We start from the raw sequence: 57,671 nt of genomic DNA, 5'->3' as shown, positions 1-57,671 counted from the left end.
TACAACATCGTGGACAGGATGCAGCCGGGATCGTAACTTGTCAGGATGGTCGTTTATTCCTGCGTAAAGATACGGGTATGGTGCGTGATGTGTTCCACACACGTCATATGCGTGCATTACAGGGTAATTATGGTATTGGCCATGTTCGTTACCCAACTGCTGGTTCTTCAAGTAGTGCTGAAGCTCAGCCATTCTATGTAAACTCACCTTATGGCATCACGCTTGCACATAATGGTAACTTAACTAATGCTGCTGAAATTCATGATGACTTGTTCAAGACTGACTTACGTCATATGAACACCGATTCAGACTCAGAAGTATTATTAAACGTATTTGCTCACGAATTGCAAAAACGCGCAAAACTTACACCAAGCGCTGAAGATGTATTCCACGTGGTTTCACGTGTGCATGAACGTTGCAAAGGTGGATATGCGGTTGTTGCTATGATCACAGGTCAAGGCCTTGTTGGTTTCCGTGATCCAAATGGTATTCGCCCATTGATCTACGGTTCGCGTGAGACTGAAAATGGTATGGAATATATCATTGCGTCTGAATCTGTCGCAATTACAGCGCTCGGCTTTAAGGTTGAGCGTGATATTGCACCGGGTGAAGCAATTTATATTACTGCTGATGGCGTGATGTCGACCAAGCAGTGTGCAGTAGCCCCTGAATATCGTCCTTGTATCTTTGAATACGTATATTTTGCGCGTCCAGACGCAACCATTGACGGTATTTCAGTTTACAAAGCACGTTTGAAAATGGGCGAAAAACTTGCTCAGAAAATTCTACGTGAATGGGGTGATGAGCACGATATCGATGTCGTGATCCCAATTCCTGATACTTCACGTACTTCAGCGCTAGAGCTTGCAAATACTTTAGGTGTGAAATTCCGTGAAGGCTTCATGAAGAACCGTTATATCGGTCGTACCTTCATTATGCCGGGTCAGCAACTTCGTAAAAAATCTGTGCGTCAAAAGCTTAACCCTGTAGAGCTAGAGTTCCAAGGCAAAAACGTACTATTGGTCGATGACTCGATTGTACGTGGTACGACTTGTAACGAAATCATTCAAATGGCGCGTGATGCGGGTGCGAAAAAAGTATTCTTTGCGTCTGCTGCACCGATGGTGAAATATCCAAACGTGTACGGTATCGATATGCCAGCCAAATCTGAACTGATTGCGTCAGAACGTAGCGTTGAAGAAATTCGTGAAATTATTGGTGCTGATCGCTTGATTTTCCAAGACTTGGAAGATCTGAAATCTGCAGTACGCACCAAGAAAGTCCCTGAGTTACAAGACTTTGATTGCTCGGTATTTGATGGTAAATATGTGGCAGGTGGTATTGATGCTGAATATTTGGCAGCATTAGAGCGTAAGCGTAATGACTCTGCAAAAAATGAAAAGCCAGCTTATATCGATGTTAACATTGATGCAGCTTCTGTGGATTTAACAGGTGTTCGCGAAGAATAATCTGCTGAAAACACACTGAAAAAGCGGGAATTTCCCGCTTTTTTCATTTATGATGAGCAAACAAAAGACAATGTAGCTTAAGGGTATTACATTGAGACGTGTGGGTTATGATTTTATAAAAAACAAAAATATGTTTTGGCCTGTCACCATGTGTATGGCGGCAGTGTTTTTGACCGTCGCAATTATTAATGTAATTGTCGGTTTAATTGTGGATTATTATGATTCCACTCAGTCTATCTATTGGCATGTCCTTAGCCCATTTTTAGTGGCTACTGTACTGCTGATTATGTTGGTTTCAGTTCTCTATGATTTTTACACCTTTCGCTTAGGTGGTTATTCACTTGCAAAACAGTTAGGTGCGCGACGTCTGAGTCTCATTGAAAGTATTCCTGAAGAAAGTGTTGCACTGCGTATGACTGAGCAGCTGGCAGATACCTTTCTAATCGATACTCCCGCACTTTATGTCTTACCTGATGAAGTGGGTGTGAATGCGCTCACCGCTGGTTTTAGCCCTCGAGATACATCGATCATTTTAACCTGGGGTGCCTTACAAACCCTAGATGAGATGGAAATGTATGGTTTGCTGAGCCATGAATTTAATAAGATCTTGTCGGGGGAAGCTGCTGAAAATACCCGTTTGAAAATCTTATATAGCGGTTTGACGACCTTTAGTCAGTGGGGCAGTAAAATTGCAAAACGTGGTTTCTATAAAAATGGACAAGCAAGGGACAATAAGTTTGAAACGCTCTTTGTAGCGATTGGCGCAGTTATTTGGTTGATCGGTAGTTTAGGTGTTTTGATTTCCCGCTTTATTAAATATATCTCTTTGGGTTCTCGAACCTATCGTAATGACCAGAAAACTAAACGTCTGATTCAAAATGATGCCAATATTCAAACCTTATTAAGGATTTATGTGCATCATTCAGGTTCGCAAATTCATAGTGAATATGCAGAATCGATTTCTCATATGTGTTTTGCAAACTCACTCAGTCCGCAAAACTGGATGAATATTCACCCAAGTATTGAACAGCGTATTTTTGAATTAAATCCGGCGCTCATTCATGACCTGCAACTAGAAAATTTAAAAAAACTGCGAAACCAGCCGCTATTTTATTTATTCCGTTCACTAGAAGAAGCTAGTCCAGATGTTGCAACACCATGGAACTCGCCACAACCATTACCTTTACTGCGCTTGTCACCGATTAGTTTTGCGATACGAGATGCAATTAAACCGTTGAACCCCGAGATTCGTGAAAATTGGCAGCGGCCTGAATTGATCCAACGTGCCTTGCAAACAGCAACGGGTTCGCGTGAGGTGATGGTTGCTATTTTAATGATTCGTCAGTATCGAGAGTTTATTCCGACTGAAGCTGAAGTGAGTCGTGCGATTGTGGATGCCTTATTGAATCTTGATGGTCGTGTGCATATCTCCATTTTTCATGAGGCATGTAAAAATATTGGCACTATGCCTGCGACGATTTCACGGCAGTTCTTAACCAAGCTGGCCAAAATTATTCAAGAAGATGGTGAAATTGGTTTGCTCGATGCCTTACTACTTGAAACAGTGAAATATGAGTTAAATCTGTTGCCTGCACATACACCTACATCTTTAGAAGATGTAAAACCGAGTATTGTGCGTTTGATTGATGCCTTGTTGCATGTGCAACAAATTAACAGTGATAACCAACTCGAAGTGCGTGAAAAAATCCTCAATCGAATCTTAACGAAAGAAGAACTAGAGTTCTATCGCGATATATCTGATGAGCCAATTGATTTGGCTGAAATCCTAAATGATATTTCTGGGCTGCTGCTGCGTGAGCGGTTAAGCATTCTTGGGGTTGCTGAAATATGTTTATGGAATGATCGAATTATCACGCAAGATGAGTTGGATGTTTTGCAGCTACTATATTGGCGTATTGGATTTGAATCAGCTGAGATAGTTGAACTAATGCAAAAGAAAAATAGTTTAATGATCGTATAATTATTTATAGCGGCTTGATTTATGAATAGATTAAAAGTGTCAATGAAAAGTAATCTGAGCAAGTCTACAGAATCTTTAAAGAAATAGTATGATCTAATTGATTTATAAAAGTTCAGCAAAAACCAATGAATCCCGTTAGAATATCAAGCCTTGAATAGGTGAAAATGAAAGCATGATTGGGCATCAGCGAAGCATAATGGCGGCAATGGGAATTGATATATGGATTCCTCAGGCAGCACCGTGTCAGCAATTTAGCTCAAATATTTGGCGAGATCAGGCGGCTCCTGAAATAGTCTCTGAAATTCTACTCAAAAATGCGCCTCAGCCAACGCCTGTTTCATCACAGACTGAGCTTAAAAAGAACGTTGATATTGTTGTAAATCAATCTGTAGAAGCACCTAAAGATGAACCAAAGGTTGTTGAGCCTGTTGAAGTTCGTCCAATTGTTCAAATCCCTTCGTTTAACTTAGAAGCCATCTGTTTAATGCACTGTGTCATTGTCATTGATGCCACAGAACTAACGGCAGAGCAGCAAGTTTTGTGGAGCAATATTCAGCGCGCAGTCAGTGCCGATTTTTTTGCCTTACAGTGGCCTTTTGGTTGGGTGAATTTGCAAGATGGTCGTGGTGCAGCATCTTATGTACAGGGTTTTATCGATGCGATGAGCTTGGATAAAAATGTCATTTGCCTAGGCGATATTCCGCATTTAGAGCATGCGAAGGTGTATCCATTGGCATCTTTACAGCAAATGATTGAACAGCCTTTATTGAAAAAACGCCTATGGCAATTTATGCAAAATAAGGCAGGACAAAATACTTAAATTACGTAAATGGAAAATTTATGCAAAAAAAAGTAGTGGTTTTTAGTCAAATAGATCAAGAAATAATTCAACGTTTAGAACAACAATTTAAAGTTTTCCAAATTAGTCCTAAATTGGGCGATGTGAATCAGCAAATTCTTGAGCATTCAAAAGATGCTGATGCCATGATTGGTGCGGGACGTTTGTTGAATGCCTCAAATTTAGCCCATGCATCACAATTAAAAGTCATCTCAAGTGTAAGTGTCGGTTATGACAACTATGATCTAGCATTTTTAAATCAAAAAAATATTTGGTTGAGCCATACTCCGCATGTATTGACGGAAACTACAGCAGATTTAGCATTTACCTTATTGATGAGTGCGGCACGTAAAGTGCCTGTATTGGATCAATGGACCAAACAAGGGCAGTGGAAGCGTACAGTGGGCCCTGAGCAATTTGGCATGGATGTCTTTGCTAAAACTATTGGTATTATTGGCTTAGGACATATTGGCGCAGCCATTGGGCGTCGTGCTCGCTACGGCTTTAATATGAATGTACTCTATCATAATCGCCGAGAAAAAATTGAATTGGCTGAATCGTTATCAGCTCAATATTGCGATTTGGATGATTTGTTGCAACGTGCTGACTTTGTGGTCGTTGCAGTGGATTTAAATGCAGAATCGAAAGCTTTAATTGGTGAACGTGAGTTGACCTTGATGCAATCGCATGCGGTATTGGTCAATATTTCACGCGGTTCAGTGATTGATGAAGCCGCTTTAATCGATGCATTAAGTCGTGGTCAAATTTTTGCAGCAGGCTTAGATGTTTATGAGCAAGAGCCGCTTCAAGAATCGCCATTATTTACATTAGCCAATGTCGTGACATTACCCCATGTGGGTTCAGCAACAGCGGCAACCCGTCAACGTATGGCAGAGTTGGCTTATCAAAATCTAGTGGATGTTTTGGTACATGAGCGCGCGCCACACTATGTGGTCAATCCAAAATTTGAATAAACAATCACAACAGTTTTCTCCATAATTCACCAAAATTCAATGCTATATTCGATGAAGTACGAATATGAAATTTAGAGAATAGACTTTGAAAAAGATTTTACTGGCATGTGGTCTCGGGCTTTGTTCGACATTGGCGCAGACGCAGTCCGTAGATTTTAGTTCATCCCCACAATTTTCTGTGCCTGAAATAGGTAGTGGCGTCGGCTTGTTGGATCAACAAAAAGAACGTGCTATTGGTGAGAAAGTGTATCGTGAGGTGCATCGTCAACTTCCTGTGACTGAAAATCCGTGGATGGAAGATCGTCTTTTATCTGTCTTTACGCATATTTTGAGCCAAACTCAACTTAATCAACCGGTCGGTTTGTTATTAATTAATGATCCACAAATTAACGCTTTTGCTGTGCCTGGTGGTTTATTTGCATTAAATGCTGGATTAATTAATTCAGCTCGCAACATGGATGAAGTGGCAGGGGTGATGGCGCATGAAATTGCACATGTCTCACAACGTCATTACAGTCGTTCACAAGAAGCTTTTAAAGGGCAAGGTTTATTGTCCCTAGCCGGTATCTTGGTCGGAGCCTTGGTGGCCTCACAGGCAGATGGTGATGTGGGTGCGGCTGTAATGATGGGCTCACAAGCCGCTTTGATGGATAAACAGCTAACCTATAGCCGAAACCAAGAACGTGAAGCAGACCGCATCGGGATGCAGTATATGTACCGTGCAGGATACAATCCGCAAAGCATGGCTGACTTTTTTGAAGTGATGCATCGCTCTACGAGTCGAGTGAGCTTTCTGCCTGATTTTTGGTTGACACATCCTTTAACCACGGAACGTATGAGCGAGGCACGCTTACGTGCCAATCAGTTGCCTCAAGTTAAAACTAGTTTGGTTGATCAAGATTTTGAAATTCTGCGCTGGTATAGTCGAGTACTCTCAGGTCAGGCGACTGAATTGCAATTAAATGCGATGGTGGCGCAAAAGAATTATGCAGCTGAGTTGGCTTTGGTGAGCTTGCATATTAAACAAGGCGACTTTAGTGCTGCTCAAAAGTTATTGAATGAAGCGGCAAAACAAAATGCATCGCATGCACTTTTTACTATTTTGCAGACCGATGTGCTGTTGGGACAAAACAAAGCGGCTGAAGCCGTGAACGCTGTGAAAAGTTCGGCAATCATCATGCCTGAAAATCGTGCATTAAATTATAAATATGCAGAGGCTTTGATTCGAAACAAAGAATATGCGCAAGCACAACTGATTCTACAGCGATTTTTACAAGCAAATCCACGCGACTTGAGTGGTTGGCGACTGATGTTGCAAATGGCTGATGCAGATAAAGATGCAAGCTTCCGTTCGGTCAATGTGCTGCGATATCGAGCTGAAGTAGAGTATTGGGGCGGGGATGAAGAACGGGCGATTAAATCTTTGCTACAGGCGCAGCGCATCGCCAAAGACTCGAAAAGTCTTGCTGCGAAAATCAAGCAGCGTGTAGACGAAATGCAAAATGAACGGAAATTAAAAATATAAAGATTTCAAATGTGATGCACTTATCTATGTTGATTATAAAGTGCAAATTGTAGTTTTAGTGGCTTAGATTAATCAGTGTAAACTAGCTGGATGTAAAATGTTTATGATTAAGAACTTACAAATGAAAAATATGATTTTGGTGGCCTGTCTGTTGGGTTTAGCAACGAATATTGCAGCAGCTAGCGCAGAACAATATGTGATTGCTGTGAATGATATTAACGAAAAATATAAAACTGATGTACGCCAATTTTTTAGTCAGTTAGACCCACAGCAACAGGGATTTAAAGCAGACCAGCAAGTGAAATACTGCGGTATTGTTCAGACTTATGTAAATGATCTATATCGTGCTGCAGACGAAAATCGTGCATTTTTAGATCGTGAGTACCGTAATATGAATAAGCAGGATGTGATTCAGCAGGTGATCGCATCAAAAGAGATGCAATTATTAAAAAAATATAATGTGCAATGTGCCCTAAATTAAAAATAAATTGATAAGCATTTTAAATCATCACGAGAAACTGAATAAAAATGAAACTCGATGATTTTGGTATGAGTCATGGCAGAATCACGCTTCAGTTGATTCAGCGCCACGATGCAAAAGCACTTTATGAGGCTATTTGTCAAAGTATAGAAACCTTACGAATATTTCCTGCAAGTTTGGCTTGGTCCTTACAAGAACCTAATTTAGATGCTTCATTGGCATGTTGTGATTCGAGAGTGTTGGCAGCGTTAAATAAGGAAAATTTTGTTTATGTGATTCGTGAGCAACAGTCGCATAACTTTTTAGGTGTCATGGATATTCATCAAATCAATTGGATGGAAAACCAAGCTGCCGTTGGATTTTGTGGAAATGTTGAATTTAAAGGGCAGGGTTTGATGACAGAAGCTTTGCAGTTATTTGTGGATCAATTATTGAATGATCTAGGATTTCAGCAATTAAACGCTTTTGTAGATGTAGAGAACAAGCAAGCACGACGTCTATGTGAACGAGCAAATTTTAAATTGATTGAAATCGAACAAGCTGCAATTCAAAATCCAGTAGATGGAAGTTGGCGAGATATTTGTAAGTATGAAATCGTTAAATAAGAAAGATAATTATAAATGATGAATGAATTTGAATTATTTTTGAATTTGGATAATTTGGCTATTTAAGTCATCAGCGTACTTAAATAGACCAAATCAAACAATATAGATGAAAGATTAAGAGAGTTTCGCTTTAATTTTAGCTGAAACTTGTGCAGGATCGGCACGTCCGGCTATGAGCGGACGTAGAGAGTTCATCACCTTACCCATATCTTTCATGCTAGTAGCTTCTTGCGCAGTAATTGTTTGCGCAATGATGGAATCAAGTTCTTCCTCAGTCATAGCTTCTGGTAGAAATTGAGATAACACCTCAATCTCGGCTTGTTCCTTACTAGCTAAATCATCTCGATTTGCACCTAAAAAGGCTTTAACCGATTCTTTGCGTTGTTTGATTTGCTTTTCAATGACCGCAAGAACTTGCTTATCGTCAAGCTCTATGCGCTCATCGACTTCGATTTGCTTGATTGCTGCCTGAAGACTACGTATTACCGTTAACTTGTCCATTTCTTTAGCACGCATAGCGGCTTTTAAAACTTCAGTTATTTGGTTTTTTAAAGTAGTCATTTATCTTGTCCAGGTTAGTCAATCAATCACAAATTAATCTTAGTAAAGGCGAGTAGTACGTACTGATTCGCGAGCCAATTTCTTTTGGTAGCGTTTAACAGCAGCAGCTTTTTTACGTTTACGTTCTTGAGTTGGTTTTTCGTAGAATTCACGTTTACGAACGTCAGCAAGAACACCCGCTTTTTCGCATGAACGTTTGAAACGACGGATAGCTACGTCTACTGGTTCGCCTTCTTTCAATTTAACTTGTGGCATGAAGAATCCTCATTAAGTTATGGATAAGATCTCGGGTCGAATTACCCTTGATCACAAGTGAAGGTCAGTATTTTACTCATTTACATCTCATATCACAAGTCTATAATAGGTTTCGCAATATTTTGAAATGGGCAAAAGGCAGTTTAATGATCGTTTTAGGCTTGGAAACTTCGTGTGATGAAACAGGACTCGCACTCTACGATAGTGAGCAAGGATTACGCGGACAAGTATTGTATAGCCAAATCAAACTGCATGCAGAATATGGTGGTGTGGTACCTGAATTAGCTTCACGTGACCATGTGCGTAAGTTAATTCCGTTATTAAAACAATTGCTTGAAGAAAGTCAGATGGATAAATCTGAAATTGATGCCATTGCATATACTCGCGGGCCAGGCTTGATGGGTGCATTAATGACAGGCGCATTGTTTGGTCGTACGTTGGCATTTGCACTGAATAAACCTGCAATTGGTGTACATCATATGGAAGGTCATATGTTGGCGCCGCTGTTGTCTAAAACTCCACCAGAATTTCCATTTGTGGCACTTTTAGTCTCTGGCGGACATACTCAATTGATGGCTGCTTATGGAATTGGTCAATATGAATTATTGGGTGAGTCGATTGATGATGCAGCAGGTGAGGCATTCGATAAAGTCGCTAAAATGATGGGTCTACCATACCCAGGTGGTCCAAATATTTCGAAATTGGCGATCAATGGTGACATCAATGCCTTTGAATTTCCACGTCCAATGCTACACCAAGGTTTAGATTTTTCATTTAGTGGTTTAAAAACTGCCGTTTCAGTTCAACTAAAAAAAGTTGAAGGCGAAGGTCGTGAGGCGGATATCGCTGCATCATTCCAAGAAGCGTTGGTTGATACATTGGTGAAAAAATCAGTGAAGGCCTTAAAACAAACGGGTTTAAAACGTTTAGTTATTGCCGGTGGTGTAAGTGCAAACAAGCGTTTACGTGAGCGCTTAGAAGCTGACTTGGCAAAAATCCGTGCAAATGTGTTTTATGCAGAACCTGCGCTGTGTACAGATAATGGTGCAATGATTGCGTTTGCAGGTTATCAGCGTCTTAAGGCGGGTCAGCATGATGGTTTGTCTGTTACAACTACACCGCGTTGGCCGATGACGGAATTGAGTAATCCAAACGAAGCGTAAAAATCGTTAAAAAAAAGAACCGCATTTGCGGTTCTTTTTTTTAATCTAAATTTGAAAATAACTGCGCGCTGCTGATTTTTCGCATAAATCCTGCACGTTTTAATGCCAATGTCACCATGTTAGTATTGCAAGATTGAATGCCTTCAAAATTACCAAGATCTTCTGTAATGAGTTTCCATAAATCACTTAAATCATTACATAGGACATGCCAGAAAAATTGTGAATCTCCACTAATGCCAAATAGGCAGCGTGTGTTTTTAAGTTCAGACAAGGTTTTGGCAATTTGATTTGCTGCATCTGGACGAGCTTTAATCAAAATAATCGCTTCGGACTTATAGCCCATCAAACTGGGTTCTACATCGACACGAATGTTGAAAATGCCTTCTTCCAATAAATCATTCAATAATTTCTGAGTTTTATGTTCACTGAGTTCGATTTGCTCTGCCAAACTTTTAATAGATGAACGCCCATCAATAGACAGAGCATGAATCAGTTTTAACTCTATTTCAGTCAAACTTCTAAAATTGACGTTTTTATCGCTTGTACCTTCTAAAGCTTTGGGTTTGCTTGCCCAAGTAAATGGTTTTAAAACGGCTTGGGTTTCTACGGTTTTAATATCCGGAATATGCGTAACAAAATCATGCATCCAAACAGAGAGATCGGCGGCCTTTTCTAATCCAATTTCAAGGAAAATATCGGCAAGTCCTGTGGTTAGAAAAACAATGCGTACTTCTGGACGGTTTGCAAAAAATTGCGCAACTTCTTTTTCCTTCCCAAATTTCACACTGATCCAGACATGAACGGTGTAACCCTTATTGGCAACCACAGGATTTAATTCAATTGCAGTTCGTATAACTTGGTCATCTAGCAATCTACCTAGACGTCGAGACAGCTTTTTTTCAGGGACATCACTAATCTGGCTCAGTTCTCGCCATGATCCTCTCGGATTGGAGATAAGAGCTTTGATGCATGCAGTATCGATTTCGTCGAAACTAAAAGATTCACTCATGATGATTGACTTGTCTAAAAACTAATTATAATCTAAATTTAAGTCTAGAAAATAAAATACAACCTGTATTTATGTCTAAATATTAAATGAGACGCTTATGGATGAGTCAAAAATGCAAAACTCAATTCCCACACAAGGAAATGTATCACAAAAGAAAGTTATTCTTGCAGGAACTGTAGGAAATGCTATTGAATGGTTCGATTGGACGATTTATGCAACTTTTGCAGTATTTTTCGCGAAACAATTTTTCCCTTCAGATGATCCAACTGCATCCTTGCTTGCGACCTTCGCAATTTTTGCTGTAGGTTTCTTCATGCGCCCATTAGGTGGAATCGTATTGGGTATCTTTTCTGACCGCTATGGTCGAAAAGCAGCTTTGGCCGCAACCATCATAATGATGGCAGGTGGTTCTTTGATGATAGGTCTTTCACCAACCTATGAATCAATTGGTATTTTTGCGCCGATTATTTTGGTATTAGCGCGATTACTTCAGGGTTTATCTTTGGGTGGTGAGTTCGCTTCAGCGGCAACTTATCTTTCAGAGATGGCACCAAAAAATAAACGCGGATTCTATTCAAGCTTTATGTTTTTCAGTTCAGCGATTGGTATTTTGATGGCCTCAGGTCTTGCTTGGGCTTTAACAAGTGCTTTAACTGAAACGCAAATGAGCGAATACGGATGGCGTATTCCGTTTATTTTGGGTGCGATTGGCGGCTTGGTGGGTATGTGGATTCGTAAATCAGTACCTGATAGCGAAATGACCCATAAAAAAGAATCAGTAAAAAATCCTTTGGTTGTACTGATTAAACGTCATCCGAAAGAAACGCTTCGTATTGTGGGTATTTCTATCTTAACAACATTTGCATTCTATATTTTTGTGGTCTATGTCCCGACCTATGCCATTAAAGTTTTAGGTGCAGAGCCACAAACAGCCTTTGCTGCAAATACTGTTGGCTTAATTATCTTTATGCTGTGTCAGCCTGTATTTGGCTGGCTATCAGACAAAATTGGTCGTAAACCGCAGTTGATCGTATTTGCTGCGGGATATTTAGTTTTCTTTTATCCAATCATTAAGTGGATGGATGGGACTTTTGCATCGATTTTATTGGTCGAGCTTTTTGGATTGGTTTTATATGCTTTATATACAGCCATTGGCCCCGCGGTCATGTCTGAACAATTTCCGACAGAAGTTCGTGCAGTTGGCATTGGCGCACCCTACAACTTGATGGTGGCTTTACTCGGCGGCACAACACCGTATGTGCTAACTTGGCTACAAAGTATTGGTAAACAAGATTACTTCTATTTTATGGTATTGGTTGGCGCATTATTAACATTAATCACATTTATGAAAATGCCTGAAACGGCAGGAAAAGGTTTGGAAGATATAAAATGAATATTGTGAATTTATCTGCACTTGAGCTTGGTCGCCAGATTGCCTGCAAAAAGATAACTTCAGTAGAGACAGTTCAATTTTATATTGATCGAAACCAAACATTTAAACAGCTAGATTGTATTTCGGAATTATTCGAAATCGAGGCTTTGCAACAGGCACAACATTTAGATGAGTTGCTTCAGCAAGGCACACGATTGAGTCCATTTCATGGTGTGCCAATTTTACTAAAGGATAATTTGGATGTAGCGGGTCATATCACCTATGCAGGTACGGTTTATTTAGATCAAAAAGCGCAAGCGAACTGTAAACTGGTTGATCAATTGCAAGATTTAGGTTTTGTGATTTTAGGTAAAACTAAAATGACCGAGTTGGCTTTTGGTTTGTCTGGTCAAAATCCAATGCAAGGCACACCTAAAAACCCGTGGGCAGAGCAGCAATTTGCACCGGGTGGATCATCTTCAGGTTCAGCGGTTGCTGTGTCTAGTGGTCTTAGTCCTATGGCCTTTGGCGGTGATACAGGTGGTTCGATTCGTACACCAGCAGCATTAAATGGCATATTTGGTTTTAAACCTTCAGCCCATAAAATTGCCGACACGGGTGCAGTACCTTTATCCAAAACTTTAGATACTCTAGGGCCTTTTGCACGATTTGCAGATGATATTAGCGCTTTAGTTAATGTATTGATGGATGTAGATGTTGGAGCGGCATCAAGTCAAAATGTAATTTATGCTTTAGATGAATCTGCATTTCCATATCCGCTTGAGCCTGAGGTATTAACCCTTTGGCGCGAAGGGCTAAAACGCATTGAATCATTGGGAATCGAAATTAAAAACTGGCAACCACCTGCACATTTCGATTTTCATGATTTATCGGACCGGACGTCTGACATTATTGCTTATGAAAGTTATTTATATCATGGCGATACAGCTGAAAATGCTGAAACACAGATGTGGGAATTAGTTCGTCAGCGTGTGCTACGCGGTAAGAGTATTTCACAGGAAAAATACGAGTCATTGATTGCAGAGCGAACTGAGTTTCAGCAGACATTTAAAGCTTCTTTAAATGGTCAATGTTTGCTGTTTCCAGTGAGCCCATTCCTTGCAGCTGTGTCAAGCTCAACGGATACCGAGTTTAGTCATGTGGGTGAATACACGCGTCCATTTAACTATTTAGATGCACCAAGTTATGCTTTTCCAATGACTCAAAGTGAAAATGGACTGCCGATGGGTATTCAGTTGGTTTCATATCAAGCTAATGATGTTAATGTGGTAAACACAGTGCAGAAAATTGCCAATGGTTTAGGTATTCGTTCTGTCCTTCCACCTATTTGTCAGAATTAAAGAATCATTTGTCATATTCAATTATAAAGAACCGCTATAGCGGTTCTTTTTTTATTTAGTTTTTGGGCTCTAGGCTTGTTTAAGTTGTTCTGACCCAATCCAATGCTTTGAAAATTGATAAGCAGCACGCCCTGAACGTTGCCCACGACCTTGACACCAACGTAGTGCCTCAGCACGCGCTTCATCTGTCCAAGGCATTGCAGCTTTAGCCAAATAATGTTCAACAATTTCTAAATATAAATTTTGATCCATTGGGTAAAAAGACAGCCACATCCCAAAGCGGTCAGAAAGAGATATTTTTTCTTCAATCGCTTCTTGAGGGTGAAGTTCGGTATATTGAGGCACATCTACCTTGGTTACAGGTGTGTTTTCATGCATGAATTCTGGCAATAAATGACGACGGTTACTGGTAGCATAAATAATAAAATTACTTGAACCTGATTGTAATGAACCATCCAAAACACTTTTTAAGCTGCGATAGTTTTCATCTTCAGCATTGAATGCCAAATCATCACAATATACGATAAATTTTTCAGGGCGATTTTTAATTAAATTTTGAATTTCTGGCAAATCAGATAGATCATCACGCTCAATTTCAATTAAACGTAAACCTTGGTCTGCATAATGGGTGAGCAGAGCACGGACGATGGATGATTTACCTGTACCACGAGAGCCAGTGAGTAAAACATCATTGGCAGGTAAGCCATTTAAAAACTGTAAAGTGTTTTGAATCACTTTTTCTTTTTGACGTTCAATTCCTTTTAAGTCTTCTAAATACATGACTTTGGGCTGTTTAATGGCCTTAAGCTGCTTATCTTGCCATTTGAAAGCGATACTCGAAAAATCGGGTGCTTGTTTAAGCTCAGGCAAACTGTGCTGTAATTGTAAGAGTACAGTAGATAGCGATTGAAGGATGTTGTCAGGTAAATCAATTGTAGCCATGATAAGTCAGCTTGTCGTGTCTTGTTGTTGGTTAGTATATGACAGCAGTGTACATCAATAATGCAGTTATAATCGCCTCAATATGTCAAAGTTAAATGATTGTTCTAGGAGATCAGCGCTATTCGAATAACCAAAAAGTTGTTATAAATCTAGCTGAGTGAACAGTTTAAAGTGTGCTGAGGGATAGTCATGTTGTTTACAGGGTTTTCAAAAAGTATTAATCCACATCAGGCATATCGGATAAAAAAATTAAAGCGTCAGCTCGACCGTGCTGAATGTTATGAAGAATGGAAAGATATCGCACTTAAAATAGATGAAGAATCGGGTGCGCAAGAATGGAAATTCGATAATAGTTCACCGTACTTTGATGCAGAAATTATTACTCATCGTTTAGGGTTACTGAGACGATATCGTGCTCAGAAACGTACTCGAGATTTGATGTACATTTTAAGTGAAGGTTTAACTTATGATGTTGGCAATATTGCTCATCCTTTACTGTTTACAGAAGCCTACGTCGGCACCAAAAAAATTATTGAAGACTATGTTGATGAGGTGAGTCAAAGTTTGGCATTTATCGCATCTGAAGAATGCGTTTGTCTTGATGCTGCACAAAAAATTGAATTCTTTGAACAAAGCCAAAAAGCCTATGGTCAACCTGTTTTGATGTTTTCAGGCGGTTCAACTTTAGGTTTGTTTCATACCGGTGTGTGTAAAGCACTGATGGAACAAGATTTGATGCCAAAAGTTCTGTCTGGTTCCAGTGCTGGCGCCATTATGACCGGGATGTTGGGTGTATCTAAACCGTCAGAATTTACCAATTTATTAAACGGACAAAATTTCTTTAGTGAGGCATTTCACTTTCGTAAATTGACTGAGTTAGTGCAGGGTAATGGCGGTTTGGCTGATGTAAAATATCTGAAAAAGTTTTTGGTTGAAAACTTAGGTGACTTAACTTTTGCCGAAGCTTATAAGCAATCAGGTCTGCATATCAATGTGGCAGTTGCGCCTTATGATGCATCACAAGATGCACGAATTATGAATGCCTATACATCACCCGATTTGTTGGTTTGGAGTGCGGTGCTGGCATCATGTGCAGTGCCTATTCTATTTCCACCGGTACGACTGACCAGTAAGCGTTATGACGGGCAATTTACGCCATATATGTCGGCAACGCGTTGGGTGGATGGCAGTGTGCGCAGTGATTTCCCACAGGAGAAAATGGCGCGTTTGTATAATATTAATTATAGTATCGCTAGTCAGGTCAATCCGCATATTGTGCCGTTTATGCAGGATGATGCTTCACGCTTTCGTAAAAGCATGTTGAGTTGGCCTGAGCGGATCGTTCGTCGTCAAGGTAAGGTGATTAGTAAAGGGGTGATGGATTTCGCCCGTGAGCGCGCAGGAAGTATTCCACCGGTAAGACGGTTGCTTGATCATGGTTATGGCGTGGTGGATCAGCGTTACTATGGTGATGTCAATATTGTGGGGAAATATGGCTTAAGACACTATAGTTATATGTTGCAAAATCCTCGACCTTATCTGTTTAAAGTATTGCAGCGTGAAGGTGAAAGAGCCACTTGGCCGAAGATTTCATTAATCGAAACGCAAGCCCGCATTGGTAAGACCATTCAGCATTGTTTGGAATTATTAAATTATCAAAATGAACCCAGTCAACGACATGCAGAATTTATTGCGGTTTAAATCCACAGATTTAGCGCAAACCATTTGCGAGCCAAAAACCAAAACCAAAAGTTTGGTTTTTGGCCGTCGTCTATATCAATTTCAATTCAACCAACAACGTCATTGGCTCAAGGCGCAAGTCAGTGACAGCAGCCCTGAACATGTAGCTAGTTTTGGTCGAGAAATTGAGCTGTACCAGCTATTCAATCAAGCGTCTACACAAAACAGTATCACGCTACCTTTTCAAGTGATAAAAGAGACGCATCTCAGTATTCAGCAAGAGCCTATTGATCGCCTATTAATACTGCCCAATGCTGAGCCTTGGTTCTTACAGCCTGCATCGAGTTTGAGCATCGAACAGGTGAGGCAGGTGCTATGGCAAGCTCTCGATGTGGTTGAACGATTAAGCTTGCACGGTTGGATACATGCAGATTTAAAACAAGAGCATTTTGTGAATTGGCAAGGGCAGTGCAGACTCATCGACTTTGAGCAAGCGCTACCATTAGATTTTGATCAGCAAAATGCCTTAACTGCGACACCACGTTATATGGCTCCAGAACTTTTCCATGGACAAGCAAAATCTTTGCACAGTGATATCTATGCGCTGGGGATTATTTTCTTGGAATGGCTGACATCACAGCGTTTAGAGGCGAAAAACTATCAAGATTGGGCCTATTTACATTGCCAACGCTTAAAGCTTGATCTGCCGATGCAATATCAAGGGTTTAATCAGCTATTGCAACACATGTTGATGAAGCAAAAAAATGACAGATTGGTGGATTTTTATCGCTTAAAAAGCGACTTAGTTGCTGAATTTGCTTAAGAAAAATACAAAAAAGGCACTATTGTTTTTTATTTAAACAAACAAGATGCTTTTTTATAAAAAAGGCTTGTCATGTAGGGGTGATCTCTATAATATACACAGCCATCGGGGACGTGGCGAAATTGGTAGACGCACTGGATTTAGGTTCCAGCGCCGCGAGGTGTGAGAGTTCGAGTCTCTCCGTCCCCACCACTGAATTACTAAACATGAGTTTGGTAATGAAGGTCACAGAGGATTGGTGTAATGGTAGCATGACGGTCTCCAAAACCGTTCGTCAAGGTTCGAATCCTTGATCCTCTGCCAAGTTTTAAAAAGTCTGACATTGTCAGCAACCCTGTTGGGGACGTGGCGAAATTGGTAGACGCACTGGATTTAGGTTCCAGCGCCGCGAGGTGTGAGAGTTCGAGTCTCTCCGTCCCCACCACTTAATTTATTAAGTTGCCAAATAAACAGGTTTTTAAAACAAATTAAAGTCTGACATTGTCAGCACCCGAGTTGGGGACGTGGCGAAATTGGTAGACGCACTGGATTTAGGTTCCAGCGCCGCGAGGTGTGAGAGTTCGAGTCTCTCCGTCCCCACCATTAGATTAAGCAAGGTTTTATACCTTGCTTTTTTGTTTTTGAAATTCGAAAAAATCAGTGTCTTAAACATGGTCTTTTTTGAAGACTAATTCTAATAAAAAAATCTAATGAAAGAATGATGAACCAGAGATACAGCAAGATGTCTTATCTTGCTTTTTTATTGTCTGAAATTTATCTCGTTAAAATGAGTCAGTAAAACAAAGGTGAAAAAAAGCCCGCATATACGGGCAAATTTAGAAATGCGGATTCGAATCAATCGAATTAAATCATTTATTTCTAATCGTTCGAATAAATTTTAATGAAGATTATGCCTTTAAATGATCTTCAAACTCTTCACCGAGCTGCATGGCCAAAGCATTACCAGACAAGTCTACAGTCACTAGACCATATTCTTTTTTAAAACTGAATGTAAATCCACGATTATCTGCCAGTGTACGAACAGAATATCCTAACTTTTCTAACCAAAGACGGAAGGCAACTAAATTTTTTGCTTTAACCACTTTTTTCACGAGCGAACTCCTTATCAATCATTAAAATATTAAATAGGGGTGTCAAAATATTTTTTAAAGGGGAAATGGAAAACTTTTATTTAAAATATGAAATTTTGATGGATAAATAAACAGATTATCGGCTTGTAAACGGTATAAACTTATTTAACTCGCTGTTTTATAACAAGCTAAACTTAATGTAAGTAAATATAACGTATTTTAAAAATTTGGGTTTTAACTGCTGGCTTAAAATCTGAACTATGTTTATAGAGAAGCTGTGCGCAAAATAAACGATTGTTTGGCTTAGAATGCACAGCTGTTTGGGCATGCAGTTGTGGATTGCAAATAACAGCTTGTTCAAAGCCTAATTCGCTGGATAGGTGAGCTGGCAATGCTATTTCTCATCAAGATTTATCGAAAAGCTTTTATACTATGTTCTATTGGTATAAGTAGATTGAACGCATGCAGAACATTGAGCACGCTGTAAAAGCAAAAATTGAACAGATGCAACAAGCGGGGCAGACGCCTGTTGCGGTAATGCTTGGACATGAAGATTGGTTGGTCTTTTCGGAGCAATCCAAAGTGGCGTATACGCCTTTTGGCAGTGCGCGACGTTATCAGCCTGCATTAGGTGGTTTATTGATGGTACGTATCGATGAAATGCAAGCCGTTCGAGTTGTGACTCAAGCTGAACTGGATGAGTTTGCTGCAACCAATCAAATTTTATAAACATAAAATGATAAATCGGCCCGAAACATTCATCACAAATAAAACAGTTTATTTGTGATGAAATCTAAAATGCTTATACCTTGCAATCCAATTAAAAATTGTCTTTGAGTTCTCTTAAGCGCTGAAACGCTTCAACACTTTCTGCGCGTAAAAATGGATTGGTTTCTAGTTCTAATTCAATACTGCTTGGTAAAGTACATTGTCCGAGCATGCGCAGGGATTCAACCTCATCAAACCGCTGTTGTATGGCAAGATTGTCAGGTTCAACATGCCGCGCAAACTGCGCATTCGATAGGGTGTATTCGTGAGTACAATACACTTGAGTTTCAGCAGGGAATGCGGCTATACGGTTCAATGAATCGTACATTTGTTGAAAGGTGCCTTCAAATACACGTCCACAGCCCATAGCAAATAATACATCGCCACAGAAAAGTGTATGAATGTCATCGATAAAATATACGATATGACCGAGGGTGTGGCCGGGAGTTGCTGTAATTTCAATTTCAAGACCATGAAATTCAAAACGGTCATTATGATCGAGAGGATAATTCACCCATGGAATACGGCTCAATTCTGCACGGGGACCGTAAACGGCAATGTTTTTATCCTGAATAAGTTCTGGTACGCCACCAACGTGATCTTTATGCCAATGCGTTAGCCAAATTTGCGTAAGATTGAGCTGATGTTCCTGACAATAGCGCTCGACCAAGGCAGCTTCAGTAGGATCTACTGCAATGACATCATGACTTTCGGTGTGCTCAAGCAGCCAAATATAATTTTGCAGTGAATTTTTGACATCCAATGTATGTATTTTAAACGCCATATCCATTCATTCAATATTTTAAATTAAGTTAAAGTTAGCATGAAAATGCTCAAAAGGTATGATTATCCATTTTCAACCCTAAATAAACGACAGAGTTCATAGCGCTATTTTAGTCTGGTGTCTATCTACAGATACAGGATTACCAATGGTATAAAAGTGCCCGCCAGCAACATGATGTAGGCTTTTCCATTCATCTTCTACTTCATGATAATACCAATGTCCGTTACGGAAGACGCGGTCGTCTGCATAGGCAGCAATGACTTCGCCAATAAACAGATCGTGCGCTTGTTGATTGTGCGGCTCAGGAATAAGTTTGCACAGTAGCCAAGCAGCACAACCTTCAACTACAGGAATATCTGAGGCATTAAATTGAAATAATTCCACGCCACATTGGCGTAATTTTTCTGGCGCATCACGTTGGCTCATCATGCCAAGTGCATAGACCAGTTTGAGTTGTTTCAGTGTCGGTACTTGTAAGGCGAAATAGCCTGAATTCTCAATAATCTCACGTGTTTTAGTTGATTTATCCAGTACTACCGTCACTTTTGCAGGATTGAACTCTAAGGCGCATGCCCATGCAGCAGTCATCACACCAGTATGGGTTTGATCCTGAGCAGAGACGAGCACAGTCGGCCCATGATTCAAAAGTCGGTATGATTTTTCTAAAGGAACGGGGTGAATATGCGTTTTCAAAATTGTGCCTATATTTAAGTTCATCTAAAACTTAGATGTTTTATTAAAAAGTGTTGTTACATAGCATATAACGCATGAAATATTTTCAAAAGCCTTTAATATAAATCACTAAATCAGGAGTTCTATCAATGAAAATGTATCAAGTGGACGCATTTACCCAAGTGTTATTTAAAGGCAACCCAGCGGCGGTTTTGGTGTTGGATGAATGGTTAGATGAACACTTGATGCAACAGATTGCTTTGGAAAATAATCTGTCTGAAACTGCATTTGTGAAAAAAATCGACAGCAGCAATTATGAAATTCGTTGGTTTACACCGACCACTGAAGTGGACTTTTGTGGACATGCGACATTGGCCAGTAGTTATGTGCTTTTTGAGTTTTATACGGCTGAAAAAAATATCCAATTTCATGTCAAAAATCTCGGTATTTTTAGCGTAAATAAAGCTGAAGATGGAAAAATTCTGATGAATTTCCCTGTGCGTCGGGCACAGGTCGTGAGCGAATATCCTGAAGAGCTACGTCTAGGGTTGAGTCAACCTTTTAAGCAGGTTTATCTGAATACGCAGGCGTATATCGTGGAATACGAAACGGCTCAACAAGTTTTGGACGAACAACCGAATTTTGAAATTTTAAAACGTCTTGGCAAAATCCGCACCGCCATCACAGCGCCGGGTACGATCACTGATGTTGCAATCACTGCGGCAGCCCAGCAATATGACTGTATTTCACGCTATTTTGCACCGGGTAATGGCATCAATGAAGATCCTGTTACGGGTTCTATTCATACTGGAATCGTGCCTATTTGGGCAGAACGTCTAGAAAAACTTCAAATCTTGGCGTATCAAGCATCGAGTCGTGGTGGTGAGTTACACTGTCAAATGCTTGAAAATGACCGTATAGAAATCTCAGGCTATGCGTGTTTGTATATGCAGTCTGACATTTATATCTGAAAATAAATCAAATACATGCTGTCTCATTCTGCAGCATGTATTTAATAAAAAGTAACTATTAATCCAGAAAAGCTCAGCATAAAATCAAAACCAATCTGATCGACAGCACTACGCTGATCGATACTAAATATAAAGGACACTTGAATTACATGCGTATTAAACATTTAACGCTTTCACTTTTTTTTGCAGGTTTAAGTACAAGCCTCTTTGCTCAACCTGTATTGGTTAAAACTGAACAAGCCATTGAAGAATATAAATTAGATAATGGTTTTCGTGTGGTTTTGGCGCAAAACGATAAAGAAAGCAAAGTGTTTATGAATACGGTGTATTTCACGGGTTCTTTAAATGACCCTGCGGGCAAAGGTGGTTTGGCACATTTGCTCGAACATTTGGCCTTTAAAGGCACTGAAAATGTCAAAGGTGATGAATTTCAGCGTCGTTTAGACCAATTCACGCTGATGACCAATGCCAGTACGGATTATTATTCAACGAAATACACCAATGTGATTCGTCCTGAACAAAGTTCAATCGATCAAGTTTTGCATTTGGAAGCAGAACGGATGGATAAATTGGTACTTCAGGAAAAATTTGTACCGACAGAAATTGATATCGTTAAGCGTGAACGTGAAATTCGTTTAGATCAGCCATTTTCAGTGTTAATCGACCAAGTTTTAAAAGAAGCCTATGGCAATCAATCTTTAGGCCGCTTACCGATAGGTGATTTGAAAGAACTTCAATCCATCAATATGAACGAATTAAACCAGTTCTATCGCCGTTGGTATGCGCCAAATAATGCAGTGATGGTGATTTCTGGTAAGTTTGATAAAGCGGCTGTATTAAAACAAATTGATCAACAATTTAGCCCAATTGCCGCACGCCAAATTCCTGAACAGGCCAAAGTCCCTAAATTAGATGGAACGAAATTAAAGCAACGCGAATTTACCGTTCATAAGGGCAGTGACTTTGGTAAATTTAATATTTATTTAAATGGTGCAGTCGAACCGATTAAAACCGCTTTGGCGGTATCTCCAACTTTGTATACCTTACAGCCAAGTGGGCATTTGTATCAAAGCATGGTGGAAACAGGGATAGCAACCGCAGTTCAATCCACCACATGGTTAGATAAAGATTTTAATTTGGTGTTTATGGGGGCGATATATGGCCCAAGTCATGATGCTAACAAAGTGGCAACCAGTCTGGCACAAGGTGTAGAGCAGAATAAAGCCTTTAATGACGTCGAGCTAAACCGTGTTAAAAGCCTGACTCGAAATATGGCTGACAATGTCAAAAATAGCGCAACAGCACTTGGCGAGCGTCTTAGTTCTTATACTGTGGCTTATAACGGGGACTGGTCTCAATATTTCCGAGACTTAGATAAAGTACAAAAGCTGAGTGTAAGCGACGTGAATCAAGTGTATAAGGATTTTCTAAAGCCTGAATACCGTGTCACAGGAAATATTCTACCAACACCTGAAGACCAGAAGAAAGCACAGCAACAGGCTGCGTCGAAACCTGCTGAAACTTTAGATCAGCAAGCGCCTGCAGAAGAGCCGTTGAAAGATGCGAGTGTTTATCGTGCTGAAGTGAAGCAATATGTTGCAGAGTCTAAGCAATATTTAAATCAGAAAGAAAAGCAGATTCAGCGCGCTAAATTTAAAAACGGCATTCAGTATGCGTTGTTTCCAACTAAAACACGTGACGACAAGACCTATGCTACGATTGCATTGGATTTTGGTACAGCGCAAAGCTTAATGAATAAAGGTGAGTTGCTAGATTTGACAGCTTATCTCATGTTCCGTGCATCTAAAGATCAAAATTTACAGCAAATTGCCGATAAAATTATTGATGTTGGTGGTGGTGCAACGGTCAGTGCAAATGATAATGGCCTCATAATTCAAATGGTTGCACGTAAAGAAAAGTTTGCTGAATTTTTGCAATATGTCATTGATGTTATTAAAGCGCCAGCATTTGAACAATCCCAATTTGATTTAATCAAAGCGCAAAGTTTGTCGAGTTTGGATCGACCTTATACAGAGCCGGATACCGTTGCTGCAATGACTCTGTCGCGTATTGTCGAGATCTATCAGCCGGGGGATATTCGTTATCACTTCGAACCTGAACTTGCGAAAAAACAAATTGAGTCAGCTACACGTGATCAAGTGCAGCAGTTACATCAAAAATTCTTTAAAACACAGCATGCACAAATTGCGGTAACAGGTGATTTTGATACCAAGCAAATAGAAAAAATTCTGAAAAAAGAATTTGCAGATTGGAAAACCAGTGAGCCATATCAACGCTTAGAGTCTACATTTACAGCGTATCCTGCACAGAAAGTGCATGCATTGTCTGAACAGCGTGAGTTTGGTAGTTACCAAGCCATTATGACTCTACCTGTAGGTGTAGAGCATACCGATTCTCCTGCGCTACAAGTATTACGCCACATACTCGGTGATTCACAGTTGTCTTCACGTCTAGCTCAAGAGTTACGTGAAAAGAATGCACTGGTTTATGGTTTTAGTGCAGACATTAATTTTGATGAATGGGTGAATTCAGGTGTACTGAGTATTGATGCAAACTACACTGCGGGTAAATCAGCACAAGTTTCTCAATCTGTTCATAAAGTGTTGCAAAACTTATTGAAAAATGGCGTGACGGAACAGGAAGTAGAAGCAGCCAAAGCCAGTATTTTGAAAAAGCGTTTAACTGCACTTGAAGATGACCGTCGCATTCATAGCATGTTGATTCCACAGTTAGAAAAAGGTCGTGATTTAAACTATCGTGAAAAGCGTGATCAACGTATTGCTAGTTTGACCAAAGCGGATGTTAATGCTGTCATCAAAAAATATATTCAACCTGAGCGTTTGGTTGAGGTGATGGCTGACCAATATGGTCAAGCTGTAAAATCTACTCAAAAATAAAATTAATAAAAAAATCCTCCATCTGGAGGATTTTTTTTGAGCTGCATTGTATGACTTGATTGTAAGATTATCTTAACGAACTTATAGGCGGTAGAACTGACGGGCATTTTGTTGGAAGACTAAAGTCAGTGCATCATGATCATAACTCGCGACCGCATCTGAAAATGCGTCAATAATATTCACCAAGGATGCACTCACACTATCCATCGGGAAGTTAGAGCCAAACATCACACGGTATTTCCCAAAGCATTGTAGAGCATGAGAAATAAGCGGAAAGGCGCAATCGAAAATCTCTTGTTTGGATGCAAGGCGTTGTTCTTTATGAAACTGATGACCCAGTACAGGCATGAATAATCCAGACATTTTGGTATAAACATTTGGGCAACTTGCCAGTTCAGCTAAATCATCTTTCCAACGAAACAAGATATTGTCACGTGAAGTTTGGGTTAAGCCTGTATGTGAGCCGACAGGTCCAAAGGCACCGACAGGTGTCCCAAAATGATCCAGCACGATAGATGTTTCAGGGAAAGCACGTGCTAAAGCGGTTAAATCACGAATTTGGTCTGAATAAACCCACGCATCAAAACTTAAGTTCATTTGAGCAAGAGCTTCAAAACCTTTCATAAATTTTTTATTGGTATAGAGATGCGGTTCATTGGTCCATGCATGAACTTTCGGGTCTTCATGTACAGCTGCCATTTTTCGTATGCCACGAAAATGTGGGGAGGCTTGTTTATGCATTTTAAGAATTTTCTTAAAACTACTGTCACATGGGTCTGCAGTGCCGACTATGGCGCCAAGTTTAATTTTTTGAGCGTTAAAGTCTAAGGATTCAATGAACTTGGTTTCACCAACTACCCCTTTACCTTTATGGTCATGCCAGCTCGCTTCTACATGTACGATTTGATCAACCAAATAATGTCCTGCATCTTGCTTATAATTATTAGGCAAATACGGTGTCGTCACATGTTTGATTAAGCCAACCGTGTCAATTAATTCTTGCGGCTTAACTAAGCGCATCATTTTGTCGAGCAAGTAGGGATGTTTACCCAATAATTTCACGGCAAGTGAAGCGGCATGTGGGGTATTGTATGGATCCCATTGATGTATATGTGAATCCACGATGGCAAAATCGAGCGTCTGCATTGCTATCCTTGTCCTTAAAACCATGTCCATTTCTTGCGTATTTCATTGTATTTTCGAATACGCGAGGCACTGAAAATAGCATGAATGATGAAAATACAACGTTATGACTAAATATTAAATCAAAGCTTTGTGAAAGAGAAGTTGTATAAAAAAAGCCCCGAAGGGCTTTTGATTAATGCTGATGATCGTGGTCGTGATCATGCTTATTTGCATGGAATTCTTCGTTATGACGGAAGCGAAGATAGTTTTCAAACTGTTCGCAATATTCATCATAATTATCTTCAAGCATCATTTGAAATTGTTGAAGAATATAAGACATTACTTGATCTTTGGCATCACGCATTTCTTTGCCATCTTTGAAGCCATTTGCGGCAACCCAAGTATTAAAGCGAGCAGTACCAAATAACATGGCAGCACTCACTTGACCGCGCATTTCTGCAGGTTTAACTTGAGAACCTTTTTCAACACGACAAAATTCATTGGCTTGTTTAATAAATTCATCCGCACGTTCAAAGAAAGCTGCATTCAACGCTTCTTCTTCGGTTACATCAGTAGCTTCAATCTTTTGAACCATGAATGTGTCCTAGCATAAAAATCTAATGCAGTATTATAGGCAAAGCCTTGCAGAAACTAAACCTTTGACTTAATCTAAAAAAATAGCCTAAGTAAAGTGGAATACCCCATGCAAGATGCAATCGCAGTGCAAAGTCTGAAAAGTGATATTGCATTACTTCGACAAAATGTTTGGCCGCCCTCAACCTTAGCCAATGTAGAAGGGCTGCCCATTTATTATGGTACACAATCTGAAGTAGCCGAATATTATGCGCAGTGGACTGGCTTAATCGAACGTGCTCAAGACTTATTTCAGCCCTTTATGGAAGATGAAGTCCTCGATGCAGTCCATTTGCCGAGTCATTTGAATCTGCCGCTTTTTTATTTTCACGTGGATCGTATTCGAATCAACAAAACACGGGCGAAAGAATCTAAAACCTTTCGTGGTATTGCCAGCTTAGTTGAAAAATGTGGGCAATTTGAAGCAGATCAAATTCAAGCGATGCGGCTATGGCTAGACAGCGATGATACGGCAGCTTTGGTCGCACACCGTGAATTTATTGACCTCAGAACCTATGTATTTCAACATGGACAAAGTGAATACACCCGTACCCGTTTTTATGTGAATGGCATTGTACTCAGTGTCGAAAACGACTTTAAATTGGTGGATGCCCGTGATAAACCACGTAAAGCTCGTAGTGATAGCTATAGTGACCCATTAGCAGATAACAATACGTGGAAAATCTTTGGGAAATATCGTTAATCAAATGTATTGACGATATCAGTTAGAGCGTGTAGTTAGTTTGCTGTACAAGGAAGCCTCGGGTTATTTAATCCACGCCCTAATGTGAATATAGCCACTATGGCAAATGCGACAAAGATCATCACTGAATGCAATAAGGTATTGGCATTAAAATGATCAACAATATAGCAGCCAAATAGAGAGCCACACGCAATCATGAGTTGGAAAATACCAATAAACAGCGGCATGCCTTTTTCAACAGCTTCAGGGGCATGTACAAACATCCAGATATTGGCCGTTGTAGGAAATGCACCAAAGGCGAAACCCCATAATGCGGTTAAAAGATATGCACCGAATAAGTGAACTGCAAAGTGTGGAAAGCTAAAAAATACCACGATAAAACTGAAGGCGACAAAAACAAGGGTATAGCGGACATTGATGTTACTGCTATAACCCGCAAATAAATTACCAAAGAAACCTGCGATGCCGTAGATCAATAATAATGAACTGATGGTGGTCGCATCAAAGCCTGCATGATTTTTAAAAAATGGGGCGAGATAGCTATAAGAAGAAAAATGAGCAAAACCAATTAATAAAATAATAATCAGTCCTTTACGTGCTTTATCATGTTGAATCAGTGCAGGTAAATCACTAAATCGAATAGCCGATGTCGGTGGAAGTTTTGGGAGAAGTTTGATTTCTAAAACTAAAATGACGATGCCAATCGCTGCAATGATTTGAAATGCGCTACGCCAACCCAACCATTCACTTAGCCATGTACCTAATGGAACACCTAATACCGTCGCTAAGGTAACACCTGCCATGACGATCGCAGTGGCTTTGGCTATGGCGAGATGACTGGGTGCAACACGTCCACTCAAAGCTATGGCTGTTGCCCAAAATCCACCGATAGCGATGCCCAGTAGAAAACGGCTAAACAACAAAAGTGCAAAACTTTCTGCGAAGCCAGTTATAAAATTAGCAATGACCATAATCACGGTTAAGGCAATCAGTAAGATACGACGGTCAAGTTGCTTCACAGCAACAGAAAGCAGGGGCGCTGCGATCGCACCCATAATGCCAGGGAGGGTAATCACCCAACCTGCGGTACCTACACTAATCTTTAAATCAAGAGCAATGGCATTTAACACACCAATAGGTAAAAACTCACTGGTGACTAGTGCGAAAGCTGTAATGGCAACCGTGAGGATTGCAAACCAATTCCCTTGATTGGGAGAAGATTCATCAGGCTGCTGCGTCAACTGTTTATCTGGTTTTAAAGCTGTAGCATGCGGATTCATAGCGTTACACCTTAATTATTTAATTTAATAGTGACTGTTATAAAAATAAATAATTTGATTAAATTGTGAGCGTCAATTATTTTATTAGTGAACGTTATAAAATATAAATGTTAGCTTATGATGAATGATTCAAAGCAAGAAAATCAGCACGCTAATCCAGCCGATTCGGTCAAGAAGCGTGGACGACCTAAATGTTTTAATGAACAGCAAGCCTTGGAAAAGGCGATGATGTTGTTTTGGCAATTTGGCTATGAAGGAACGTCCATCAGTGATTTAACTCAAGCTTTGAATATCACCGCACCTAGCCTATATGGCACATTTGGCGACAAAACGGCGCTTTTTGAAAAATGTATTGAATACTATAGTGAACACGAAGTTCAGCCTGCAGAAAAAATTCTACAAGCAGGTCAAACGGCTAAAATTGCGATGGAATTGTACCTATATGACAGTATTCAGCATTTGGTACAAGCCAATAAACCTAAAGGTTGTATGGTGGTGGTGGCAACAATGAATTGTTCACAGCAAAACCAAACCGTACAAGAACAGCTCAAACAACGTCGTGCCTATACCAAAACAAAAATTATGGATCGGCTCGCTATAGGCGTGCAAAATTCGGAAATTGAAAGTTTGGCTCATGCAGAGCAATTGACTGATTTTTATATGACCTTATTACAAGGAATGACCATACAAGCGCGTGATGGCATGGGCTTGATACAATTACAGCGCATGGTGAGTAGTGCAATGAGATCATGGGAGTTATTAGCACAAGGTCCTATTAGTATTGATCAAAAATTAAGCTCCTAATAGCAGCATAGTCTTAACGCAATTTTTTAGTTTTTTTTGAATGACTGATATGCAAATACTATGCTGAAGTTTATTTGCAGGGGTGAATTTTGATGTCGCCTAATTCCATTACACTGATATAACCATCAACCGCAATTAAATTATCGCTTTGACTCGATAGAGTTAGACATTCTCCGGACTTGACGCTAGATAGTAACTGACCTTGTTGCGGATTCAAGTTCATACTGTAAATACTCAGTGTGCCAGCATCGGTTTTGATTTGGTAAGACTCATCACCATAGTCCTCATTATTATTGCGCAGGACTTTAAAGGTTCGTCGTGTCTGATCAAAGTTTTGAGTTGGAGAAAGCGGCTTTTCTACTTGTAAGGATGCCGTGCGCCTTAATTCGGTGCTTTGCACAGGCTTATGTTGTTCACTACAAGCACTTAGTAATGGGAAAAGGATAAATATAAGTGAAAATGAAAATAGGGGATGAATTACAGGTATGTGACTATTCAACATAAAACCACCCTGAATCTAATTTTTCAGATAGCTTATTTTAAAAGTTTTTATCCAGAAAACAAAAATAATAGCTTCTCAAAATATTTCAATGTAACTGAGTCAAACTAAGGAAGTGATGAATTGAAAATAGCCGACTTTGAATATGAATGTTCAACAAATGAATATCTATATAATAATGTGGGATGCAAATAAAAAGGGGGACTCATTTAATCTCCCTTAGGTTTTATTTAATGAGTTTTCGACTGACAAGGAATTGTTCTGTCGCTTCTAAAAGTTTATCTGCATAAACCTCTTGCTTTGCAGTCAACCAACCGAGAACAAACCAATCGCTAGCTTCCAGCTCTGTTTGCTGAATATACTGTGCAGAAGAGGAAAGGACTTGGTATTCCTGTGCCGCAACTTGTGCATCATTGAGTGCTTTACTGTATTTCTGCAAATTTTTTACATCGTAAATCGACGTCAAAACTGGGAAGCTAAATTTAAGCTCTTGTATGCGTTGAGAAAGCACGTCTAAGCTTTCAAAATTGTTAATGTCGGCATCATTTAAAGCCTCTTGGAGGGCTTTATATTGGTTTTGCAGGGTTGTTTGAGCATACCATTTAAAATCATGTTGCTGCGGTGCATCCTCCACTTTCAAACTAAACATTAAAAGCTCAAGATAATGATGCACATTTTGAGTCGATTTAACTAAATTGCCTAACTTCTCTTTGGCATACAAAATATCTTTGGTTAAATTTTCTGAAGTCGTTGGGTTTTGTAAAAAGCCACCCAAGGTATTTTGCATGTGTTCAAAATGGTGTAATTGTTCAAATTGCTGCTTAAATGCACCCAATTGCACAGCCCATTTTTCAACGATATCACTGTTCCAATCTTTAAATAGCGAAATGGTTAATTGTAGATGATGGAGTGCTTTCTGAGCTTGTATAATGTGCTCTGCCTGAGCAACGCCTGCAGAAATTGCGGCAATATTAGGCAGAAGGTGCTGCATTTCCTGTGCAATTAAAAGTCGTAAGTTTTTTGCGGCAGTATCTTTTTTACTGAGTTGAAATTCTTTAGCCTCAACTGCTGGACTCACCGTTTGATTCAATGCCAGCAAATTCCCGATTTCCGCTTTACTACGAACGTCTAACCATAAATGATACTTTTTAACCCATTCGAAACTAAAGGCAAGGAGTGATTGAATAGAGCCACTTTTAAGCTCAAATTCAACTTCATGAACTTCTGTTTCTGTGCTGTTGCTGCGGATACAGCCGACATCTAAGCAAACTTCGATCTTGGCATCTTCAAACTCTATGACGCGATAAGTTCTGAGAATATCTGTTTCAAACTGAAGTTGTAACGAATCCTGCTGATCGCCTAAAGTGGTTTTTAAAACCGATTGAACTTCAGCTTCATTGGTATAGACCGATAAATCTAGGGCAGGGGCTTGTTCATGCTCGCCCAAATCTAAGTTATGTTCAAACCGTTCAATGTGACTTTTACCTGCAGCTTTCAGGGTTTGAATCCAGCGCGTTCCTTCTAAACGTTGACGCAAAGCTGCATGCTGCTGTGCCATTTTTCGATCTGGGGTATCAAAATATTTAGCTTTAAGTTGAATTTGTTCCGATTTTTTTGGATCGAGTGCTTTTAATAATGCAGTTCGACGTGCTTCTGGAATCTGGAACTTTAATTCAACTTCAACCATGGTTTTCTGTCCTGATGTTACAACTTCATAATCTGGGATGAAGCGATCTCTAAATTTTTATAAAAATGAAAAACTAAATCGTACGTAAATTTTCTATGAGCTAAACGCGTTTCGATTGTAGCGAAAAACAGTTGAGAAGTAAGACTTGACTGATTTGAAAACTCTGATTTTGGACTAAGAAAAGTTTTAAAAGATGGATATTCCATCAATTGTATAATTCACAATAGTTCAATTTTCATTGGAACAAAATAAAATTTTACGCCTTTAAAGTGGGCGAGTTTTGAGCTATGTTGATTAAAATAAGTTCAGGATGAGCACAACATGAATTCACAAGTACAACCCGAGTTTAATCGAGATTTAAAGCCCGAATTTCAGTTGCCTATTCGTGACTACTCGCAATTTTATCGATTTTATTTGACTGAACATCGAAATATCATGAGCCGACGTTTACATGCCACAGGCAGCAGTATAGGAATCTATTTCTTTGTAAAAGCAATTTTAAAAAGACAACCGAAGTATTTTGCTTATGGCCTGGTTTCAGGCTATGCCTGTGCATGGGTCGGACATTTTTTCTTTGAAAAAAATAAGCCAGCTAGTTTCAAGCAACCTTTGTACAGTTTTATTTCCGATTGGCGCATGCTGTCTGATATTGTGAAGGGGAACTTAAGCTTAAAAGACCGCAATTTAGATAAGATTGATAGTTAATTGTTTATTAATAAAACGCTTAATTTTTATGGATATGGGTGTGATTTTTTTTGAGTAAATGACTTGCAAAATTAGAGTGATTAGTCTAATAATGTTCATATTGTTTATTTATTTCTTATCATAAAACATGAATAGTCGATAAACCCCAGTTTTCCGAGCCTAGAGTGACCTTCTCTAGGCTTTTTTTATGGCCTTAGAAAAGTCTATTGTTTGAAAGATATAACAATAAAAATTTTCATAAAATAGGTTAGACTTTTTGATGCTCTGAACGCTCCCCAAAACGCTTCTTACCAAGCACCAAAAAGTCTAATAGGTTACACATTTTTATTTTTATAAAAGTGTTGTGTTTTTATTCGCTGAGTTTTGAGTTCTTCTGGTGCACTATTAAATAATTTGTATCAGTTTTGTTCTATACCTGAAAATAGGTATTTTTTGCCATTTTCTACAGAAAATTTAATTAAACATTTATATAAGTAGTCCTGTGAAAAGGAATATAACTTTCTCAGCAGGAAAGCATTAAAATTTTATGTCCCAAGCAACATTTCATAGACCTAATCGTTATAATATTCAAAAGTTTTAAGTTGTGATTGAACTATGCGTGGTTTATACCTCATTACCAATGATGATCCTATCGAATTGCTTTTAGCCAAGCTTGAAGGCGCGATGGCAACTTATGAAGTTGCTGTTTTGCAATATCGTCGTAAAAAAGTGGCAAAGGAAGATCAGGCTTATGAAATTGAATACATGAAAAATATGTGTAATCAGTACAAAGTGCCTTTTGTTATTAATGATGATCTCGAAACTGCAGTTCAGTATGGTGTGGGTGTCCATTTAGGGCAAGATGACGGTTCAATTGCTGAAGCTGTAGCACGCTTACCTAGAAATGTTTTGATCGGTCGAAGCTGCAATAACTCTTTAGAACTGGCTGAGCAGGCAATTGCAGACGGTGCAAACTATGTGGCTTTTGGTGCCATTTTTGCAACTGAAACTAAGCCTGAAGCAGGCAATATTGGCTTAGAAACGCTAAAACAAGCCAAAGCGAAACTAAATGTACCTATTTGTGCAATTGGTGGTTTAACTGTAGAAAATTCAGCAGAAGTCATTGAAGCAGGTGCTGATCTTTGTGCTGTGATTAGTGATGTATTAGATCGTTCAATGTCTGCTGTTAGCAGTCGTGTTTATGAATGGTCTGAGCTTTTTGCTGAACAAGCTTAATTTTATTTTTTAGATTGAATAAGTAGAGAATTTTTATGAGCTTATCTGCTAAGCAAGAACAATTATTTAAACAAGCCAGCAAGCATATTCCTGGCGGCGTAAACTCTCCTGTACGTGCATTTAATGGTGTAGGCGGTACACCGGTATTTATTGAAAAAGCGCAAGGCGCATATCTCTATGACGTAGACGGAAAACGCTATGTCGACTATGTCGGTTCTTGGGGGCCAATGATTTTAGGCCATGCTCAGCCAGATATTATTAAAGCAGTTCAAGAAGCAGCTGTAGATGGTTTAAGTTTTGGTGCGCCAACTGTACATGAAACCACTTTGGCGGACATCATTTGCGAAATTATGCCGTCTATTGAATTGGTTCGTATGACCAACTCAGGGACTGAAGCAACGATGACTGCTATCCGTCTTGCTCGTGGCTACACCGGCCGTGACAAGATTGTAAAATTCGAAGGCTGCTACCATGGCCATTCAGATTCGCTTTTAGTGAAAGCGGGTTCTGGCCTACTTACTAAAGGTGAGGGTGAAGCGACTTCTGCAGGTGTTCCAGCTGATTTCGCCAAACACACTTTAACACTGCCTTATAACGATATTGCGATGCTTAAAGAATGCTTTGCAAAATTCGGTTCAGAAATTGCAGGTGTAATTGTCGAGCCAGTTGCAGGCAACATGAATTTGGTGAAACCAATTGACGGTTTCTTACAAGCCATTCGCGATGTATGTGATGAACATGGTTCTGTCTTCATCATTGACGAAGTAATGACAGGTTTCCGTGTCGGTCTTGGCGGTGCGCAAGCGCATTACGGTGTAACGCCTGATTTGACCACTTTAGGCAAGATTATTGGTGCTGGCCTGCCTGTGGGTGCATTTGGCGGCAAGCGTGAAGTGATGGAATGCATTGCACCTCTTGGCAAGGTTTATCAAGCAGGTACATTGTCTGGTAACCCATTGGCTATGCGTGCCGGTATTGAGATGTTTAAACATCTGCGTCAGCCGGGCTTCTATGAAACTTTGACTGAAAAATTGGCAGGTTTGCTTGCTGGTTTACAGGCAGCTGCAGACGAAGCGGGCATTCCGTTCTTTACGCAGCAAGTGGGCGGCATGTTCGGTATTTATTTCACTGATCAAACTGAAATTACTGGTTTTGATTCAATTTTGAAATGTGATGTAGATGCTTTCCGTACTTTCTTCCACGGCATGTTACAGCGCGGTGTAAACTTAGCGCCTTCAGCATTTGAAGCAGGTTTCTTCTCAAGCGCGCATAGCGATGAAGATATTGCATTTACCATTGAAATGGCGAAAGAAGTTTTTGCCGAAATGAAGTAATTTTCATTTAAATCGGTAAATTCTGCTTTAGAATAAAGCCCGCAGCCTGCTGTGGGCTTTTTTGTTGTTTTAAGTTCGGCTTTTTAAGAAAAGGATTTTTAAATGAAAACCAAGCATTATTTAACTTTGGCAGATGCAGAATTTTTACTAAACACAGCACATGCTTATGCAGTTGAACAAGGTTTTAATGTCAGCATTGCGGTAATGGATGATACAGGCAATTTATTGGCGATGAAACGAATGGATGGTGCAGCGCCAATGACAGCAAATCTATGCTTAGAAAAAGCCAAATGTTCAGCCATCAGTAAGCGCCCATCTAAATTGTTTGAAGATTTGATAAAAGGTGGGCAGATGGGTTTCTTAACCATGCAGACGTTTAATGGCATGCTGGAAGGTGGTGAGCCGATTTTGTATGAAGGGCAATTGGTGGGTGCAATGGGCGTGTCTGGGGTAAAGTCATTTCAAGATGCAGAAATTGCACAAGTGGCGATTGAGAAGTTTTTCGCGCAGCAAAACTAAGCATGATCTTGAGTGAAATAGATAATTCAGCCCAATCGATATGTTGGGCTTTTTTTTATCTTGATTTAAATGTCTAGGAACTTCGCCCATAGCATTAAATCGAAATTTTCTAAGATTGAGCCGAAGCATTCAGCATGAAATTGATAAATGCTTTGAGTTTAGAAGACTGATAGTTAGACTTTGGATAGAGTAAATAAAAAGGCCGAGTTGTTTGGCTATAAGATTTGAGAACTTCCACCAACGCGCCGCTTTGTAATTCTTGCTCCACTGAAAAGCGGTAGACCTGCATCAGTCCCGCACCTGATTTAGCTAAGATTAAGGTCGAGAGATAATCATCTTTACAGGTAATTTTTCCTTGCACATCAACCATAATTTTTTTGCCTGCATCCATGAGTGACCACGGTCCAGACTTACCTGAACTCGGCAATTCAAACAAAATACATTCGTGATGCTGTAAGTCTTCGATGTTTATAGGTGCAGGGTGCCTTTTCAAATATTCAGGTGTAGCAACAATGCATAATGCAGCATCTTCAAGTTTTCGTGCAATTAAGCCAGAGTCGGTTAACTCATTACCGCGAATCGCAATATCATAATCATCAGTTACTAAATTTACATTATGGTTGCTGACATGAATCTCGAGCTTGATGTGTGGAAACAGCTCGGCAAATTTAGCCATTTTAGGCAGCAGTCGATAATGTGCATAAGCTGTAGGTACGCTAATTTTCAGTAAGCCGATGGGGTGTTCCTGTTCACCGCTGATTTGCATTTCACCTTCGAGTAGGCTATTCAGGGCTTGTTTGCAAAAATAATAATAATGCTGCCCAGCATCGGTAATTTTAAGTTGGCGTGTAGTGCGGACAAATAGCTTTACCTCAAATTTTGCTTCTATGCGTGATATCGCTCTACTGACTGCGGCAGGAGAAATGCCTGCTGCAATTGCTGCAGCAGAGAAACTTTTCTTTTCCACGGTTAAACAGAATAATTCAAGACTGCCGATTTGCAGATCATCATAGTGACGCAACATAATATTTCTGCTTATTAATTACATGATGTAATAAGTAAATTAAATTTGAAGATCTTTTTCAAGAATTTATTTTCGATAAAGTGGGTTTAACAGCTGATTCAGCACTGGCTGAGAGCAATTATTTATACAACTCCACAACGAATATAGGAGATACACATGGCGATTCTCAACTACGAAACAGGCCCGATTCAGGCAGAAGCAGCGTTTACTTCAGACTTCCCGGTTGCAAGTGAAATCAAGATGCATGATTTAGTGAATATGCAGGAAATTGAACGTCGCAGCATGGATGTGCGTCCGGGCATGCGCCACAAATATATGCCACTTGGTTTTGACCGTTTTAGTGGTGCGCTTTGGACTGGTGGACGCTACTTGTTTGATACTTGGGAAAATGTAAAAGATTATGAGCGTTTCACCAGCGAAGAATTGGAGTTTGAGCCGAATGTAAAGTTTTGGAGCCGCCCATTTTTCTTGAATGTACAGCGATATATTTGGCGTGTTGCTGGTGCGCATGATTTTAAATCCTTAGCAACATCGCATCATGTTGTTCGTTTTGAGCGGTTTTCGACACAGCATGATCAGTTAGATCAGCTGCTAAAAGAGGTTTGGCCGACTTTGCGAGAGCAAGCGAAGGCGCAAGGTTTGTCCAGTGCTTGGCTGATGTTTAATCAAGATGAAAAGCAAGTCAGTATTGTGACCGTGGCTGCCAAAGTGGATACAGGTAATGCGGCTGAGGATAGCATCAAGGCTTTGGCTAAACTTGAAAGCATGAGCTCTTTGAGTGAATTGTTACCTTCTGAGTTAGAGTTAACGTCACTATTTGACCGAACCAATCCAATACTTGCACAGTGGCTGCCTCTATCTCGTGTTGCAGGCGGTGAACCTTCGGCACATCCGATGTCACCACCATTGGCGGCACCTACCGTCGAACCACAAAAATAAATACGATAAGCTGACAGGGGTCGTGCTCTTGTCAGCATTCATATTGTAGTAAAACAGTCTAGAAAATGTGGTCGTTTGAAGTATCAGGGCTTATTGGAGTGCTAGCAGTGTGTTTTATAATGATCAGTTCTAGTTTGATATACTATGTAATATACAGATTTAGGAAATATATTAAAAAAATGTAATTCTTAATGCGATGTATACTAGGGAGGAGCAGCTATACATATATTTTACAATGATGAGTATTGATGTATCTCGAATATTGTTTGTGAATGAAAAGAATATTAAAGAAATTATCGTAAAATAAAAAAATGATATTTGAAAATTTTTTATGCTCATTTAAAAAAGAATGGACGTTATACAAATTAAAATAAATGGAAAGCTATGGACTCAAAAGAATTAGCTCATCTGCTCAAAAAAGGAATTATTAACGAAAACCTAGAAATTTATAAAGGATTGTTCACAGACTACTCACTATCAGAAATAAAAGATCCTTATTTTATTGATGCAATAAGTTTTTTTAATAATTTGCCAGACGAACATAAGAGAATTTTTTTTTCAATCTTACGACAAGTAATGATTGATTCAATTAGTAATGTATTGGGTGTTATTGATGGCAACTCAAGTTTAGAAGAGCACGATGGTGATTTTTCTTTGCTGTATGATGGTAAGTCACTTGAATATTTACAAGATTATTTTTTATCCCAATTTGAATAAAACCAAAACTTAGGTTTATCTAATAAACTTAATAGAATTAAAAAAATATATAAGTTTAAAGTTGACCAAAAAGTAAATCATCAGTAGCCGAAAGTCACCTTCAGATATGATTCTGCGTTAGCATATCAATTGTTCCAACTTGAGTTATGTACCGAGTCTGTATGCTTTATCCCATGCCCAAGAAAATCCAATTTGCACCTTCTCTATCAAAATGGCAGTTGTCATCAACACAGTCGGTATTGGTGCTGGTTGGTTTACAAAATTTACGCATGCAGCAGGGCATACAAGATACGCAGTTGATGGAAAATTTGATCCAACTGACCAATAAAGCCAAAGCCTTAGAGATTCCCATTGTCGACTTATATGGCGATGATTTACTTCAAGGCATGCAGCAGCTCGGTGAATATGCAACAACACACCCGCAGCTCATCTTTGCAGGGCAAATCACGCCTATGCTGAAACAGATCTTGCCGCACCTATATAGCGTAACCGAGCAAATCTGTATCGTGGATGATGCGATTGTGATGAATAATCTGGAACAGCATATTCAGTGGGTGGGCTCCATATCAGGCCAAGGTATTCATCACATGAGTAGTTATAATTTGATGCGGCTTTGGAATCTGTCAGCACCAACGGAATTCGTTTTGTCAACCAAAGGTATTTTATTGGCTATTGCAGAGCAGCTAGATATGGATGCATTGGAAATAGATCCCTTAATCGATTTACGTAGTTATGGACTCGATTCCGTTGCCATGGTCAGCTTAATTGGGTTGTGGCGTGCCAATGGTGCAAACATCCGTTATGAAGACTTTTTAGATGATGCAAGTCTAGAAGCATTGCTAGAAAAATTGCTCAGTACAGACTAAACAAAGCCAATTGGAATTATTTTTGTTCTAAATCGGAAAATACGTCGGGAAATATGCCTTTGTGCATTGTAATTGTTGGCTAAGCTTTTTATTATTGCCGCCTTGTTTTTCGAGATCAGAACTGGATTGAACTTTGAGTAATTTTCTAACCGAACACCTGATACATCGTGACACTGACTTTATGGTGATCCATAAACCAGCAGGTTTACTCACAGTTCCGGGAAAAACAGTAGATTTACAAGACTGTGTTATCAATCGATTATTACAAATTGAGCCGAATACTTTGCTCATCCATCGTTTGGATCGTGATACCTCAGGTATTTTGGTTTTTGCATTAACCCGTCAAGGGCAAAATCGAATTTCACGCCAGTTCCAAGAACGTCAAACTTCAAAAACATATCAGGCATTGGTTGCGGGTACGCTCGAAGGTGAAGGTACTATCGATGTACCCGTCGTGTATGACCCAGAACATCCGCCACTGCATATTGCCGATCCTGCACATAATAAGCCTGCACTTACGCATTGGAAAGCCACTGAACATTTTGAGATTCAGGGTCAAGCCGTAACACGTGTAGTGTTAACTCCTATTACCGGTCGATCACATCAGCTTCGTGTTCATATGCAATATTTAGGTCATCCTATTGTAGGTGATACTTTATATGCAACAATTGAACAACAACAGCTGATGCCGCGCTTATGTTTACATGCTGAGCGTTTGAGTTTTAACCATCCTGAAACAGAGCAAACAGTGGAATTTCACTGTCCTGTACCATTTTAGGAAAATCATTTAAATCCCTAAGAATTCTGCTCACTATTTAGTGGGCTTTATGTCAAAATATATTGCTTTATGGTCTAGATTTTTGCTCAAATAACGTTCACAGTTTGAGCATAATATTTTCAGACCGAACTTGAGAAAAAGGTGGAAAAATTGCAGCAGTTTGCTATTGGTCAACGTTGGTTATCAGATACAGAAACGGAACTGGGTTTAGGTGTTCTTATTGATGTTGATGAGCGATCGGTCAGCATTTTATTCCCGAAAAGTGATGAAACTCGTGTCTATGCCCGTCACAATGCACCTTTATCTCGTATTGTTTTCAATGTAAATGACGAAGTCCAAGATCAAGAAGGTCAAATTTGGATTGTTGAATCTCTTGAAGACCGTGGTGGTGTGGTTCGTTATAACGCGGTACGTAAACTTGCCGATGGCACAGAAGAGCGTAAAGCACTGAATGAAACACGTATTGGTGCAAGTATTCAGTTAGCAAAACCATTAGATCGTTTGCTTGCAAGCCAAGTGGACTATAAAGAATGGTATGACCTGCGTATCGAAGCACTGCTTCTTCAAGCCAATATGAAGTCTAGCCCTCTACGTGGCTTGGTAGGTTCACGTGTGGGTCTCATTCCACACCAACTGTATATTGCGCATGAAGTGGGTAAACGTTTTGCTCCACGTGTATTACTTGCTGATGAAGTGGGTCTAGGTAAAACCATTGAAGCAGGTCTGATTATTCATCAGCAACTCAAAACGGGTCGTTCAGAACGTATCTTGGTCTTAGTACCTGATTCATTGCAATATCAATGGATGATTGAAATGCGTCGTCGTTTCAATCTTGAGTTCTCATTATTTGATCTGACACGTACAGCATCAATTAAAGAACACGATCCAGATCTAAACCCATTCTTAACAGAACAATGCATCATTGCGAGTGTCGATTTGATGATCGACCATGATGACTTGCGTGAACAAGCCCTTGAAGCTGGGTTTGATTTGCTCGTAGTCGATGAAGCCCATCATTTAATGTGGTCAGAAGAAGAAGGCGGCAATGACCGTTATGACCTTGTTGAAGAACTTGCTGAAAAAACGCCGGGTGTCTTGTTATTAACCGCAACGCCTGAACAATTAGGTGTGGAAAGTCACTTTGCGCGTTTACGTCTGCTCGATCCACAACGTTTTAGTTCGCTAGATCGTTTCTTGGATGAAGAAGAGCAGTATCACCAAACAGCTAAAATTGCTGAAGTGCTGATGTCTGATCTGCCACTCGAAGAAGGGCATTTGGCAGCGATTGAAAGTCTATTAGGTCATCGAATTACTGACGAGCCAGAACAACGCTTCCGTGCCATTCACGAATTATTAGACCGTCATGGTACTGGTCGTATTTTATTCCGTAATACTCGTGAAGCGATTCAAGGCTTCCCGGGGCGTGACTGTCAGCCTGCGCCATTACCTGCACCAGAAAACTGGTCTAAAGATGGCAAGTTACGTGAACAAATGTGGCCAGAAGAAGCGCAGCTTGATGGCTCGTGGATGGAAACCGACCCACGTGTGATGTGGTTGATGGAACGTCTGCGTACAGACTTGAAACACAAAAAAGTGTTATTAATTGCACGTAGTGGTCCAGTGGTTGAGTCTTTAGAAAATGTACTTCGTTTGCATGCGGGTATTCGCACAGCGATGTTCCATGAAGGCATGAGCTTATTAGAGCGTGACCAAGCAGCAGCTTACTTTGCTGAAGAGTCATACGGTGCGCAAATTTTACTATGTTCAGAAATTGGTTCAGAAGGTCGTAACTTCCAGTTTGCATCTGACTTAGTTTTGTTTGACTTGCCTGCCAACCCGGACGTACTTGAACAACGTATTGGTCGTTTAGACCGTATTGGTCAAGAAAATCGTATTCAAATTCATGTGCCTTATCTGGTTGGTACTGCTCAAGAGCGTATGTTCCGTTGGTATAACGAAGCATTAAATATTTTCTGTAATATCTCGCCGACTGCGCAAACCTTACAAGAAAACTTCATCGTCAATCTGAAAGATTGCTTGTTGGCAGATAAAGGCCAAGAGTTTGAAGATTTGCTCGAAGCGGTGAGTGTACAACGTGAAGCACTTGAAGCTGAACTTCAAGAAGGTCGTGACCGTTTACTTGAGTACAACTCTTGCCGTCCAATCGTGGCACAAGAAATTGTGACTGCACTTGAAGACTACGACGACAATACTACGTTACCAATGTTCATGAAGCGCTTCATGGCGTCTACAAACATTGATTTTGATGAGCAAAGTAATGGTACCGTGATCATCAAGCCAACGGATCAAATGCAAGTTCAAGGTCTGACTTTGGACGAAGAAGGTATGACGGCGACGTTCTATCGTGACCAAGCACAGATCCGTGAAGATGCTCAATATTTAACACTTGAGCATCCATTCACTGAAAGTGTGATGGAAATGATTAATACGCAAGGCTTTGGTAGTACCAACGTTGCTGTATTGAAATCGGCCGCTTTACCGCAAGGTTCTGTGTTAATGGAAGTGTGGTTTAAAGTTGATGTCGTTGCACCGAAAGCATTGAATTTGCCGTCAAGTTTGCCACAACAGTTGGTTCGTGTATTACTGAGCGAAAAAGGTCAGGATTTATCGCAAAAAATTGCACCTGAAATTTTACGTCCTTATTTACATCATCTTGATGGTAACAGTTGCCGCCAAGTAGTTAAGGCGCGTCGAGATGTTATTGAACAGCGTTATACGCAAGCGCTGGAAATTGCACGTGGCGCATTACCGGGCTTTAAACAACAAGCCAAAGAAATCTATGGTAGCAAATGGCAGTATGAAATTGACCGCTTGACTTATTTGAAGCAGTTCAACCCAAGTATTCGTGAAGACGAAATTGCACGTTTACAAAAACTGCAAAAAGAAGGTTTAACTCTGCTTGATGGTCTAGCGGTTACACCAGAAGCGATTCAAATTATGGTAGTGGTTAAGCCATAAGTTAAGAATCTTAAAAAAGCACCTTAGGGTGCTTTTTTTTATGGCTAAAATTATAACTGTAAAATTAATCACGACAGATTTACGCTAAATCAAAGTTTTGTATTGTTTATTTTTAATCTAAATTGTCGACATCGGCATAAAAAAAGTAACTATTCTTCAGCAATTCTACAGCTTGATCAAAATCTTCATTTTCATCCAACATATAAAATATGCCATCAAGCTTTGTATAGTCAGGATGATTTTTTGCTAACTGAATTTGGATCGTACTTCGTTCTGCTTGGCTGCGTGTTACATAATGAACACTAAGTAAATTAAAGTCGATGTCATTACATAGCGGCTGTTTTAAGGCAATGGCACCACAATAATCATGTATTTCAGGTAATAAGCGTAGAACTAAATCAGCCTCTTTGCTTTCCGCCACGATGAGCTCTGGGTCTGCAGTCTTACACAAGGCCAGTATTTCTGTTAATAGGGTTGTTTCATCTAGTGTATGGTCTAACACGATGACTTTTTGCGGTTGGGTTAAATCAAAGTCATTTATTAAAATCATAAAACCTCCTGAAAATAGAATGGTTATGCTTTATTTATCTGCGTTATAAAATGAAATGGTGCTACGTTTGGAATCTAAAATTTATAAAAATAGTTTTGAATAATGTGTTTAGTCTAAGAATGTTCTAAAGTTAATCATGGCGTAGAAAAGCACCATTTTCTGATTCGAAGCTCAGTTAAATACTGAAATTTTAAAATAGGGTCTACGCTTCATGGTCATTGCTAGACCCAATATACATGCTTTGATTAGTAAAAGAATCGGCATCGCGACATAAGCTGTCGTGATTGATGTCGATTGAATTATGAAAGTGAAATGATTAAATGTATTTGGACATATAGCGATAACATCATATTCAAATGATTGATCACGAACTGCCTTAATGTCGTGTTTTGATGATTTAGTTAAGTAAAGTTTTGGCTTGGTTAAATTTATACGTCGATGCTAGCGAGTTGTGGGTAGTTCCGTTAAAATGCTTCAAATTTCAGCAGTTCGTTAGAAGAAAATAAAAATATGAAATCCTTAATTACCTTAGGTAGTAAAACGTCACACGGTGGTGTGGTTTCAGAATGTGAACCTTCATTTGTGATTAATGGTATTGCGGTGCATTTAAACGGCATGAAACATTATTGCCCGAAATGTAATTCGACTGTGGCTGCGATCGCGGCAGATCAAAGTACAACGGTAAAGGGGCGAGGTGTTGTGGTTGCTGGAGATAAAACCACTTGTGGCGCAACATTTTTACCGAATCAATCAATGGTCGGTTCACAAAAATAATCTGCAAACTGACTTTGGGGTCATATAGATAAACTCATTGAGTCCTGTTTAAATCGTATAGATCTCTTTATGATGTGGCATCATCAGTTGATTGGATGAGTTTTAGATGAAAAGCGCGATCCATTTTACCCATGCCAATGGTATTCCTGCTGCAAGTTATCGAAAGTTTTTATCCTACTTTGCACCGCAATTTGATGTGAAGGCGATTCCGCTTATTGGTATGGATGAGCGCTATCCGATCACCAATTTCCAAAACAAAAAGTGATTGGGCTTGGGCATTCTTTTGGCTCTTTAGTCACCCTTATGGCGGCTTATAAACGTCCAGATTTGTTTTCACTACTGATTATTATGGATCCACCTTTCGTAATCGGTCCTAAGTCTGCCATTTTTGAAGGTATGCAAAAATTAAAGCTCAAAGCTGTCGATAAACTTACCCCAGCGGCAATTACATTGAAGCGTAATGACCATTGGCCAAATTTGGATGAAGCCTATACGGCACTACGGAATAATCATTTATTTAAAAGTTTTGATCCGCAATGTTTTGAGGATTATTTTGCACAAGGTGTTCGCACTGATGAAAAACGCGGTGGCGTGACCCTCAGCATTCCAAAAGCCGTGGAAGCGCAAATTTTCCGTACAGTACCTGCATGGTGGTGGCGTACTCCACGTAAAGCCCCTCAAATGCCTGTACACCTTATCACTGCAGATAACAGCCATTTTTATAAACAAGGTTTGCCTGACGGAATGAAGAAAACCTATGGTATAGATTATAGTGTAGTTGAAGGTGGGCACATGTTTCCACTTGAGCAGCCGAAACAGACAGCGCTACACGTCATGCAGTACTTACAGCATTAGAAAAATAAATTTTGCTCATAAAAAAGGAGACCTGAACGTCTCCTTTTTTTGACCGTTAACTTTTAGCGAATCTGTGCTTCGTCTAAATGGCGAGCGCCTTCCAGGATCATACGAATCATAATCATGGTTTGTTCGGCAACTTCTTTGCGTTGTTCTGTCGGTAGATCAATGACTTTTGCACCCATGTTAAACACCAATTGGGTAATACCACGTGCCACGATGTCAGGATGAGCCAATTTACTTTGATTTAAACGTTCAAGCACGATTAAATCTTCTCTTAATTCTTGTTGGAAATAGTTAAGTTGACGCTCAACTGCATTTTTATAGGAATGCGAACCAGTATAGCCTTCACGAAGTAAAAGGCTTAAGTTGCCTTCATCGGCATCTAGCTGCTGAATAAATACTTCAACTGAACTACGAATAATACTGCTTTGGCGTGATGCCTGAAGGCGTGCTTCATGCAAAATTTGACGTAACACACCACCAGCTCGATCAATCAACTCAATGGCTAATTCATCAATATCTTTGAAGTGACGATAAAAACTATTTGGAGCAATGCCAGCTTCACGTGCAACTTCACGCAAACTCAGTGATGAAATACTTTTTTGTGGACCAATTAAATTAAGCGCTGCCTGAAACAGTTCTTCCTTGGTAATTGTTGCTTTACGACCTACAGTGCGAACTGCAAGTGGAGTTTCAGCTTCAGAATGTAATTCTTCCTGGTACATGTTAACCATATTCGTCTGTGCAGACTGAGTCATATTTTTTAATAGATTAAAAACATTAACATATTATAGCGTCTGCTAATAGCTTTTGTGAAAATGTCGATTAAATGCACAAGCGTATATACAAATATATATACATGTGTATAATAATTAAAAACCTCCCATGAGTTGTATTTGATTATGCATGTACTCGAAAAAGCAAAAAAGCCTTTAAACGCACTCAAAGACAGTGTTATAGACGTCAATGCGGTGAATTTCTGGTTGCAGAAATTTAATCCGTTATGGTCTGGTAATCAGGCACTCGGCAAAATTGTACAAAAAGAAAATGCAGCAAATGAGATGGTCAGCCTAACTATACAGGTGAACCGTTTGTTTAAAATGGGTGAAGCTGGTCAGCATCATCCTGTTTTTGCTCGTGTAAATGGGATCCGTTACGAACGTACTTATAGTTTGACTCAGTTAGATGATCAACACGTATTACTTAGCGTAAAAAAAGTGAATACGGGTATTGTGAGTACTTGGCTCGTAGAACAAGCGCAAGTGGGTGACATCTTAGAATTTGGTCAGCCTTTTGGTGATATGACTTTGGTGTCAAATTCTGCGCCGTTGCTACTATTGGCTGCGGGTAGTGGTATTACGCCAATGTTGAGTTTGTTGAAAGCGATGAGCAAAACTAAGCAAATTGCGGAGCAACCAATTCAGTTAATGTACTGGGTTAAGTATCACGATGACGCCGCATTCAAAGTACGCTTCGAAGCTTTGGCAAATGAATATCCAAACTTTAAATTTCAAATTTTCTTTACCCAAGAAGAAGTTGCTGATCCACGATTAAATGCCTCTCACGCTGCTCAATTTGACAACATTGAGTACAGTACAGTGTTTGCATGTGGTCCATCGGGTTTCGTCACTCAGGCCGAAGCGTTATTTGATCATGCACAATGCTTTATGAGTGAAGCATTTAGCATGAGCCCAATTGCAACGGATGACATTGGCTTTGTGAATGTCACGCTTACACAATCCAATAAAACCGTCAGTATCCCAAAAGGCCAATCAATTCTAGCCAGTCTTGAGCAGCAAAATATCAAACCAAATCACGGTTGCCGTATGGGCATTTGTAATAAATGTGCCTGCAACAAAGTAGAAGGTTCGACTAAAAATATGGTCAATGGTAGCCAAAATACAGAGCCGGGTAATTTACTCAAAATTTGTGTGAACTCAGCACAGTCAGATCTTGTTATTGATTTATAAGGTAGAAAAAATATGAACATGCCTGTAAAAATTGAATATTTTAAAAATCCTAAAAACCGTGAGTTAACCCAATCGCAATTAGATGAACTTGCGCGTGAGCTTGACGCAATTAAGCAAGAAGTTTTAGATGACTTAGGTGAAAAGGATGCGAAATACATTCGCCGTGTATATTCGACTATTAGATATTCATCTATGGCGGGTCGTGCATTATTGTTTGCAGGTTGGTTTCCGCCAGCGTGGATTTTAGGCACAGGTCTTTTAGGTTTTGCCAAAATCATGGAAAACATGGAATTAGGTCATAATGTCATGCATGGTCAATATGACTGGATGAATGATCCTAAATTCAATGGTCAGACTTATGAATGGGATATCGTGGGTACTGCAGATAACTGGCGCCAAACTCACAATTTTAAACATCATACCTATACCAACATTAAAGGTATGGATGATGATATTGGTTATGGTCTCGTTCGTTTGTTCCCAGAACAGCGTTGGAAGCCGGGCTATCTATTACAACCGATTTATAGCATTCCATTTTGCTTATTGTTCCAATGGGGTGTTGCCATTCAAAACCTTGAATTGGGTAAATACTTTAAAGGTCGCAAAACAAAACAGCAGACCAAAGAAGAATGGAAGCCAATGCAAGCCAAAATCGGCAAGCAATTATTTAAAGACTATGTGTTCTTCCCGCTTATTGCAGGGCCTGCAGCATTACCGGTGCTTACAGGGAACCTAGTGGCAAATGGTCTTCGTAATATTTGGACGTTTAGTATTATTTTCTGTGGTCACTTTACCAAAGATGTTGAAGTTTTCCCGAAAAAAGTACTTGAAAATGAAAGTCGTGGACATTGGTACATGCGCCAAATTCGTGGTTCTTCAAACCTTACTGGTTCAGAAGCATTTCATATTTTGACAGGGCATTTAAGCCATCAGATCGAACACCATTTATACCCAGATGTTCCTGCGCGTCGTTATCGTAAAATGGCGCCAAAAGTACAGGCCGTATGTGAAAAATATGGTTTGAACTATAACAACGCAAGTTTAGTGAAACAGTACGGCAGTGTATTAAAACGTATTGTGAAATATGCGTTTCCATTTAAAAAGTAATAAAAGCTGCACTTGAGTTACTGGATCAAAAAAGCCATGCATTTGCATGGCTTTTTTATATTAACTTTGGGGAAATATCTATTTTACTTTTTGATATGTAATTTGAGGATCTTAATCAAATTCATATAATTTCCTTTTTTAGCCATACGAATGACCAATTCAATTTCTTCTTTCGTCCACATCTGGCGAGTGGCTGAGAAGGCAAATTGAGCAAGGAGTACAAATGGATTTTCGCCAAATTTAATATGGAGGCCTTTGACATATTTCGGTGGATTGAATTGATTCATATTCTTTTCCCGCTTTTAATATTTGACCGCATTATTTATAATTAATGAGAAAAATAGCACACTATAAAGTCAAAATAAAAGCAGAATTTTCAAAATTTACCCATATATTAGAGCGACTTAAATTTAAGATTGTGATTGTTAACTTTGATTAATAAAACAAACTAAATTACTCGACTTTAGTCGAGTTCTGGTAGGCACTTATCCTGTCCATTCATGAAATGGTGGGTGGCCAATTCAAACATGGCGAGGTCTTCATCGCTATTTCCATAGGCATAAACATGCTCATAGTCTTGAAGGTTAAATTGCTCCAAAACGCGAATTTTCTTTTGCTCACCACTACAGTCTAAGGTTTCATATAAACCAGTCAGTATTTGGTCATTGGCTGCTGTTTCGGTACAAATCAGTTTGACCCCGAGCATTTCAGCCACAGGTTTAAGATATAAATCAACGGAGGCCGAAACTAAAACGACTTCATGACCGCGTTTTTGGTGTTGCTGTAATTGTTCATACAGTGAAGGATTGAGTTCTGCCATCAAATGTTCAGCATATTGCGCTGCTTGATTTAAAACCTGCTCATGATTGGCTTGGCTAAACATTGCGGCATATAGGCGAGGACGCATTGCATGTGCAGGATATAGCTTGAGATAATAGCCTTGAATCCAAGGGAGAATTTTAATCCCTTGGCGCACGATATGCCTTTTAGGCAGGGAATAGAAGATGAACCCTGTAAAACTGTCTTTGTTACACAGGGTTCCGTCAAAATCAAATAAGGCTAGAGTTTTAGGTTTTTGATGCGGCGCATGCATGTTTGATAACGTCCATCGACTCGTGTGGCAAACCAATTGGTATTGTAATCACGGCTTAATTTCGGCCCCGAAATTACGACTTCAGGCATCATGGCGTAAAACGGTTCTTTACCAGTCTTTTCTTGGTACAACTTTTTGACCGCTTTATACGTCAAAGTATCTTCGAAGTCCTGATCTTTTTCTTTTTTAAGATCTGAACGAATTTGACGTGGAGTCGCAATCACATTGTTTTCTGCAAAAACGGCAATCAGCGCGGTTTCCGATTGGCTTTTAGCTGAACGTGGAGAACCATCTTTATTATAAAGTAAGAGGTCACCATCTAAACCGAGCTCAGCAGGGGTTAAGTCATTCAACATGCTTTGGAATGCCGCATTACGACTCGAATAACGACCCGAGTTATAATCTGCAAAACGATAAATCGGTTTGTCATATTCAGCCGGATACATCATTAAACGGTGGATGCCATAATACAAACCGCCATATTGGCTATACATGTCTGTGCGTAGTGCGGCAATATTTCCACCTTGGCGTTTGTGGTCTTTGGCATAGCCTATATGGACTTGCATCGAACCCAAAGTAGTAATTGGGTTGAGCTTTTCACCAATATCTTGTCCAACCAGTTTCGCCGCGCCTGTTAACGCACTCACGTGATAATGTTTAGACATATAGTCAAAAATTTCACGATATAGCTCGTCTAGCTCACGTTCAGTTTGAACACGGCGCATTTGGCTGAGATAGTTATCTTCTGGATTTGGCTGATTTTTTAACACATCTTGGAAATAGCCAGCGACTGTACCACCGATGCCATCACCCAATTTATCTTTAAACTTTTCTTCAAGACGATCTTGAACTTCTTTGACGGCTTTTTCACCGAGTCCCGGCACATGTGGGTCAGCAACAAAATTGGACTCTTGATCGACCACAGCAACAATCGTACAGACATTTTCTTTCGTGGTCGGAATACCGAGCTGATCACTAATGTCGTAGATATCATTGGCCCATGACAGACGATCATTCACGCGAGGTGGAATGGCTTTTTTAATCTGTTCCGCTTCCATAGTGGGTTCATCTTTGCTCCACCATGAACCATTACCACAGGCAGCCAAGCCAATGGATAAAGCCAGTACAGAAAGGGATTTAAAGCATAATGTGGTCGAAAAAGTTTTGTTCATATTTTCCAATAGACTCAGCCATATGGGGGCGACAAAGCAGGAGCAGTATACTATGCAAAATACATAAGTAATGAATAAATATGTATATGCCTCATAGGGGACTGTCAATCTATTTATGGAGATCTACGCGTGTAAAAACAAGCAGTTTGGTTAGGATGATTGGAAAAAGAATGCTTTTTGAGCTAAATAGATGAATATTCCAATATCATTTTCAACAGATTATAAAAAATGAAGGTATATACTAGCTGAAATCCATAATTTTTTAAGGGGATTATTATGCCAGCTAAATTTTTCAGTCGTTTCTTAGGTTTGATTGCGTTAGTTATGGTATTGGGGGCAATCGTTATAAACTTTGTTGTGGCTAAACCAATGGTGGAATATTGGATCTTACTCTTACTACCTTGTTTTGCTGTTCCAATTTTAACCTCAGTGATGATCACAAAGGATGAAAATCTTTAACATCATCGTTCAGTAAATTTATATTTCAATCCAATAGATGATGAATACTCAGTCTGTGCAAAAAAGCTCACATCGGGTGGGCTTTTTTGTGAATTAGCCAAAAGTCTTTTATACTATGCAAATGAGAAGGTCAAAACGTCAGCAAAAATTAACAGCTTCAAAAGTTATTTGGTCAACTGAACAAGATGCCGAGTTGATCGAACATGCAGACTTAGCAATGCCTGAGTTAATCCAGCGCTTGGGATTTTGTGAAGAAGATATTTTGCAAAGAAAAGAAATATTAGGTTTAAACCGGCGGGCACGACAAATTCAACGTTTATATTTTAAATAATTGAAGTCAAAATCATTGAAAACGGCGGAACACTTAAAATGCCTGTGAATTTAAAAACCACACAAACTGTGGGTTTTTAAATGTTTACTCAATTATTTTGCAACGGCTTCAGAAGCAGAGGCTACTTCAGTCGCGTCCTGAGCAACTTCCGTTGTTTGAACTTCAGATGCAGCAGCTTCAACTTTTTGTTCTTCAGCAGCAAATGTAGTTGCAGCCGCCGTAGAGATAAGTACAGCAAAAAGTGCTTTATTTAAAGTTTTCATGATTCAATCTTCAGTCTATTTTTGGAAAAAACAACTTAATGTATTAATCATGAGAAACGTGTAATTAAAATAGATTGTTCTGTGTCCAACTTGTGAATTTCAACGAAAAAATTATTAAAATAAATCAGTATTTTGAAGTCTATCACAAAATAAAATGTGCCATTCAATTGCCGTTTATTATTTGAAAGCTTTAAAAAGAAAAACCCGAATAAATCGGGAAGTATATTTTACGTTGTTATTACAGCGAAACTTACCCACTTTTCGCTTAATTACAATTTATCGCTGAAATATGACGCCATGATGAAAGGGAGATTATTCAGCAGGGCATTCAATTTTGAGTTTTTCTTTGTAATAGTCCTGTGCGATCTTCAAATCGTTCAACATTTTATCTTGAGTATAGTCTTGGGCTGCGAGTTTGAGCATGGCAGGCATGTAGTTAGTTTTATATTCATGAGGGTAGTCATGACATAAGACTTGGGTTTTTTCCTTAATAGATGTGCTTGGGGCATCTAAAACATCAAGGTATTGACTGATTTGCGCATCTGACTGCTCAAATTGTTGAGTCGCTTGTTCCGTTGTTAAATCAGCGTTTTGGCTTTCAGCTGCAGCCACCTCGTCATTCGGTTGTTGGCAGGCAGTCAGAATAGAAGCGAAAAATATAAAAGAGAGAATTTTCAATTTATTCATAAAGTTCAACTCACAGATGTGAATTTATCGGGTTTAAGTTTTCAATGATTTTAGCAGTATCCCTCTATAGTAACACCTGTACAGGCAGATCTGCTGAAAGTCTGATGTTGAATCGATAGTGTGTTAACTACATGGCTGATGCATAAGTTTCAACGACTCTTAAGCAAAAGCGTAGAAATTTTTGTTTGGAATTACTAAACTATCGCATTGCAAATTTGCCGTCCAATTCCGAAGCTTCAAATTCCTCAATTCAATCGTTGAGCAATGTTGATATTCATTGTCATCATTCAATTGCATAATCATTGCCATGAAACGTTTTTACGCTCAACAGATTTTGCGAACATAGATTTGAATTTAGCATTGTTAAAAGTGGATTCGAAGATTTCGAATGTGGTTCGGGTATCATTTGCTAAATATAGCTAGAGGTTAAAACATTGAGTCAACATCCTGTCATTCAAGAATTATTCGATCGTCCCATCGAGAGAAAACTGTGGGTGGCACCTATGGCAGGTGGGTTAGATTACGTTACTATTTACAATAACATCCAATTTAATGAGTATAAATAGTGCATTATCTAACCAAAATTATTAACGGACTAACAATTTGCTTCCTAGCATCAGTGAATTGCTATGCTAAAGATGAACCATCAAATGCTAATAATGTAATTGAATTTAAGTGGTACGAAGCCAAAAATTATTACAACAGAATAATGAGAGAGTCTAGAGAAGCCAAAAGGAATGATAGTGATTGTGAGAAAAAACTGGATAGCTGTGATAAAGATATGAAAAGCTATCTTTATTACCCGAAAGCATTAGCTGACGCAAAAGCTCGCTTAGAAGCAGCTGAAAGCAAGCTATATGAGAAAATGTCATTAGAATTTGATGCAGATAATGTTGGTGTTCAGAAAGATTAATACTTTTATAAGAAGCGGCGTAATCAGAAAAGTCTTGTCGCGTTAAATAATAGATATTCTTTTCAGAAATATCTAAACTAGCGATATGCTGTAGTGCTCCTGTTTTTGTCCTAGCAAAACTGTCCGCCTCATCCAAATACTGAAATATGAATTCTCTGAGTGTTTTTGCTTAAGTTGCACCTCAGGGTTCAACATTTTTTCAGGGTGCAATTCAATTTCTGCCTCTGCGCGTTTAATCCACTCATCAGCCAAAGACTTTTAGCTAAATGTTTTGGATTGCTTGAATTCTGGGTAGCCTTGAAGTTGTACGCGGACTTGAGCTCTATACCGAGTTGTACCGTCTTTTGTTTGTCGCTTAGTGACTGTACCTATAAATTTGCAACATTGAAATTTCGTGGTGCAAATAGGTTGCAACTAAAGAGCATTAAAAGTCAATACGAAGCGACTAAACGAAGTTAAACGAGGTTAAAAGATTTTGAGTAAAAACAATGTCATTCAAGAATTATTCGATCGTCCCATCGAGAGAAAACTGTGGGTGGCACCTATGGCAGGGGTTACAGATCGCCCATTTCGTACACTTTGCAAATACTTTGGCGCAGGTCATGCTGTCAGTGAAATGATGACGGCAGATAAGACCTTACGCATGAGTAAAAAGAGTCTTTATCGTGCCAATTTTGATGGTGAGATAGCACCTATCTCAGCTCAAATTGCAGGGTCAGATCCAGCTGAACTGGCTGAAGCCGCTCGCTATCAAGTGGCAAATGGTGCGCAAATTGTCGACATTAATATGGGATGTCCGGCGAAGAAAGTTTGTAATAAGTTGGCAGGTTCTGCGCTGCTCAAAGATGAAGACTTGGTGGCTCGTATTTTAGATGCTGTGGTCGAAGCAGTTGATGTGCCTGTGACCTTAAAAACCCGTTTGGGCTATCTCAATGGTCATGAAAACATTATGCGCGTTGCGAAGCGTGCCGAAGAAGCTGGGATTGCTGCGTTGGCGCTTCATGGTCGTACACGTGAAGATATGTATCTGAATACGGCGCGTTATAGCTTAATTAAAGATGTGAAATCGTTGATCAATATTCCTGTGATTGCCAATGGTGATATTGATACACCTGAAAAAGCTAAATATGTATTGGATTATACCGGTGCCGATGCAGTCATGATTGGTCGTGCAGCTCAAGGTCGCCCATGGATATTCCGTGAAATAGGACATTACCTGACGACAGGTGAGCATATGGCGGCGCCAAGTATTATGGAGGTTCGTGACGTATTGCTTGGACATTTGTCTGAATTATATGGTTTTTATGGCGAATATTCAGGTTGTCGAATTTCACGCAAACATATTGCTTGGTACACCAAGGGTCTACGCTCTAGTAATGAGTTCCGCCAAAATATGTATAAAGTTGAATCTACAGCAGATCAATATAAAGTCGTCGAGAACTATTTTAATCACTTACTTGATCATGGTCAGATCATGAGTGATGTTCAAGTTGATCAGGTCAACTTGCTTGAAACCAAATAATTTAAAGCCAAACGAAGTAGATCTGCATTATTCGATACAAAGTAGGCTGCTTTAAGTTAGTTAGATTGATTTGAAATAGATTTAACTAATTTGATTCACATGATCTGAAACAATTCTTGAATTGTGCATCGATGATGACTTAAATTACATATAAAAAGCCCTCAATGTTGAGGGCTTTTTTGTAGGCATTCATGTTTGAATGTCGCGTTGAGCGAGGTCTTAGTTAAAGCGCATTTCTAAAATCAATTGATTGATCAAGTCAGGTGCTTCCAATTCACGTATTTGAGAGACATTGGTTCCCGCCCAAAAAGCACCATATTCATGTACACCATGCTTGCTAGCAGCGGCATGTAATTGTTTGCCTAAATCATAGCTATATGGGTAAGCCGGGACGGTCGGGCGAGTCGGTGTGTCAATATCTGTGTGCCAGTTATTGATAATGCCACGAGCAGGGCGGCCTGAAATACTCGAAGTGATCTGCGTGATGGGTGCATCAAATAATGCTTTGCGATAAGCTTCATTGGCATTTGATGTTTTGCATTGCACAAAAGCAGTGCCCAATTGAACAGCATCTGCACCCAACTCCATAATTTGATAGGCCTGATGTCCATTCATAATGCCGCCAGCAGCAACAACGGGGCATTGAATATGGCGTTTCAAGAGCTGAACCAAATCACGAGTCTTAACGCTGCTATCAAAGTTTTCATTGAAAATGCCGCGGTGACCACCAGCTTCAATACCTTGAGCAATCACGATATCAATGCCTGCAGCTTCGATCAGTTTAGCTTCTGCTAAGTTGGTTGCAGAAACTAGAGTCAAAATACCCGCTTGTTTCAAGGCTTGGATTTGATGTGGATGTGGAATACCAAAATGGAAGCTTACCGCTTTAGGGCGCGTTTCCAGTAAGAGGTTTAGAAAATGGTCATTGTCTTTAAAGCTTGGATAAATACAGTTCAGTGCTTCAGGAGCTTCTGCATTATATTGAGCAAAGCGTGATTTAAATTGCATGATCCATTTGGCAGCAACTTGTTCATCGAGTTCTACTGTGTCATGACAAAAAAAATTGACCTGAAAAGGTTGTTCAGTGAGTTCTTGAGTTTGTAATATTTGTTGACGTGCATTCTCAACACTGCTTGCACCTAAACCCAGTGAACCAAGTCCACCTTGATTTGACACTTCTGCAGCAAGTTCAGGTGTAGAAACACCTGCCATTGGGGCAAGAAATATAGGGTGTTTGATGCCAAGTTTTTCTAATAAAGTCATGTGCATACTCCAATCACTCTAAATACTTTGCCCAAGCGAGTGAAATTAAGCAAATAATATTCGTTATTTCATATCAAAATGGTCTTATGCTTACACGAAAGTTGTACTTGAAATTAAGCGACACCTCGTGTCGTAGTAATGATGTATGACCCGACTTTTGAGGTGGATCCTTTTAAAATAATGCTGTGTTCACTTTAAATTTTATAATTCTTCCATGTCTGAACGTATCCGTGAAAAACTGCAAATTTTAGCCGATGCTGCCAAATATGATGTCTCATGTTCTTCGAGTGGTAGTAAGCGCCAAAATAAAGACAAAGGTCTGGGTAATACTGGAAACGGTATTTGCCATAGCTATACCGAAGATGGTCGCTGCGTTTCGTTATTAAAAATTCTATTTTCCAATGTCTGTATTTTTGACTGCGCATATTGTGTGTCCCGTCGAAGTAACGACGTAAAGCGCGCAGCATTTACGGTACAGGAAGTGGTCGATTTGACTATGAATTTTTATCGTCGGAACTATATTGAGGGGCTATTTTTAAGTTCGGGGATTTTTAAATCGGCGGATTACACCATGGAACGTATGTTGCAGGTGGTAAAAAAACTGCGTTTAGAAGAAAATTTTAATGGTTATATTCATCTGAAGACCATTCCGGGGGCATCTCAGGAAATCATTACCGAAGCAGGTTTATATGTTGACCGTATGAGCATTAATTTGGAAATGCCGACAGAAGATGGTTTAAAAAAATTTGCACCTGAAAAAAGTCATGTCGAAGTCCAAAAAGACTTAGGTATTGTGCGAGATCGTTTGATTCAATTTAAAGATGAGCGAAAAATAATACGTACAGTCCCCAAATTTGTACCCGCAGGACAAACGACGCAAATGGTGGTGGGCGCACATCAAGAGTCTGACCGTGATGTAATACTGATGGCAGACCGTCATTACAAAGAGTTTAAGCTCAAGCGTGTGTATTACTCGGGTTATATTCCAATTAACGAAGAGGAGCGTGCGCTGCCAGCTGTGGGGTCTGCGCCACCTTTATTACGAGAAAATCGGCTGTATCAAAGTGACTGGTTAATGCGTTTTTATGGGTTTGAAGCGACGGAATTGGTCGATGAAGAGCATCCAAATTTAGAATTGGATATTGACCCTAAATTAGCGTGGGCACTGCGTCATCCCGAGCAATTTCCCGTGGATATCAATCGTGCTGAATATCAAATGATCTTACGTGTGCCGGGCATCGGTGTGCGTTCTGCTAAAAAAATTGTTCAAGCACGACGTTTTGGTAAAATTCATATCGACCAATTAAAACGTATGGGTATTTCCTACAACAGAGCACAACATTTTATACGCTGTGAAGATTCACCTAAATTTATTCGTGAACAACAGCCTCATCAAATAAGACAGCAGATTTTGCAAAGTGGCCAGTCGAAATATACGCAGCAAATTTCTCCACAATTGAACTTCGGTTTTTAGGATACAGTCGTGAGTATTTATGTCTTTGATGGCACGATGACAGGATTGTTAAGTTGTGTTTTTCGGGCCTTTCAATTTAAGCAATTTGACATTCAGATTTGTACAGATGGGCAAGTGCAGGCAGGTCTTTTCGCCGATGTCATTGATGTGGCTAGTCATGATGAACAAGCACAGCGAGTATGGCAAGGATTAATGCTCAAAGCATCTGAAAGTGCTTTGAAGCAGTTTTATTATGCGTTTTTATCCGAGCAGCAGCAGGCTTTTCAGCATTGTTTTAATTTTGCGATTTATGTGTTCCAGCAACAGCGTGATGTGTCTAAAAACTATGGTCATGCTGATGTATTAGGGATGAGCCAGTGGGCGAAGCAAGTGGGGCGTGAAAAGCACCGAATGGAAGCTTTTGTGCGTTTTAAAAAATGTCAGGATGGCTTGTTTATCAGTTTAGTCTCACCTGACTTTAATGTATTGCCTTTGATCGAACGGCATTTTAAATCACGCTATCAAGATCAACGTTGGCTGATTTACGATGAAAAACGCAATTATGGCATTTATTATGATTTAAAACAGGTGCATCAAGTGGATATGGATGCCACAACCATAGATAGGCAAATACAATCAGGCCATAGTCAATCCTTTAATATCGAACTGGATGATGATGAGGTTTTGTATGATCAGCTTTGGAAAGATTATTTTAGAAGTGTCAATATTGAAGCCCGACGTAATATGAAATTACATGTGCAGTATGTGCCACGTCGTTATTGGCGTTATATGAATGAGAAAGCGATTTAAGTGTGAATCATCTAGTTGTTTTCGGGCATAATGATCGAGCTTTTGATTGTTTAAGTGAGACTTTGATGAAATTATTTCTTGTTACAACCGTTCTGACGGCAATGACGCTCACGGCGTGTTCTGCAAATGAACAAGAAAAGAAAACATTCAATCCGCAAAGTTATCAAGTTGCCGATACAGCGGGATTACAACAACGCTTTGAACAATTAAATCAGACTCTAGCAGCTGATTTTAGCCAACTAAAAAAAGTAGAAAGTATGGCTTTTTCAGATCAATCCGCTTTAGATGTTCATAACTTAAAAACTTTAAATCAGCATTTTGTTGCCAACACCGCTTTAAAAAGCTCAAAAATTGCCTATTGCGAAGTAATGAATCATTATTTTTCTGAAATGTATCATCTCGGACATGTGAACTTGG

At 39.6% G+C, this 57,671-nt stretch carries 57 protein-coding genes, 4 tRNA genes and 2 pseudogenes (2 of these 63 running past the window's edge); 41 read left to right on the top strand and 22 right to left on the bottom strand.

Features of this window, described 5'->3' with window-relative positions; all coding sequences use genetic code 11:
* The 7 genes from purF to FTV50_RS06350 form a co-directional block, all read left to right on the top strand.
* Positions 1 to 1,469, top strand: the 3' portion of a protein-coding gene (purF, locus tag FTV50_RS06380; protein ID WP_078193623.1) for an amidophosphoribosyltransferase. The gene continues 70 nt to the left of window position 1, outside the view; only the last 1,469 of its 1,539 coding nucleotides appear in the window; its start codon lies off the left edge, out of view; the stop codon is at positions 1,467 to 1,469.
* Positions 1,470 to 1,560: 91 nt separating this feature from the next.
* The gene (locus FTV50_RS06375; protein WP_180023879.1) at positions 1,561 to 3,450 is read left to right on the top strand and encodes a M48 family metalloprotease; all 1,890 of its coding nucleotides are present in this window, start codon (positions 1,561 to 1,563) and stop codon (positions 3,448 to 3,450) included.
* Between the two features lie 172 nt (positions 3,451 to 3,622).
* Positions 3,623 to 4,270, top strand: coding sequence for a hypothetical protein (locus tag FTV50_RS06370; protein ID WP_180023878.1), 648 nt, complete (start codon positions 3,623 to 3,625; stop codon positions 4,268 to 4,270).
* Positions 4,271 to 4,290: 20 nt separating this feature from the next.
* Positions 4,291 to 5,262 carry a D-glycerate dehydrogenase gene (locus tag FTV50_RS06365; protein ID WP_180023877.1) on the top strand — a complete coding sequence of 324 codons (972 nt, stop codon included), beginning with the start codon at positions 4,291 to 4,293 and terminating at the stop codon, positions 5,260 to 5,262.
* Positions 5,263 to 5,347: 85 nt separating this feature from the next.
* Positions 5,348 to 6,787, top strand: coding sequence for a M48 family metalloprotease (locus tag FTV50_RS06360; protein ID WP_180023876.1), 1,440 nt, complete (start codon positions 5,348 to 5,350; stop codon positions 6,785 to 6,787).
* Positions 6,788 to 6,908: 121 nt separating this feature from the next.
* Positions 6,909 to 7,268, top strand: a complete 360-nt coding sequence (locus tag FTV50_RS06355) for a hypothetical protein (protein ID WP_180023875.1) — start codon at positions 6,909 to 6,911, stop codon at positions 7,266 to 7,268.
* A gap of 47 nt (positions 7,269 to 7,315) precedes the next feature.
* A complete protein-coding gene (locus tag FTV50_RS06350) occupies positions 7,316 to 7,873 on the top strand; it encodes a GNAT family N-acetyltransferase (RefSeq protein ID WP_180023874.1) in 558 nt (185 codons plus the stop codon).
* Positions 7,874 to 7,987: 114 nt separating this feature from the next.
* On the opposite strand, the gene FTV50_RS06345 is transcribed toward FTV50_RS06350, so the two are convergent.
* Both FTV50_RS06345 and rpsU read right to left on the bottom strand, forming a co-directional pair.
* Positions 7,988 to 8,434, bottom strand: a complete 447-nt coding sequence (locus FTV50_RS06345; RefSeq protein WP_078193617.1) for a GatB/YqeY domain-containing protein — start codon at positions 8,432 to 8,434, stop codon at positions 7,988 to 7,990.
* A 39-nt stretch (positions 8,435 to 8,473) separates the two neighbouring features.
* Positions 8,474 to 8,689, bottom strand: coding sequence for a 30S ribosomal protein S21 (rpsU, locus tag FTV50_RS06340; RefSeq protein WP_001136722.1), 216 nt, complete (start codon positions 8,687 to 8,689; stop codon positions 8,474 to 8,476).
* Between the two features lie 146 nt (positions 8,690 to 8,835).
* Here rpsU and tsaD point away from each other — a divergent pair, with 146 nt between their 5' ends.
* Positions 8,836 to 9,852 (top strand): tRNA (adenosine(37)-N6)-threonylcarbamoyltransferase complex transferase subunit TsaD, encoded by a 1,017-nt coding sequence (gene tsaD, locus FTV50_RS06335; RefSeq protein WP_180023873.1) that lies wholly within the window; start codon positions 8,836 to 8,838, stop codon positions 9,850 to 9,852.
* A gap of 40 nt (positions 9,853 to 9,892) precedes the next feature.
* On the opposite strand, the gene FTV50_RS06330 is transcribed toward tsaD, so the two are convergent.
* A complete protein-coding gene (locus FTV50_RS06330; RefSeq protein WP_180023872.1) occupies positions 9,893 to 10,861 on the bottom strand; it encodes an Lrp/AsnC family transcriptional regulator in 969 nt (322 codons plus the stop codon).
* 112 nt (positions 10,862 to 10,973) lie between these two features.
* On the opposite strand from FTV50_RS06330, the gene FTV50_RS06325 reads away from it, so the two are divergent.
* Both FTV50_RS06325 and FTV50_RS06320 read left to right on the top strand, forming a co-directional pair.
* Complete coding sequence (locus tag FTV50_RS06325; protein WP_257223864.1) at positions 10,974 to 12,254, top strand: MFS transporter; 1,281 nt, start codon at positions 10,974 to 10,976, stop codon at positions 12,252 to 12,254.
* Entirely contained in the window at positions 12,251 to 13,594 is a 1,344-nt protein-coding gene (locus tag FTV50_RS06320; protein ID WP_180023870.1) for an amidase, read from the top strand. The genes FTV50_RS06325 and FTV50_RS06320 overlap by 4 nt, the downstream gene beginning before the upstream one ends.
* 69 nt (positions 13,595 to 13,663) lie before the next feature.
* On the opposite strand, the gene FTV50_RS06315 is transcribed toward FTV50_RS06320, so the two are convergent.
* Entirely contained in the window at positions 13,664 to 14,536 is an 873-nt protein-coding gene (locus FTV50_RS06315) for an ATP-binding protein (RefSeq protein WP_180023869.1), read from the bottom strand.
* A gap of 189 nt (positions 14,537 to 14,725) precedes the next feature.
* Here FTV50_RS06315 and FTV50_RS06310 point away from each other — a divergent pair, with 189 nt between their 5' ends.
* From FTV50_RS06310 to FTV50_RS06285, 6 genes are all read left to right on the top strand, one after another.
* Complete coding sequence (locus tag FTV50_RS06310) at positions 14,726 to 16,237, top strand: DUF3336 domain-containing protein (RefSeq protein WP_180023868.1); 1,512 nt, start codon at positions 14,726 to 14,728, stop codon at positions 16,235 to 16,237.
* Positions 16,215 to 17,039, top strand: a complete 825-nt coding sequence (locus tag FTV50_RS06305) for a protein kinase (protein ID WP_180023867.1) — start codon at positions 16,215 to 16,217, stop codon at positions 17,037 to 17,039. Before FTV50_RS06310 ends, FTV50_RS06305 begins: the two co-directional genes overlap by 23 nt.
* Positions 17,040 to 17,146: 107 nt before the next feature.
* Positions 17,147 to 17,231, top strand: a tRNA-Leu gene (locus FTV50_RS06300).
* Positions 17,232 to 17,268: 37 nt separating this feature from the next.
* A tRNA-Trp gene (locus tag FTV50_RS06295) sits at positions 17,269 to 17,342 on the top strand.
* A 36-nt stretch (positions 17,343 to 17,378) separates the two neighbouring features.
* A tRNA-Leu gene (locus FTV50_RS06290) sits at positions 17,379 to 17,463 on the top strand.
* 73 nt (positions 17,464 to 17,536) lie between these two features.
* A tRNA-Leu gene (locus tag FTV50_RS06285) sits at positions 17,537 to 17,621 on the top strand.
* A gap of 305 nt (positions 17,622 to 17,926) precedes the next feature.
* Here FTV50_RS06285 and FTV50_RS06280 read toward each other — a convergent pair.
* Positions 17,927 to 18,130 (bottom strand): hypothetical protein, encoded by a 204-nt coding sequence (locus FTV50_RS06280; protein WP_078188846.1) that lies wholly within the window; start codon positions 18,128 to 18,130, stop codon positions 17,927 to 17,929.
* Between the two features lie 441 nt (positions 18,131 to 18,571).
* Between FTV50_RS06280 and FTV50_RS06275 the strand changes: the two genes are divergently transcribed.
* Complete coding sequence (locus FTV50_RS06275; protein WP_111883866.1) at positions 18,572 to 18,838, top strand: hypothetical protein; 267 nt, start codon at positions 18,572 to 18,574, stop codon at positions 18,836 to 18,838.
* Positions 18,839 to 18,929: 91 nt separating this feature from the next.
* On the opposite strand, the gene gloB is transcribed toward FTV50_RS06275, so the two are convergent.
* The gene (gene gloB / locus FTV50_RS06270) at positions 18,930 to 19,661 is read right to left on the bottom strand and encodes a hydroxyacylglutathione hydrolase (RefSeq protein WP_180023866.1); all 732 of its coding nucleotides are present in this window, start codon (positions 19,659 to 19,661) and stop codon (positions 18,930 to 18,932) included.
* A 96-nt stretch (positions 19,662 to 19,757) separates the two neighbouring features.
* Positions 19,758 to 20,378: a flavin reductase family protein gene (locus FTV50_RS06265; protein ID WP_180023865.1), complete on the bottom strand. Its 621-nt coding sequence runs from the start codon at positions 20,376 to 20,378 to the stop codon at positions 19,758 to 19,760.
* A gap of 104 nt (positions 20,379 to 20,482) precedes the next feature.
* Between FTV50_RS06265 and FTV50_RS06260 the strand changes: the two genes are divergently transcribed.
* Complete coding sequence (locus tag FTV50_RS06260) at positions 20,483 to 21,304, top strand: PhzF family phenazine biosynthesis protein (protein WP_180023864.1); 822 nt, start codon at positions 20,483 to 20,485, stop codon at positions 21,302 to 21,304.
* Between the two features lie 149 nt (positions 21,305 to 21,453).
* A complete protein-coding gene (locus tag FTV50_RS06255) occupies positions 21,454 to 24,222 on the top strand; it encodes a pitrilysin family protein (protein WP_180023863.1) in 2,769 nt (922 codons plus the stop codon).
* 81 nt (positions 24,223 to 24,303) lie between these two features.
* On the opposite strand, the gene FTV50_RS06250 is transcribed toward FTV50_RS06255, so the two are convergent.
* Both FTV50_RS06250 and FTV50_RS06245 read right to left on the bottom strand, forming a co-directional pair.
* Positions 24,304 to 25,368, bottom strand: coding sequence for an amidohydrolase (locus FTV50_RS06250; protein ID WP_180023862.1), 1,065 nt, complete (start codon positions 25,366 to 25,368; stop codon positions 24,304 to 24,306).
* A 172-nt stretch (positions 25,369 to 25,540) separates the two neighbouring features.
* On the bottom strand, positions 25,541 to 25,942 hold the full coding sequence (locus tag FTV50_RS06245) for a DUF3144 domain-containing protein (protein ID WP_078188837.1): 402 nt from the start codon (positions 25,940 to 25,942) through the stop codon (positions 25,541 to 25,543).
* Between the two features lie 108 nt (positions 25,943 to 26,050).
* Here FTV50_RS06245 and FTV50_RS06240 point away from each other — a divergent pair, with 108 nt between their 5' ends.
* Positions 26,051 to 26,683, top strand: coding sequence for a hypothetical protein (locus tag FTV50_RS06240; protein ID WP_180023861.1), 633 nt, complete (start codon positions 26,051 to 26,053; stop codon positions 26,681 to 26,683).
* Positions 26,684 to 26,718: 35 nt separating this feature from the next.
* Here FTV50_RS06240 and FTV50_RS06235 read toward each other — a convergent pair whose 3' ends face one another.
* Positions 26,719 to 27,963: an MFS transporter gene (locus tag FTV50_RS06235; RefSeq protein ID WP_180023860.1), complete on the bottom strand. Its 1,245-nt coding sequence runs from the start codon at positions 27,961 to 27,963 to the stop codon at positions 26,719 to 26,721.
* A gap of 117 nt (positions 27,964 to 28,080) precedes the next feature.
* Between FTV50_RS06235 and FTV50_RS06230 the strand changes: the two genes are divergently transcribed.
* A complete protein-coding gene (locus FTV50_RS06230) occupies positions 28,081 to 28,767 on the top strand; it encodes a TetR/AcrR family transcriptional regulator (RefSeq protein WP_373683675.1) in 687 nt (228 codons plus the stop codon).
* Positions 28,768 to 28,837: 70 nt separating this feature from the next.
* Here the strand turns inward: FTV50_RS06230 and FTV50_RS06225 are convergent, their stop codons facing one another.
* Both FTV50_RS06225 and FTV50_RS06220 read right to left on the bottom strand, forming a co-directional pair.
* The gene (locus FTV50_RS06225) at positions 28,838 to 29,269 is read right to left on the bottom strand and encodes a hypothetical protein (protein ID WP_078193600.1); all 432 of its coding nucleotides are present in this window, start codon (positions 29,267 to 29,269) and stop codon (positions 28,838 to 28,840) included.
* 223 nt (positions 29,270 to 29,492) lie between these two features.
* A complete protein-coding gene (locus FTV50_RS06220) occupies positions 29,493 to 30,953 on the bottom strand; it encodes an inorganic triphosphatase (RefSeq protein ID WP_180023859.1) in 1,461 nt (486 codons plus the stop codon).
* Between the two features lie 321 nt (positions 30,954 to 31,274).
* On the opposite strand from FTV50_RS06220, the gene FTV50_RS06215 reads away from it, so the two are divergent.
* From FTV50_RS06215 to FTV50_RS06200, 4 genes are all read left to right on the top strand, one after another.
* Positions 31,275 to 31,658, top strand: a complete 384-nt coding sequence (locus FTV50_RS06215; RefSeq protein WP_180023858.1) for a DUF962 domain-containing protein — start codon at positions 31,275 to 31,277, stop codon at positions 31,656 to 31,658.
* A 594-nt stretch (positions 31,659 to 32,252) separates the two neighbouring features.
* Positions 32,253 to 32,873, top strand: coding sequence for a thiamine phosphate synthase (gene thiE / locus FTV50_RS06210; RefSeq protein WP_180023857.1), 621 nt, complete (start codon positions 32,253 to 32,255; stop codon positions 32,871 to 32,873).
* A gap of 35 nt (positions 32,874 to 32,908) precedes the next feature.
* Positions 32,909 to 34,207, top strand: coding sequence for a glutamate-1-semialdehyde 2,1-aminomutase (hemL, locus tag FTV50_RS06205; protein WP_180023856.1), 1,299 nt, complete (start codon positions 32,909 to 32,911; stop codon positions 34,205 to 34,207).
* 102 nt (positions 34,208 to 34,309) lie between these two features.
* On the top strand, positions 34,310 to 34,726 hold the full coding sequence (locus FTV50_RS06200) for a heme-binding protein (RefSeq protein WP_180023855.1): 417 nt from the start codon (positions 34,310 to 34,312) through the stop codon (positions 34,724 to 34,726).
* A gap of 109 nt (positions 34,727 to 34,835) precedes the next feature.
* On the opposite strand, the gene FTV50_RS06195 is transcribed toward FTV50_RS06200, so the two are convergent.
* Positions 34,836 to 35,750 (bottom strand): LysR family transcriptional regulator, encoded by a 915-nt coding sequence (locus FTV50_RS06195; RefSeq protein ID WP_180023854.1) that lies wholly within the window; start codon positions 35,748 to 35,750, stop codon positions 34,836 to 34,838.
* A gap of 156 nt (positions 35,751 to 35,906) precedes the next feature.
* Between FTV50_RS06195 and FTV50_RS06190 the strand changes: the two genes are divergently transcribed.
* The 5 genes from FTV50_RS06190 (at position 35,907) to rapA (ending at position 42,029) form a co-directional block, all read left to right on the top strand.
* On the top strand, positions 35,907 to 36,689 hold the full coding sequence (locus tag FTV50_RS06190) for a hypothetical protein (RefSeq protein WP_180023853.1): 783 nt from the start codon (positions 35,907 to 35,909) through the stop codon (positions 36,687 to 36,689).
* 384 nt (positions 36,690 to 37,073) lie between these two features.
* The gene (locus tag FTV50_RS06185) at positions 37,074 to 37,406 is read left to right on the top strand and encodes a hypothetical protein (RefSeq protein ID WP_180023852.1); all 333 of its coding nucleotides are present in this window, start codon (positions 37,074 to 37,076) and stop codon (positions 37,404 to 37,406) included.
* A 161-nt stretch (positions 37,407 to 37,567) separates the two neighbouring features.
* Positions 37,568 to 38,272, top strand: coding sequence for a phosphopantetheine-binding protein (locus tag FTV50_RS06180; RefSeq protein ID WP_180023851.1), 705 nt, complete (start codon positions 37,568 to 37,570; stop codon positions 38,270 to 38,272).
* 133 nt (positions 38,273 to 38,405) lie between these two features.
* Positions 38,406 to 39,050: an RluA family pseudouridine synthase gene (locus tag FTV50_RS06175; RefSeq protein WP_180023850.1), complete on the top strand. Its 645-nt coding sequence runs from the start codon at positions 38,406 to 38,408 to the stop codon at positions 39,048 to 39,050.
* 141 nt (positions 39,051 to 39,191) lie between these two features.
* Positions 39,192 to 42,029, top strand: coding sequence for an RNA polymerase-associated protein RapA (gene rapA / locus FTV50_RS06170; protein WP_180023849.1), 2,838 nt, complete (start codon positions 39,192 to 39,194; stop codon positions 42,027 to 42,029).
* Positions 42,030 to 42,141: 112 nt separating this feature from the next.
* On the opposite strand, the gene FTV50_RS06165 is transcribed toward rapA, so the two are convergent.
* Positions 42,142 to 42,579: a hypothetical protein gene (locus FTV50_RS06165; protein ID WP_180023848.1), complete on the bottom strand. Its 438-nt coding sequence runs from the start codon at positions 42,577 to 42,579 to the stop codon at positions 42,142 to 42,144.
* Between the two features lie 510 nt (positions 42,580 to 43,089).
* On the opposite strand from FTV50_RS06165, the gene FTV50_RS06160 reads away from it, so the two are divergent.
* Positions 43,090 to 43,353, top strand: coding sequence for a PAAR domain-containing protein (locus FTV50_RS06160; RefSeq protein WP_078193592.1), 264 nt, complete (start codon positions 43,090 to 43,092; stop codon positions 43,351 to 43,353).
* A gap of 106 nt (positions 43,354 to 43,459) precedes the next feature.
* Positions 43,460 to 44,208: pseudogene (locus FTV50_RS06155) on the top strand (alpha/beta fold hydrolase).
* A 62-nt stretch (positions 44,209 to 44,270) separates the two neighbouring features.
* On the opposite strand, the gene fabR reads toward FTV50_RS06155, so the two are convergent.
* A complete protein-coding gene (gene fabR / locus FTV50_RS06150) occupies positions 44,271 to 44,945 on the bottom strand; it encodes an HTH-type transcriptional repressor FabR (RefSeq protein ID WP_372491111.1) in 675 nt (224 codons plus the stop codon).
* Between the two features lie 168 nt (positions 44,946 to 45,113).
* Here fabR and FTV50_RS06145 point away from each other — a divergent pair, with 168 nt between their 5' ends.
* Both FTV50_RS06145 and FTV50_RS06140 read left to right on the top strand, forming a co-directional pair.
* Entirely contained in the window at positions 45,114 to 46,181 is a 1,068-nt protein-coding gene (locus tag FTV50_RS06145) for a ferredoxin reductase (protein WP_180023847.1), read from the top strand.
* Between the two features lie 12 nt (positions 46,182 to 46,193).
* Positions 46,194 to 47,288 carry an acyl-CoA desaturase gene (locus FTV50_RS06140; protein ID WP_078193588.1) on the top strand — a complete coding sequence of 365 codons (1,095 nt, stop codon included), beginning with the start codon at positions 46,194 to 46,196 and terminating at the stop codon, positions 47,286 to 47,288.
* A gap of 83 nt (positions 47,289 to 47,371) precedes the next feature.
* On the opposite strand, the gene FTV50_RS06135 is transcribed toward FTV50_RS06140, so the two are convergent.
* The 3 genes from FTV50_RS06135 to FTV50_RS06125 form a co-directional block, all read right to left on the bottom strand.
* Positions 47,372 to 47,575, bottom strand: a complete 204-nt coding sequence (locus FTV50_RS06135; protein WP_078188800.1) for a hypothetical protein — start codon at positions 47,573 to 47,575, stop codon at positions 47,372 to 47,374.
* A gap of 176 nt (positions 47,576 to 47,751) precedes the next feature.
* Positions 47,752 to 48,381, bottom strand: coding sequence for an HAD-IB family hydrolase (locus FTV50_RS06130; RefSeq protein WP_180023846.1), 630 nt, complete (start codon positions 48,379 to 48,381; stop codon positions 47,752 to 47,754).
* A complete protein-coding gene (locus FTV50_RS06125) occupies positions 48,348 to 49,553 on the bottom strand; it encodes a DUF1615 family protein (RefSeq protein ID WP_180023845.1) in 1,206 nt (401 codons plus the stop codon). Before FTV50_RS06125 ends, FTV50_RS06130 begins: the two co-directional genes overlap by 34 nt.
* 276 nt (positions 49,554 to 49,829) lie before the next feature.
* Here FTV50_RS06125 and FTV50_RS06120 point away from each other — a divergent pair, with 276 nt between their 5' ends.
* Both FTV50_RS06120 and FTV50_RS06115 read left to right on the top strand, forming a co-directional pair.
* On the top strand, positions 49,830 to 50,012 hold the full coding sequence (locus FTV50_RS06120) for a hypothetical protein (RefSeq protein ID WP_078193584.1): 183 nt from the start codon (positions 49,830 to 49,832) through the stop codon (positions 50,010 to 50,012).
* Between the two features lie 115 nt (positions 50,013 to 50,127).
* Positions 50,128 to 50,343 carry an acyl-CoA thioesterase gene (locus tag FTV50_RS06115; protein WP_249748744.1) on the top strand — a complete coding sequence of 72 codons (216 nt, stop codon included), beginning with the start codon at positions 50,128 to 50,130 and terminating at the stop codon, positions 50,341 to 50,343.
* 92 nt (positions 50,344 to 50,435) lie between these two features.
* Here the strand turns inward: FTV50_RS06115 and FTV50_RS06110 are convergent, their stop codons facing one another.
* Complete coding sequence (locus tag FTV50_RS06110) at positions 50,436 to 50,606, bottom strand: hypothetical protein (protein ID WP_180023844.1); 171 nt, start codon at positions 50,604 to 50,606, stop codon at positions 50,436 to 50,438.
* Between the two features lie 312 nt (positions 50,607 to 50,918).
* Positions 50,919 to 51,293: a hypothetical protein gene (locus tag FTV50_RS06105; protein ID WP_180023843.1), complete on the bottom strand. Its 375-nt coding sequence runs from the start codon at positions 51,291 to 51,293 to the stop codon at positions 50,919 to 50,921.
* A 565-nt stretch (positions 51,294 to 51,858) separates the two neighbouring features.
* Here FTV50_RS06105 and FTV50_RS06100 point away from each other — a divergent pair.
* The gene (locus tag FTV50_RS06100; protein WP_180023842.1) at positions 51,859 to 52,206 is read left to right on the top strand and encodes a hypothetical protein; all 348 of its coding nucleotides are present in this window, start codon (positions 51,859 to 51,861) and stop codon (positions 52,204 to 52,206) included.
* 16 nt (positions 52,207 to 52,222) lie between these two features.
* Here FTV50_RS06100 and FTV50_RS16680 read toward each other — a convergent pair.
* Positions 52,223 to 52,578: pseudogene (locus FTV50_RS16680) on the bottom strand (site-specific integrase); the annotation flags it as partial.
* Between the two features lie 103 nt (positions 52,579 to 52,681).
* Between FTV50_RS16680 and dusB the strand changes: the two are divergent.
* Positions 52,682 to 53,728, top strand: coding sequence for a tRNA dihydrouridine synthase DusB (dusB, locus tag FTV50_RS06095; RefSeq protein ID WP_180003824.1), 1,047 nt, complete (start codon positions 52,682 to 52,684; stop codon positions 53,726 to 53,728).
* Positions 53,729 to 53,947: 219 nt separating this feature from the next.
* On the opposite strand, the gene FTV50_RS06090 is transcribed toward dusB, so the two are convergent.
* Positions 53,948 to 54,991, bottom strand: a complete 1,044-nt coding sequence (locus FTV50_RS06090; RefSeq protein ID WP_180023841.1) for a nitronate monooxygenase family protein — start codon at positions 54,989 to 54,991, stop codon at positions 53,948 to 53,950.
* 214 nt (positions 54,992 to 55,205) lie between these two features.
* Between FTV50_RS06090 and FTV50_RS06085 the strand changes: the two genes are divergently transcribed.
* The 3 genes from FTV50_RS06085 to FTV50_RS06075 form a co-directional block, all read left to right on the top strand.
* Complete coding sequence (locus tag FTV50_RS06085; RefSeq protein ID WP_078193581.1) at positions 55,206 to 56,465, top strand: putative DNA modification/repair radical SAM protein; 1,260 nt, start codon at positions 55,206 to 55,208, stop codon at positions 56,463 to 56,465.
* Between the two features lie 9 nt (positions 56,466 to 56,474).
* Complete coding sequence (locus FTV50_RS06080; RefSeq protein ID WP_180023840.1) at positions 56,475 to 57,254, top strand: TIGR03915 family putative DNA repair protein; 780 nt, start codon at positions 56,475 to 56,477, stop codon at positions 57,252 to 57,254.
* A gap of 65 nt (positions 57,255 to 57,319) precedes the next feature.
* Positions 57,320 to 57,671, top strand: the 5' portion of a protein-coding gene (locus tag FTV50_RS06075) for a hypothetical protein (RefSeq protein ID WP_180023839.1). 170 nt of this gene lie beyond the right edge of the window; the window shows 352 of its 522 coding nt (coding positions 1-352); the start codon lies at positions 57,320 to 57,322; its stop codon lies beyond the right edge, outside the window.

The organism is Acinetobacter sp. YH1901134, assembly GCF_013416965.1.
In the GTDB taxonomy this organism is placed as follows: domain Bacteria; phylum Pseudomonadota; class Gammaproteobacteria; order Pseudomonadales; family Moraxellaceae; genus Acinetobacter; species Acinetobacter amyesii.
Note: the sequence above shows the minus strand (reverse complement) of the source record. Positions and strands in the feature narration are given on the sequence as shown.

Bases quoted from the DNA above. Each gene is read 5' to 3' on its own strand.
- FTV50_RS06315 (WP_180023869.1), bottom strand. From the start codon at position 14,536: ATGGCTACAATTGATTTACCTGACAACATCCTTCAATCGCTATCTACT.
- FTV50_RS06140 (WP_078193588.1), top strand. From the start codon at position 46,194: ATGAACATGCCTGTAAAAATTGAATATTTTAAAAATCCTAAAAACCGT.
- FTV50_RS06310 (WP_180023868.1), top strand. From the start codon at position 14,726: ATGTTGTTTACAGGGTTTTCAAAAAGTATTAATCCACATCAGGCATAT.
- FTV50_RS06125 (WP_180023845.1), bottom strand. From the start codon at position 49,553: ATGAACAAAACTTTTTCGACCACATTATGCTTTAAATCCCTTTCTGTA.
- FTV50_RS06215 (WP_180023858.1), top strand. From the start codon at position 31,275: ATGAATTCACAAGTACAACCCGAGTTTAATCGAGATTTAAAGCCCGAA.
- FTV50_RS06260 (WP_180023864.1), top strand. From the start codon at position 20,483: ATGAAAATGTATCAAGTGGACGCATTTACCCAAGTGTTATTTAAAGGC.
- FTV50_RS06230 (WP_373683675.1), top strand. From the start codon at position 28,081: ATGATGAATGATTCAAAGCAAGAAAATCAGCACGCTAATCCAGCCGAT.
- FTV50_RS06145 (WP_180023847.1), top strand. From the start codon at position 45,114: ATGCATGTACTCGAAAAAGCAAAAAAGCCTTTAAACGCACTCAAAGAC.
- gloB (WP_180023866.1), bottom strand. From the start codon at position 19,661: ATGGCGTTTAAAATACATACATTGGATGTCAAAAATTCACTGCAAAAT.
- FTV50_RS06370 (WP_180023878.1), top strand. From the start codon at position 3,623: ATGATTGGGCATCAGCGAAGCATAATGGCGGCAATGGGAATTGATATA.
- FTV50_RS06235 (WP_180023860.1), bottom strand. From the start codon at position 27,963: ATGAATCCGCATGCTACAGCTTTAAAACCAGATAAACAGTTGACGCAG.
- FTV50_RS06305 (WP_180023867.1), top strand. From the start codon at position 16,215: ATGCAGAATTTATTGCGGTTTAAATCCACAGATTTAGCGCAAACCATT.
- FTV50_RS06330 (WP_180023872.1), bottom strand. From the start codon at position 10,861: ATGAGTGAATCTTTTAGTTTCGACGAAATCGATACTGCATGCATCAAA.
- FTV50_RS06195 (WP_180023854.1), bottom strand. From the start codon at position 35,750: ATGTTGCGTCACTATGATGATCTGCAAATCGGCAGTCTTGAATTATTC.
- FTV50_RS06120 (WP_078193584.1), top strand. From the start codon at position 49,830: ATGCCAGCTAAATTTTTCAGTCGTTTCTTAGGTTTGATTGCGTTAGTT.
- FTV50_RS06365 (WP_180023877.1), top strand. From the start codon at position 4,291: ATGCAAAAAAAAGTAGTGGTTTTTAGTCAAATAGATCAAGAAATAATT.
- FTV50_RS06355 (WP_180023875.1), top strand. From the start codon at position 6,909: ATGAAAAATATGATTTTGGTGGCCTGTCTGTTGGGTTTAGCAACGAAT.
- FTV50_RS06250 (WP_180023862.1), bottom strand. From the start codon at position 25,368: ATGCAGACGCTCGATTTTGCCATCGTGGATTCACATATACATCAATGG.
- FTV50_RS06265 (WP_180023865.1), bottom strand. From the start codon at position 20,378: ATGAACTTAAATATAGGCACAATTTTGAAAACGCATATTCACCCCGTT.
- FTV50_RS06240 (WP_180023861.1), top strand. From the start codon at position 26,051: ATGCAAGATGCAATCGCAGTGCAAAGTCTGAAAAGTGATATTGCATTA.
- FTV50_RS06115 (WP_249748744.1), top strand. From the start codon at position 50,128: ATGCAAATGAGAAGGTCAAAACGTCAGCAAAAATTAACAGCTTCAAAA.
- FTV50_RS06245 (WP_078188837.1), bottom strand. From the start codon at position 25,942: ATGGTTCAAAAGATTGAAGCTACTGATGTAACCGAAGAAGAAGCGTTG.
- FTV50_RS06220 (WP_180023859.1), bottom strand. From the start codon at position 30,953: ATGGTTGAAGTTGAATTAAAGTTCCAGATTCCAGAAGCACGTCGAACT.
- tsaD (WP_180023873.1), top strand. From the start codon at position 8,836: ATGATCGTTTTAGGCTTGGAAACTTCGTGTGATGAAACAGGACTCGCA.
- FTV50_RS06350 (WP_180023874.1), top strand. From the start codon at position 7,316: ATGAAACTCGATGATTTTGGTATGAGTCATGGCAGAATCACGCTTCAG.
- fabR (WP_372491111.1), bottom strand. From the start codon at position 44,945: ATGGTTAACATGTACCAGGAAGAATTACATTCTGAAGCTGAAACTCCA.
- FTV50_RS06325 (WP_257223864.1), top strand. From the start codon at position 10,974: ATGCAAAACTCAATTCCCACACAAGGAAATGTATCACAAAAGAAAGTT.
- FTV50_RS06275 (WP_111883866.1), top strand. From the start codon at position 18,572: ATGCAGAACATTGAGCACGCTGTAAAAGCAAAAATTGAACAGATGCAA.
- FTV50_RS06345 (WP_078193617.1), bottom strand. From the start codon at position 8,434: ATGACTACTTTAAAAAACCAAATAACTGAAGTTTTAAAAGCCGCTATG.
- FTV50_RS06085 (WP_078193581.1), top strand. From the start codon at position 55,206: ATGTCTGAACGTATCCGTGAAAAACTGCAAATTTTAGCCGATGCTGCC.
- FTV50_RS06130 (WP_180023846.1), bottom strand. From the start codon at position 48,381: ATGCATGCGCCGCATCAAAAACCTAAAACTCTAGCCTTATTTGATTTT.
- FTV50_RS06105 (WP_180023843.1), bottom strand. From the start codon at position 51,293: ATGAATAAATTGAAAATTCTCTCTTTTATATTTTTCGCTTCTATTCTG.
- FTV50_RS06160 (WP_078193592.1), top strand. From the start codon at position 43,090: ATGAAATCCTTAATTACCTTAGGTAGTAAAACGTCACACGGTGGTGTG.
- thiE (WP_180023857.1), top strand. From the start codon at position 32,253: ATGCGTGGTTTATACCTCATTACCAATGATGATCCTATCGAATTGCTT.
- FTV50_RS06200 (WP_180023855.1), top strand. From the start codon at position 34,310: ATGAAAACCAAGCATTATTTAACTTTGGCAGATGCAGAATTTTTACTA.
- rpsU (WP_001136722.1), bottom strand. From the start codon at position 8,689: ATGCCACAAGTTAAATTGAAAGAAGGCGAACCAGTAGACGTAGCTATC.
- FTV50_RS06185 (WP_180023852.1), top strand. From the start codon at position 37,074: ATGGACTCAAAAGAATTAGCTCATCTGCTCAAAAAAGGAATTATTAAC.
- FTV50_RS06320 (WP_180023870.1), top strand. From the start codon at position 12,251: ATGAATATTGTGAATTTATCTGCACTTGAGCTTGGTCGCCAGATTGCC.
- FTV50_RS06090 (WP_180023841.1), bottom strand. From the start codon at position 54,991: ATGACTTTATTAGAAAAACTTGGCATCAAACACCCTATATTTCTTGCC.
- FTV50_RS06255 (WP_180023863.1), top strand. From the start codon at position 21,454: ATGCGTATTAAACATTTAACGCTTTCACTTTTTTTTGCAGGTTTAAGT.
- hemL (WP_180023856.1), top strand. From the start codon at position 32,909: ATGAGCTTATCTGCTAAGCAAGAACAATTATTTAAACAAGCCAGCAAG.
- FTV50_RS06225 (WP_078193600.1), bottom strand. From the start codon at position 29,269: ATGTTGAATAGTCACATACCTGTAATTCATCCCCTATTTTCATTTTCA.
- FTV50_RS06135 (WP_078188800.1), bottom strand. From the start codon at position 47,575: ATGAATCAATTCAATCCACCGAAATATGTCAAAGGCCTCCATATTAAA.
- FTV50_RS06165 (WP_180023848.1), bottom strand. From the start codon at position 42,579: ATGATTTTAATAAATGACTTTGATTTAACCCAACCGCAAAAAGTCATC.
- FTV50_RS06180 (WP_180023851.1), top strand. From the start codon at position 37,568: ATGCTTTATCCCATGCCCAAGAAAATCCAATTTGCACCTTCTCTATCA.
- FTV50_RS06110 (WP_180023844.1), bottom strand. From the start codon at position 50,606: ATGAAAACTTTAAATAAAGCACTTTTTGCTGTACTTATCTCTACGGCG.
- FTV50_RS06190 (WP_180023853.1), top strand. From the start codon at position 35,907: ATGGCGATTCTCAACTACGAAACAGGCCCGATTCAGGCAGAAGCAGCG.